This is a genomic window from Rhodopseudomonas pentothenatexigens (assembly GCF_900218015.1).
Lineage (GTDB): Bacteria > Pseudomonadota > Alphaproteobacteria > Rhizobiales > Xanthobacteraceae > Rhodopseudomonas > Rhodopseudomonas pentothenatexigens.
Window position 1 is genome coordinate 1 of the sequence record NZ_UFQQ01000003.1, and the last position, 56,714, is coordinate 56,714.

Annotated in this window: 54 protein-coding genes and 2 tRNA genes (1 of these 56 running past the window's edge); 33 read left to right on the forward strand and 23 right to left on the reverse strand. The window is 66.1% G+C overall.

Translation table 11 applies throughout. From position 1 onward, the window contains the following. Nucleotides 1-347 precede the first annotated feature (347 nt). Entirely contained in the window at nt 348-1,223 is an 876-nt protein-coding gene (gene mutM / locus DWA33_RS02935; protein ID WP_114356612.1) for a bifunctional DNA-formamidopyrimidine glycosylase/DNA-(apurinic or apyrimidinic site) lyase, read from the reverse strand. 266 nt (nt 1,224-1,489) lie between these two features. Between mutM and ubiE the strand changes: the two genes are divergently transcribed. The 12 genes from ubiE to DWA33_RS02995 all read left to right on the forward strand — a co-directional run bounded on the left by ubiE (nt 1,490) and on the right by DWA33_RS02995 (nt 19,563). After that, nucleotides 1,490-2,251: a bifunctional demethylmenaquinone methyltransferase/2-methoxy-6-polyprenyl-1,4-benzoquinol methylase UbiE gene (gene ubiE, locus DWA33_RS02940; RefSeq protein WP_114356613.1), complete on the forward strand. Its 762-nt coding sequence runs from the start codon at nt 1,490-1,492 to the stop codon at nt 2,249-2,251. Further along, nucleotides 2,248-3,825 carry a 2-polyprenylphenol 6-hydroxylase gene (ubiB, locus tag DWA33_RS02945; protein ID WP_047307650.1) on the forward strand — a complete coding sequence of 526 codons (1,578 nt, stop codon included), beginning with the start codon at nt 2,248-2,250 and terminating at the stop codon, nt 3,823-3,825. Before ubiE ends, ubiB begins: the two co-directional genes overlap by 4 nt. Before the next feature lie 53 nt (nt 3,826-3,878). After that, complete coding sequence (coaBC, locus tag DWA33_RS02950; protein WP_114356614.1) at nt 3,879-5,324, forward strand: bifunctional phosphopantothenoylcysteine decarboxylase/phosphopantothenate--cysteine ligase CoaBC; 1,446 nt, start codon at nt 3,879-3,881, stop codon at nt 5,322-5,324. Beyond that, entirely contained in the window at nt 5,321-5,779 is a 459-nt protein-coding gene (gene dut / locus DWA33_RS02955) for a dUTP diphosphatase (RefSeq protein WP_114356615.1), read from the forward strand. Before coaBC ends, dut begins: the two co-directional genes overlap by 4 nt. A gap of 218 nt (nt 5,780-5,997) precedes the next feature. Then, complete coding sequence (locus tag DWA33_RS02960; RefSeq protein ID WP_114356616.1) at nt 5,998-8,511, forward strand: sensor histidine kinase; 2,514 nt, start codon at nt 5,998-6,000, stop codon at nt 8,509-8,511. Next, nucleotides 8,508-10,028: a tRNA (adenosine(37)-N6)-threonylcarbamoyltransferase complex ATPase subunit type 1 TsaE gene (gene tsaE / locus DWA33_RS02965; protein WP_114356617.1), complete on the forward strand. Its 1,521-nt coding sequence runs from the start codon at nt 8,508-8,510 to the stop codon at nt 10,026-10,028. The genes DWA33_RS02960 and tsaE overlap by 4 nt, the downstream gene beginning before the upstream one ends. Nucleotides 10,029-10,131: 103 nt before the next feature. Next, nucleotides 10,132-10,443 carry a PilZ domain-containing protein gene (locus DWA33_RS02970; protein ID WP_114356821.1) on the forward strand — a complete coding sequence of 104 codons (312 nt, stop codon included), beginning with the start codon at nt 10,132-10,134 and terminating at the stop codon, nt 10,441-10,443. A 147-nt stretch (nt 10,444-10,590) separates the two neighbouring features. After that, on the forward strand, nt 10,591-11,313 hold the full coding sequence (locus DWA33_RS02975) for a nucleotidyltransferase family protein (RefSeq protein WP_114356822.1): 723 nt from the start codon (nt 10,591-10,593) through the stop codon (nt 11,311-11,313). Between the two features lie 68 nt (nt 11,314-11,381). After that, entirely contained in the window at nt 11,382-14,531 is a 3,150-nt protein-coding gene (gene addB / locus DWA33_RS02980; RefSeq protein WP_114356618.1) for a double-strand break repair protein AddB, read from the forward strand. Next, the gene (gene addA / locus DWA33_RS02985; protein ID WP_114356823.1) at nt 14,528-18,013 is read left to right on the forward strand and encodes a double-strand break repair helicase AddA; all 3,486 of its coding nucleotides are present in this window, start codon (nt 14,528-14,530) and stop codon (nt 18,011-18,013) included. The genes addB and addA overlap by 4 nt, the downstream gene beginning before the upstream one ends. Nucleotides 18,014-18,109: 96 nt before the next feature. Then, nucleotides 18,110-18,430 carry a thioredoxin gene (gene trxA, locus DWA33_RS02990; RefSeq protein ID WP_011155644.1) on the forward strand — a complete coding sequence of 107 codons (321 nt, stop codon included), beginning with the start codon at nt 18,110-18,112 and terminating at the stop codon, nt 18,428-18,430. A 71-nt stretch (nt 18,431-18,501) separates the two neighbouring features. After that, entirely contained in the window at nt 18,502-19,563 is a 1,062-nt protein-coding gene (locus DWA33_RS02995) for an ATP-dependent DNA ligase (protein ID WP_283808597.1), read from the forward strand. Between the two features lie 9 nt (nt 19,564-19,572). On the opposite strand, the gene DWA33_RS03000 is transcribed toward DWA33_RS02995, so the two are convergent. From DWA33_RS03000 to cmk, 10 genes are all read right to left on the reverse strand, one after another. Further along, nucleotides 19,573-20,901: a bifunctional folylpolyglutamate synthase/dihydrofolate synthase gene (locus DWA33_RS03000; RefSeq protein ID WP_114356619.1), complete on the reverse strand. Its 1,329-nt coding sequence runs from the start codon at nt 20,899-20,901 to the stop codon at nt 19,573-19,575. Continuing rightward, complete coding sequence (gene accD / locus DWA33_RS03005) at nt 20,898-21,884, reverse strand: acetyl-CoA carboxylase, carboxyltransferase subunit beta (protein ID WP_114356620.1); 987 nt, start codon at nt 21,882-21,884, stop codon at nt 20,898-20,900. The genes DWA33_RS03000 and accD overlap by 4 nt, the downstream gene beginning before the upstream one ends. 109 nt (nt 21,885-21,993) lie before the next feature. Next, the gene (gene trpA / locus DWA33_RS03010) at nt 21,994-22,830 is read right to left on the reverse strand and encodes a tryptophan synthase subunit alpha (RefSeq protein WP_114356621.1); all 837 of its coding nucleotides are present in this window, start codon (nt 22,828-22,830) and stop codon (nt 21,994-21,996) included. Then, entirely contained in the window at nt 22,830-24,044 is a 1,215-nt protein-coding gene (gene trpB / locus DWA33_RS03015) for a tryptophan synthase subunit beta (protein ID WP_114356622.1), read from the reverse strand. The genes trpA and trpB overlap by 1 nt, the downstream gene beginning before the upstream one ends. 13 nt (nt 24,045-24,057) lie before the next feature. Continuing rightward, complete coding sequence (locus DWA33_RS03020) at nt 24,058-24,699, reverse strand: phosphoribosylanthranilate isomerase (protein WP_114356623.1); 642 nt, start codon at nt 24,697-24,699, stop codon at nt 24,058-24,060. A gap of 58 nt (nt 24,700-24,757) precedes the next feature. Continuing rightward, nucleotides 24,758-25,144 carry a lipopolysaccharide assembly protein LapA domain-containing protein gene (locus tag DWA33_RS03025; protein WP_114356624.1) on the reverse strand — a complete coding sequence of 129 codons (387 nt, stop codon included), beginning with the start codon at nt 25,142-25,144 and terminating at the stop codon, nt 24,758-24,760. A gap of 36 nt (nt 25,145-25,180) precedes the next feature. Further along, nucleotides 25,181-25,495 (reverse strand): integration host factor subunit beta, encoded by a 315-nt coding sequence (locus tag DWA33_RS03030; RefSeq protein WP_114356625.1) that lies wholly within the window; start codon nt 25,493-25,495, stop codon nt 25,181-25,183. A gap of 165 nt (nt 25,496-25,660) precedes the next feature. Then, a complete protein-coding gene (gene sppA, locus DWA33_RS03035) occupies nt 25,661-26,641 on the reverse strand; it encodes a signal peptide peptidase SppA (protein ID WP_114356626.1) in 981 nt (326 codons plus the stop codon). A 230-nt stretch (nt 26,642-26,871) separates the two neighbouring features. Continuing rightward, nucleotides 26,872-28,569 carry a 30S ribosomal protein S1 gene (gene rpsA / locus DWA33_RS03040; RefSeq protein ID WP_114356627.1) on the reverse strand — a complete coding sequence of 566 codons (1,698 nt, stop codon included), beginning with the start codon at nt 28,567-28,569 and terminating at the stop codon, nt 26,872-26,874. Nucleotides 28,570-28,869: 300 nt separating this feature from the next. Then, nucleotides 28,870-29,508, reverse strand: a complete 639-nt coding sequence (gene cmk, locus DWA33_RS03045) for a (d)CMP kinase (protein ID WP_114356628.1) — start codon at nt 29,506-29,508, stop codon at nt 28,870-28,872. 165 nt (nt 29,509-29,673) lie between these two features. On the opposite strand from cmk, the gene DWA33_RS03050 reads away from it, so the two are divergent. Further along, a complete protein-coding gene (locus DWA33_RS03050; RefSeq protein WP_114356629.1) occupies nt 29,674-30,348 on the forward strand; it encodes a lysophospholipid acyltransferase family protein in 675 nt (224 codons plus the stop codon). Nucleotides 30,349-30,351: 3 nt separating this feature from the next. Here DWA33_RS03050 and aroA read toward each other — a convergent pair whose 3' ends face one another. Then, nucleotides 30,352-31,689 (reverse strand): 3-phosphoshikimate 1-carboxyvinyltransferase, encoded by a 1,338-nt coding sequence (gene aroA, locus DWA33_RS03055; RefSeq protein WP_114356825.1) that lies wholly within the window; start codon nt 31,687-31,689, stop codon nt 30,352-30,354. Between the two features lie 143 nt (nt 31,690-31,832). Here aroA and DWA33_RS03060 point away from each other — a divergent pair, with 143 nt between their 5' ends. The 11 genes from DWA33_RS03060 (at nt 31,833) to DWA33_RS03110 (ending at nt 39,894) form a co-directional block, all read left to right on the forward strand. Next, the gene (locus tag DWA33_RS03060) at nt 31,833-32,237 is read left to right on the forward strand and encodes a TIGR02300 family protein (RefSeq protein WP_114356630.1); all 405 of its coding nucleotides are present in this window, start codon (nt 31,833-31,835) and stop codon (nt 32,235-32,237) included. A 69-nt stretch (nt 32,238-32,306) separates the two neighbouring features. Next, nucleotides 32,307-32,382 (forward strand) — tRNA-Ala (locus DWA33_RS03065). Between the two features lie 253 nt (nt 32,383-32,635). Further along, nucleotides 32,636-32,872: a GIY-YIG nuclease family protein gene (locus DWA33_RS03070; protein ID WP_114356631.1), complete on the forward strand. Its 237-nt coding sequence runs from the start codon at nt 32,636-32,638 to the stop codon at nt 32,870-32,872. A 45-nt stretch (nt 32,873-32,917) separates the two neighbouring features. Further along, complete coding sequence (locus tag DWA33_RS03075) at nt 32,918-34,123, forward strand: CaiB/BaiF CoA transferase family protein (protein WP_114356632.1); 1,206 nt, start codon at nt 32,918-32,920, stop codon at nt 34,121-34,123. Nucleotides 34,124-34,359: 236 nt separating this feature from the next. Beyond that, nucleotides 34,360-35,688, forward strand: coding sequence for a sn-glycerol-3-phosphate ABC transporter substrate-binding protein UgpB (gene ugpB, locus DWA33_RS03080; RefSeq protein WP_114356633.1), 1,329 nt, complete (start codon nt 34,360-34,362; stop codon nt 35,686-35,688). Between the two features lie 90 nt (nt 35,689-35,778). After that, on the forward strand, nt 35,779-36,174 hold the full coding sequence (locus DWA33_RS03085) for an endonuclease domain-containing protein (protein ID WP_114356634.1): 396 nt from the start codon (nt 35,779-35,781) through the stop codon (nt 36,172-36,174). 3 nt (nt 36,175-36,177) lie between these two features. Continuing rightward, on the forward strand, nt 36,178-37,059 hold the full coding sequence (gene ugpA, locus DWA33_RS03090) for a sn-glycerol-3-phosphate ABC transporter permease UgpA (RefSeq protein WP_114356635.1): 882 nt from the start codon (nt 36,178-36,180) through the stop codon (nt 37,057-37,059). Continuing rightward, a complete protein-coding gene (gene ugpE, locus DWA33_RS03095; RefSeq protein ID WP_114356636.1) occupies nt 37,059-37,907 on the forward strand; it encodes a sn-glycerol-3-phosphate ABC transporter permease UgpE in 849 nt (282 codons plus the stop codon). The genes ugpA and ugpE overlap by 1 nt, the downstream gene beginning before the upstream one ends. Before the next feature lie 2 nt (nt 37,908-37,909). After that, the gene (locus DWA33_RS03100) at nt 37,910-39,010 is read left to right on the forward strand and encodes a sn-glycerol-3-phosphate import ATP-binding protein UgpC (RefSeq protein WP_114356637.1); all 1,101 of its coding nucleotides are present in this window, start codon (nt 37,910-37,912) and stop codon (nt 39,008-39,010) included. A gap of 142 nt (nt 39,011-39,152) precedes the next feature. Beyond that, a complete protein-coding gene (locus DWA33_RS03105) occupies nt 39,153-39,578 on the forward strand; it encodes an Hsp20 family protein (RefSeq protein ID WP_114356638.1) in 426 nt (141 codons plus the stop codon). A 49-nt stretch (nt 39,579-39,627) separates the two neighbouring features. Further along, complete coding sequence (locus tag DWA33_RS03110; protein WP_114356639.1) at nt 39,628-39,894, forward strand: BQ00720 family protein; 267 nt, start codon at nt 39,628-39,630, stop codon at nt 39,892-39,894. 245 nt (nt 39,895-40,139) lie between these two features. On the opposite strand, the gene ptsN is transcribed toward DWA33_RS03110, so the two are convergent. The 9 genes from ptsN to DWA33_RS03150 all read right to left on the reverse strand — a co-directional run bounded on the left by ptsN (nt 40,140) and on the right by DWA33_RS03150 (nt 47,030). After that, a complete protein-coding gene (gene ptsN / locus DWA33_RS03115) occupies nt 40,140-40,601 on the reverse strand; it encodes a PTS IIA-like nitrogen regulatory protein PtsN (protein ID WP_011155623.1) in 462 nt (153 codons plus the stop codon). 272 nt (nt 40,602-40,873) lie between these two features. Then, nucleotides 40,874-41,482, reverse strand: a complete 609-nt coding sequence (gene hpf, locus DWA33_RS03120) for a ribosome hibernation-promoting factor, HPF/YfiA family (protein ID WP_114356640.1) — start codon at nt 41,480-41,482, stop codon at nt 40,874-40,876. A gap of 57 nt (nt 41,483-41,539) precedes the next feature. Further along, the gene (gene rpoN / locus DWA33_RS03125) at nt 41,540-43,180 is read right to left on the reverse strand and encodes an RNA polymerase factor sigma-54 (RefSeq protein WP_114356641.1); all 1,641 of its coding nucleotides are present in this window, start codon (nt 43,178-43,180) and stop codon (nt 41,540-41,542) included. A 206-nt stretch (nt 43,181-43,386) separates the two neighbouring features. After that, complete coding sequence (gene lptB / locus DWA33_RS03130) at nt 43,387-44,349, reverse strand: LPS export ABC transporter ATP-binding protein (RefSeq protein WP_114356642.1); 963 nt, start codon at nt 44,347-44,349, stop codon at nt 43,387-43,389. Nucleotides 44,350-44,352: 3 nt separating this feature from the next. Next, nucleotides 44,353-44,493 carry a hypothetical protein gene (locus tag DWA33_RS25080; protein WP_167443112.1) on the reverse strand — a complete coding sequence of 47 codons (141 nt, stop codon included), beginning with the start codon at nt 44,491-44,493 and terminating at the stop codon, nt 44,353-44,355. Nucleotides 44,494-44,525: 32 nt separating this feature from the next. Next, nucleotides 44,526-45,188 carry an LptA/OstA family protein gene (locus DWA33_RS03135; protein ID WP_114356643.1) on the reverse strand — a complete coding sequence of 221 codons (663 nt, stop codon included), beginning with the start codon at nt 45,186-45,188 and terminating at the stop codon, nt 44,526-44,528. A gap of 8 nt (nt 45,189-45,196) precedes the next feature. Next, nucleotides 45,197-45,937, reverse strand: coding sequence for an LPS export ABC transporter periplasmic protein LptC (gene lptC / locus DWA33_RS03140; RefSeq protein WP_114356644.1), 741 nt, complete (start codon nt 45,935-45,937; stop codon nt 45,197-45,199). Between the two features lie 225 nt (nt 45,938-46,162). Next, nucleotides 46,163-46,777: a ribonuclease D gene (locus DWA33_RS03145; protein WP_114356645.1), complete on the reverse strand. Its 615-nt coding sequence runs from the start codon at nt 46,775-46,777 to the stop codon at nt 46,163-46,165. A gap of 168 nt (nt 46,778-46,945) precedes the next feature. Continuing rightward, a tRNA-Leu gene (locus DWA33_RS03150) sits at nt 46,946-47,030 on the reverse strand. A 159-nt stretch (nt 47,031-47,189) separates the two neighbouring features. Between DWA33_RS03150 and DWA33_RS03155 the strand changes: the two genes are divergently transcribed. Then, nucleotides 47,190-48,155 (forward strand): complex I NDUFA9 subunit family protein, encoded by a 966-nt coding sequence (locus DWA33_RS03155; protein ID WP_114356646.1) that lies wholly within the window; start codon nt 47,190-47,192, stop codon nt 48,153-48,155. Nucleotides 48,156-48,207: 52 nt separating this feature from the next. Here DWA33_RS03155 and DWA33_RS03160 read toward each other — a convergent pair whose 3' ends face one another. Beyond that, nucleotides 48,208-49,014: an undecaprenyl-diphosphate phosphatase gene (locus tag DWA33_RS03160; protein WP_114356647.1), complete on the reverse strand. Its 807-nt coding sequence runs from the start codon at nt 49,012-49,014 to the stop codon at nt 48,208-48,210. A gap of 199 nt (nt 49,015-49,213) precedes the next feature. Between DWA33_RS03160 and DWA33_RS03165 the strand changes: the two genes are divergently transcribed. Both DWA33_RS03165 and queG read left to right on the forward strand, forming a co-directional pair. Then, on the forward strand, nt 49,214-49,906 hold the full coding sequence (locus DWA33_RS03165; RefSeq protein WP_114356648.1) for a glutathione S-transferase family protein: 693 nt from the start codon (nt 49,214-49,216) through the stop codon (nt 49,904-49,906). Then, the gene (queG, locus tag DWA33_RS03170) at nt 49,855-51,063 is read left to right on the forward strand and encodes a tRNA epoxyqueuosine(34) reductase QueG (protein WP_114356649.1); all 1,209 of its coding nucleotides are present in this window, start codon (nt 49,855-49,857) and stop codon (nt 51,061-51,063) included. The genes DWA33_RS03165 and queG overlap by 52 nt, the downstream gene beginning before the upstream one ends. Before the next feature lie 160 nt (nt 51,064-51,223). Here queG and DWA33_RS03175 read toward each other — a convergent pair whose 3' ends face one another. After that, nucleotides 51,224-52,009 carry an alpha/beta hydrolase gene (locus tag DWA33_RS03175; protein ID WP_114356650.1) on the reverse strand — a complete coding sequence of 262 codons (786 nt, stop codon included), beginning with the start codon at nt 52,007-52,009 and terminating at the stop codon, nt 51,224-51,226. A 322-nt stretch (nt 52,010-52,331) separates the two neighbouring features. Between DWA33_RS03175 and infC the strand changes: the two genes are divergently transcribed. The 6 genes from infC to pheT form a co-directional block, all read left to right on the forward strand. Further along, nucleotides 52,332-52,871 carry a translation initiation factor IF-3 gene (infC, locus tag DWA33_RS03180; protein ID WP_114356826.1) on the forward strand — a complete coding sequence of 180 codons (540 nt, stop codon included), beginning with the start codon at nt 52,332-52,334 and terminating at the stop codon, nt 52,869-52,871. Between the two features lie 312 nt (nt 52,872-53,183). After that, nucleotides 53,184-53,384, forward strand: coding sequence for a 50S ribosomal protein L35 (gene rpmI, locus DWA33_RS03185; protein WP_013499886.1), 201 nt, complete (start codon nt 53,184-53,186; stop codon nt 53,382-53,384). 84 nt (nt 53,385-53,468) lie between these two features. Next, nucleotides 53,469-53,828, forward strand: a complete 360-nt coding sequence (gene rplT, locus DWA33_RS03190) for a 50S ribosomal protein L20 (RefSeq protein WP_114356651.1) — start codon at nt 53,469-53,471, stop codon at nt 53,826-53,828. 115 nt (nt 53,829-53,943) lie between these two features. Then, on the forward strand, nt 53,944-55,026 hold the full coding sequence (gene pheS, locus DWA33_RS03195) for a phenylalanine--tRNA ligase subunit alpha (RefSeq protein WP_114356652.1): 1,083 nt from the start codon (nt 53,944-53,946) through the stop codon (nt 55,024-55,026). Nucleotides 55,027-55,254: 228 nt separating this feature from the next. Next, nucleotides 55,255-55,758, forward strand: a complete 504-nt coding sequence (locus DWA33_RS03200; protein ID WP_114356827.1) for an endonuclease domain-containing protein — start codon at nt 55,255-55,257, stop codon at nt 55,756-55,758. A 145-nt stretch (nt 55,759-55,903) separates the two neighbouring features. After that, nucleotides 55,904-56,714, forward strand: partial view of a phenylalanine--tRNA ligase subunit beta gene (gene pheT, locus DWA33_RS03205; RefSeq protein WP_114356653.1) — the 5' portion only. 1,601 nt of this gene lie beyond the right edge of the window; the window shows 811 of its 2,412 coding nt (coding positions 1-811); the start codon lies at nt 55,904-55,906; its stop codon lies off the right edge, out of view.

The window sequence follows — 56,714 nt, forward strand, 5'->3', positions numbered from 1 at the left end:
AAGCCGATCCCAGCGCCAGCCTGAGACACCGGGCGCTGCGCCACTCGCCAAAAATAAAACCCCGCCGAAAATCGACGGGGTTTGTCAGCGGTCTGAGACCTCCCCGAAGGGAGGTCTCGTTTCGGTTTCCACTTCGGCCGTTTGGCCAATCTCGCTCACGCGTGGACCAAGATAACTTGGCGGGGAAGCGCTTTTTCAACCGATCTATCGCTTCGTGTAGATACAATACCGTACAAGATGCTTAGTTTCAATGACAACAGTTTCAAGTCTCGAATGGGCTCGATCCCTGCCAATACCTTGATCTGGCTAGATTATTCTCTGGTTGGAGCTTGTTCCGCAGATGCTGCCTACTTCTGACACTTCGGGCACCAGAACGTCGACCGGCCGTTCTGCACGAAGCGCTGCACCGTGCCGCCGCAGGTCGGGCACGGCTCGCCTTCGCGGTCGTAGACCTTGAACGAATGCTGGAAGTAACCGAGTTCGCCGCTGGTCTGGCGGTGGTCGCGCAGCGACGAGCCGCCGGCCTTGATCGCTTCGCCGAGCACCTCGCGGATCGCCTCCGTCAGCCGCACCGCGCGGTCGGTCGGCTCGCTTTTCCGATTGGCCAGAGCCGAGGCTTTGCGCTTCGGCGACAGGTGCGCGCGAAACAGCGCTTCGCAGACATAGATGTTGCCGAGGCCCGCGACCACGCGCTGGTCGAGCAGCGCCGCCTTGAGGCTGGTCTGCTTGCCGGCGCAGGACTTTGCCAGCAGGCTGGCGTCGAACGCGTTGCCGAGCGGCTCGGGGCCGAGGCCCTTCAGATGTGGCTCGATTTCGATCTCGCTGCGCGGAAACACCTTCATGAAGCCGAACCGGCGCGGATCGTTGAACACGATGCGGGCGCCGGACGCCATTTCGAATACGACGTGGTCGTGGGTGCGGTCCTCGCTGCGCGGATAGTGAAACTCGCCCGGCGTGGTCTCGCCGTCGGCCTCGACCACCCGGAACGAGCCGGACATCCCGAGATGCATCAGCAGCACGTCGCCGCTCGACAGATCCGCCAAGAGATATTTGGCGCGCCGGCCGAGGCCGGTCACGGTCTGACCGGTGAGGCGGGCGACGAAGTCCTTCTGCAGCGGAAACCGCAAGGTCTCCCGGTGTGCCACCGCGCGGTCGATCCGAAAGCCCTCCATCGCCGGCTGCAGCCCGCGGCGGACGGTCTCGACTTCGGGGAGTTCAGGCATGGAAAGCTCGTCGCTTGGCTCCCCCGTCACCCGAGAAGCGAAGCGACGACGCAAACCGAGGCCGCTCGGGCAGCCCGTGGATTGCTTCGCCGCGCGTGCAATGACGGGGAAGGCTTGATTCGTCGCGGAAATTCCCGCCCCTAAGCTAGGGCATTCAGGTGATAGCGCCTCCGGCCGTGGCGCGCTATATGGTCCGCCGCGGACCGCGTTTTCGTGTTTCGGGCGGTATTCGGCCCGAAAACCGTCCGCGCGCAGGAGTTGAAGGCATGACTGAGCCGGGCGAGACCACGCATTTCGGCTATCGCGACGTTCCGCTGGACGAGAAGCAGACGCTGGTCAACGACGTGTTTCACAGCGTCGCCGGCCGCTACGACCTGATGAACGATCTGATGTCGGGCGGCATGCACCGGTTGTGGAAGGACGTGATGATCACGACCCTCAACCCGCCGCGCGACGACACGCCGTTCCGGCTGCTCGACGTCGCCGGCGGCACCGGCGACATCTCGTTCCGCGCTGCCAAAGCGTCGGGCGCCGGCTTCCACGCCACCGTCTGCGACATCAACACCGATATGCTCGAAGTCGGCCGCCAGCGTGCGGCCGAGCGCCATCTCGACGACAAGGTCGATTTCGTCGAGGGCAATGCCGAGAGCCTGCAATTCGACGACCGCAGCTTCGATGCCTACACCATCGCTTTCGGAATCCGGAACGTGCCGCGGATCGATCTGGCGCTGAAGGAAGCCTATCGGGTGCTGAAGCCGGGCAGCCGCTTCCTGTGCCTGGAATTTTCGTCGGTCGACGTGCCGGGCCTGTCGAAGCTGTACGATTTGTTCTCGTTCAAGGTGATCCCGGAGATCGGCCGCGTCGTCACCGGCGATGCCGAGAGCTACCAGTATCTGGTCGAATCGATCCGCAAATTCCCCAAGCCGTATGATTTCGCCGAGATGATGCGTGACGCCGGCTTCGCGCGCGCCAACTGGCAGGTAATGAGCGGCGGCATCGTCGCGCTGCATTCGGGCTGGCGTTTGTGATCGCAGCACTCACTCATCTGGCGCGGCTCGGCCGCGCCGCCTTCGTGTTCGCGCGCGAGGGCGTGTTCGGCGTGGTCGATCCGGGTTTGATTCCGCCGGCCGGCCAGGTGCCGGTGCGGCTGGCGCGGCTGATCGAGCGAGGCGGCGCCAAGTCCGGGCCGCGGCTGTCGCGGGCGCTGACCCGCCTCGGCCCGGCCTATCTCAAGCTCGGACAATTCCTCGCCACCCGTCCCGACGTGGTCGGTGTGGCGATGGCGCGCGATCTGGAAAGCCTGCAGGACCGGCTGCCGCCGTTTTCGCAGGAGGAGGCCGAGCAGGCGATCGCCGCCTCGCTGGAACGCCCGGTTCGTGACGTGTTCGTCAGCCTCAGCGCGCCGGTCGCGGCCGCCTCGATCGCCCAGGTGCATCGCGGCGAGATCGAGGTCGACGGGGTGCGCAAGCAGGTCGCCGTCAAGGTGCTGAGGCCGAACGTGTCGGCGCGGTTCAGGCGCGATCTGTCCGACTTCTTCTATGTGGCCGAGAAGGCGGAAATCTATTCGGCCGAAGCGCGTCGGCTGCGGCTGGTCGAAGTCATCAACACCATGTCGCGCTCGGTCGCGATGGAGATGGACCTGCGGCTGGAGGCGGCCGCGGCGTCCGAGATGGCCGAGAACACCAAGGACGATCCGGACTTCCGCGTCCCCACCGTCGACTGGAATCGCACCACCCACAACGTGCTGACGATGGAGTGGATCGACGGCATCCCGCTCAACGATCACGCCCGCCTCCAGGCCGCAAATGTCGACACCGTCGAGCTCGGCCGCAAGGTGATCCAGAGCTTCCTGCGCCACGCGCTGCGCGACGGCTTCTTCCATGCCGACATGCATCCCGGCAATCTGTTCCTGGGCAGCGACGGGCGCCTGGTCGCGGTCGATTTCGGCATCATGGGGCGGTTGTTGCCGAACGAGCGGCGATTCCTCGCCGAAATCCTGCTCGGCTTCATCACCCGTAATTATCGCCGCGTCGCCGAGGTGCATTTCGAAGCCGGCTACGTGCCGCCGCATCACTCGGTGGAGAATTTCGCGCAAGCGATCCGTGCGATCGGCGAGCCGATCCACAATCGCACGGCCGAAGAAATCTCGATGGCCAAGCTGCTGACGCTGCTGCTCGAGGTCACCGGCCTGTTCGACATGCGGACCCGGCCGGAGCTGATTCTGCTGCAGAAGACCATGGTGGTGGTCGAAGGCGTGGCGCGGAGCTTCGATCCCAAGCTCGACATCTGGAAGGTCGCCGATCCGGTTGTGCGCGAGTGGATTCAGCGCAACCTCGGCCCGATCGGCAAGGTCGAAGGCGCGCTGGCCGGCGCCGGCGAACTCGGCCATACGCTGAGCGGCTTGCCGACCATCGTGTCGCGCGCCGTCACCGTGCTGAACCAGCTCGAGGTCATGACCAAGGACGGGCTGGTGCTGGCGCCGGAGACCATCGCCGCGATCGGCCGCACCGAGCGCGGCCGCACCCGGGGCCGGACGGTGGCGCTGTGGGTCATCGCCGCCACCTTCATCGGGGTGCTGATCGCGCTGTCGCGGATGATTTGACCGCATTGCATTCATCTCTTGATTGCAGTGCACGCGTCGAATAGCCTTCCCGCATGGCCAATCTGACGATCCGCAAGCTCGACGACGTGCTCAAGGCCGAACTCCGCCAGCGCGCGGCCGCCAATGGCCGCTCGATGGAGGACGAGGTTCGGGTGATCCTGCGCGACGCCTGCCACAAGCGGCTCGGCTTCGCGGAGTCTTCCTCAGCCGGCCCTGCTCTTCCGTCAGCCCCTGCGCCCGACGATCCGCCGGACGGCGCGCGTCCCCAGCCGCAGCCGGGTGGCGTGCGGGTGACGCTGATCGTCGGCGGTGGCATCGCGGCCTACAAGGCAATGGACCTGATCCGTCGGCTGAAGGAGCGCGGCGCCGACGTCCGCGTGGTGCTGACCAAGGCGGCCCAGCAGTTCGTCACCCCGCTGACCGCCAGCGCGCTGTCGCATCAGCGCTGCTACACCGATCTGTTCGATCCTGCGAGCGAGTTCGATGCCGGACACATCCGTCTGGCGCGCGACTGCGACCTGATCGTCGTCGCGCCGGCGACCGCCGACCTGATGGCCAAGATCGCCGGCGGTCATGCCGATGACCTTGCCACCGCGATCCTGCTCGCTACCAATCGCCAGATCCTGCTGGCCCCAGCAATGAATCCGCTGATGTGGAACAACGCCGCGACCCGGCGCAACGTCGCTCAGCTCAAGCAGGACGGCGTCGCGATGGTCGGCCCCAATGCCGGCGAGATGGCCGAACGCGGCGAGGCGGGCGTCGGACGGATGGCGGAGCCGATCGAGATCGCGGCTGCGGCCGAAGCGCTGTGGCGGCCGCAGCCGCCGAAGCCGCTGCTCGGCAAGCGGGTGCTGATCACCGCGGGCCCGACCCACGAGCCGATCGATCCGGTGCGCTACATCGCCAATCGTTCGTCCGGTAAACAGGGCTACGCGATAGCGGCCGCGGCCGCCGCCGCCGGCGCCGAGGTGGTGCTGATTTCCGGTCCGGTCGAACTGCGGGCGCCGGCGGGCGTCGATCTCACCCGCGTGGAGTCGGCGCGCGAGATGCTTGCTGCGGTGCAATCCGCATTGCCGGCGGATGTGGCGATTTTCGCTGCCGCGGTGGCGGACTGGCGGGTTGCTGCCGAAGGCGAGCAGAAGCTGAAGAAGGGTGCCGGCGGGCCGCCGCCGCTGCAGCTCACCGAGAATCCCGACATTCTGGCGACGATCTCGAAGCTGACCGAAGGCCGGCCGCCGCTGGTGGTCGGGTTTGCGGCCGAGACTGAAAACCTGATCGACAACGCCAACGCCAAGCTCGCGCGCAAGGGTTGCGACTGGATCGTCGCCAACGACGTGTCTCCGGCCACCGGCGTGATGGGCGGCGACCGCAACACCGTGCATCTGTTGATGCGCCACGGCGAGGCCACCGACCTCGAATCGTGGCCGCTGATGACCAAGGACGAAGTCGCGACCGCGCTCGTGGCGCGGATCGCCCAAGCAATGGCAGTTCCCGCATGACCCAAGTGATCACCGTCTTGATTCGCCACCTGCCGCACGGCGAAGGCTTGCCGCTGCCGGACTATCAGACCGCGCATGCCGCCGGGCTCGACCTGGTCGCGGCGGTCCCGCAGGACGCGCCGCTGACGCTTCAGCCCGGCCGCTACGTGCTGGTGCCGACCGGGCTCACCATCGCGCTTCCGGAAAACTACGAGGCCCAGGTGCGTCCGCGTTCGGGGCTCGCCGCCAAGCACGGCGTCACCATATTGAACGCACCCGGCACGATCGACGCCGATTATCGCGGCGAGATCGGAGTGCTGCTGATCAACCACGGCACCGAGCCGTTCAGCATCCGTCGCGGTGAACGCATCGCCCAAATGGTGATCGCGCCGGTCAGCCGCGCGCGGTTCGTGGCGGTCGATGCGCTGCCGGAAAGCGGCCGAGGCGCCGGCGGTTTCGGCTCGACAGGCCGCTGAGTAGCGACCCGCATTGAGGTGATACTTCCGCGACTCCACTAGATTTAGTGTCAAGCACGGTCGGAATCCGCGGCGGAAAATATAAACCGTCCGTTTACGAACGGTCGGGCCTCCGTTCACGGTCTGGACTCTTACCCCCCGAGTCGCGATGGCGATAATGTCCCGTGATTCGGCTATGGCGCGGCTTGTGAGTTGCGCCGTGCGGTTTGGGGCAATCGATGTCAGGCGTATTAGGGTCCATACGTCGGACCAGTCTGTCGTGCACCTGCCTGGTGCACGGTCTGGCTGGGACGGCCGTGATGGTCGCGTCGTCGCCGGCGCGAGCCGCCGACGATCAGCTGGCCGCCATCACCTCATCGCTGCTGCTCGATCTCAACCGCCACGAGATGATGACGCTGATCATCGCGCTCGCGGCGCTGGGCTTCTCGGTGATGTCGGCGATCGTTCTGGTGCGGACGCGGCAGCGCGCCAGCGCCCGCGAAGCCGGGCTGCGCGCCGATCTGCAGGGGCTGCAGGCGGAATCCGACCGCTTCCAGGCGCTGCTGTTCGCCGAGCCCCAGGTGCTGATCTCCTGGGCCGCCGGCGACAGCCGGCCGCAGATCAGCGGCGACACCGCGCTGTTCCTGTCTTCGGAGGCTCAGAACCGTCAGCCGCAGCGCATTCTCGCGTTCGGCACTTGGCTGCCGCCCGAGCCGGCGCTGCAGATGGATCATGCGGTCGATGCCCTGCTCGACAAGGGCGAGGGCTTTCTGCTGCAGCTCGTCACGTCGAGCGGGCGGTCGATCGAGGCGATGGGACGCGCCGTCGGCGGCCAGGCCGTCGTGCGCATCCGCGAACTGAGCGGCGTCCGGCGCGAACTCGCCGACATGACCCGGCGCTTCAAGGCGCTGCAGGACGAAACCGAGATGCTGCGCGGCTTCGCCACCGCCGCGCCGTGGCCGATCTGGACCCGGCGCACGGACGGAACGCTCAGCTTCGCCAACGCCGCCTATGCGCGCGCGACCGATGCCAGCGACGCGGCGGACGCGATCGGCCGCAATCTCGAATTGCTCGACAGTAGCGACCGCGCCGCTCTGGCCCGCTCGCTCGGCGACAGCGCCGAATTCACCGGTCGGTTGCCGATCGTGGTCGGTGGCGAGCGCCGCTATTTCGACGTGCGGGCGCTCAAGGTGCCCGGCGGCAGCGCCGGTATCGCGGTCGATGCCACCGAAACCGCCGCGCTCGGCGCCGCGCTCGAGCGAATGGCGGATGCGCATCGGCGCACCCTCGATCAGCTTTCGTCCGGTGTGGCTGTGTTCGATGCCCAGCGCCGGCTGAAGTTCTACAACGATTCCTATCGCAAGCTGTGGGACCTCGACCGGATTTTCCTCGATAGCCATCCCGACGACTCCACTGTGCTCGACCGTCTGCGCGCCGAACGCAAGCTGCCGGAGGAGCGAGACTTCAAGGCGTGGAAGAACAAGCTGCACGAAGCCTATCGGGCGGTCGAGGCCGACAAGGACGTCTGGTACCTGCCGGACGGCCGCGCCGTCAGCATCGTCACCACGCCGAACCCGGAAGGCGGCGTCACCTATCTGTTCGATGACGTCACCGAAAGTCTCGACCTGAAGCGCCGGTACGGCGGCCTGATCGACGTCCAGCGCGAGACGCTCGACAACCTGTCGGAAGCGGTCGCGGTGTTCGGCTCCAACGGCTGCGCGCAGTTGTTCAACCCGCCGTTCGCGCGGATGTGGAACCTGTCGGCCGAGGCGATGCAGAGCCAGCCGCACATCGAGACGATCGAAGCGTGGTGCCGGCCGCTGTTCGACGAGGACGTGTTCTGGCAGGCGCTGCGCGGCGCCATCACCGGCATCGACGATCGGCGCCATGTCCTGCTCAAGCTGGAGCGCAAGGACGGCAGCGTGCTGGCCTGCAAGACCATGCCGCTGCCCGACGGCGCCACCATGCTGACGTTCCAGGACATCACCGACACCGAGAATGTCGAGCGCGCGCTGCGCGAGCGCAACGAGGCGCTGGAGACGGCCGATCGTATCAAGATCGATTTCGTCCACCACGTCTCCTACGAGTTGCGCTCGCCGCTGACCACGATCATCGGCTTCGCGCACTTCCTCAGCGATTCGTCGACCGGGCCGCTCACCGACAAGCAGGCCGAGTACGTGAACTACATCACGACCTCGACCAACGCGCTGATGGCGATCATCAACAACATCCTGGATCTCGCCAGCATCGACGCTGGCGCGATGACCCTGAATCTTGGGCCGATCGACATCCGCAAGGCGATCGACGCGGCCGCCGAGGGAATCCAGGACCGGCTCGCACGGGACCAGATCGCGCTGCAGATCGACGTTGATCCGGGTATCGAGAGCTTCGTCGGTGACGAGCGGCGGGTGGTGCAGGTGCTCTACAATCTGCTCGCCAATGCGGTCGATTTCTCGCCGCAGCAGGGCACGGTGCGGCTCACGGTGCGCAGGGGCGAGAGCCGCGTGGCGTTCACCGTGACCGATGCCGGGCCCGGCATCGCTCCGGCCTTCAAGGAAAAGATGTTCGACCTGTTCGAGAGCGATCCGCAGGGTTCGCGCCATCGCGGCGCCGGGCTCGGCCTGTCGCTGGTCCGTTCGTTCGTCGAACTGCACGGCGGCAAGGTCCAGGTCGAATCGACGGTCGGCCGCGGCACCTCGGTGACCTGCGAGTTTCCGATCGAGCCGGCCGTCCAACGCCACGCCGCCGAATGAGCGCGGCGGCGACATTCTCCGTCGCGCTTGCCAACGAAGCCGCGACCACGCGGCTGATGGCCGAGGTTGCGCTGCTGATCGCCCCCGGCGACGTGGTCACGCTGTCGGGCGATCTCGGTGCCGGCAAGACCGCCGCTGCGCGGGCGATGATCCGCTATCTCGCGGCCGACGACATGCTGGAGGTACCGAGCCCGACCTTCACATTGGTGCAGACCTACGACTTGCCGCCCTATCCGTTACTACATGCGGATCTGTACCGCGTCGAAGATCCGTCCGAACTCGAAGAGATCGGATTGTCGCCGCTGCCGGACGGCACCGTCGCGCTGATCGAATGGCCGGAGCGCGCCGCCACGGCGTTGCCGGAAGACCGCATCGACATCGCGCTCAGCCATCGTCCCGCGCTCGGCCCGTCGGCGCGCGCGGCGGAAATCACCGGCCACGGCAAGGCCGTCAAGCAGGTCGAGCGGCTCGCCGCGCTGCGCAGCTTCATCGAGACCGCCGGCTACGCCGATGCCGAGCGTCGGCACATGCCGGGTGATGCGTCGACGCGCTCCTACGCGCGGCTGCAGCGCGGCTCCGAGAGCGTGATCCTGATGAACGCGCCGCGCCGTCCCGACGGTCCGGCGCTGTATGCCGGCAAGAGCTACAGCGCCGCGGTGCATCTGGCCGAGGACGTCCGCCCGTTCGTCGCCATCGGGCAGGGCCTGCGCGAGCGCGGCTTCTCGGCTCCGGCGATCCATCATGCCGATCTCGACGCCGGATTCCTGATCACCGAGGATCTCGGCAGCGTCGGCTTCGTCGAGGGCGATCCGCCGGCGCCGGTGGTCGCGCGCTATCAGGCCGCAACCGACATGCTGGCCGCGCTGCACGCCAAGCCGCTGCCGGATCATCTGCCGCTGTCGCCGCGCGAGAGCTATGCGGTGCCGACCTTCGACGAAGACGCGATGATGATCGAGGTCGGCCTGATGCTGGAATGGTACCTTCCGGATCGCGGCGCACCGCCGTCGGAAGTGACGCGCGCCGAGTTCGTCGCGCTGTGGCGCAAGCTGCTCGCCGGCATCGCGGCCGCGCCGCGCACCTGGGTGCTGCGCGACTATCACTCGCCGAATTTGATCTGGCTGGAGGATCGTCCCGGCATCGAGCGCGTCGGGATCATCGATTTTCAGGACACCGTGCTGGGCCCGGTCGCCTACGACGTCGTGTCGCTGCTGCAGGATGCCCGCATCGACGTGCCGGAAGCAGTCGAGCTGTCGCTGCTCGGTCGCTACGTCAAGACCCGGCTCGCCGCCGATCCCGAGTTCGACGCCGCCGGTTTCGCACGGCTCTATGCCGTGATGTCGGCGCAGCGGAACACGCGGCTGCTCGGAACTTTTGCCCGGCTCAACCGGCGAGACGGCAAGCCGCACTACTTGAAGAATCAGCCGCGGGTGTGGGCGTATCTGGCCCGCTCGCTGGCACATCCGGCGCTCGCCGAGGTCCGGGCCTGGTACCGGGACCATGTGCCGCCACCGCTCTGATTCGGCGGATTTCCTTTACCCATCTTTAGAGGCGGCCACGTAGTGTTGCGTGGTCGCTGAGGCATGGCCCGGCGGCGTCAAGACCGAACTGCAGGACTTCGAGATGGTTGCCGAACGCAATAAGGACGGCCGCGTGGTGTTCGACCGCGGCTTGCGCGCTCAGATGATGGCGATCGACGGAACCTGGCGTCGTCCCTGTCTGATCGAGGACGTCTCCGAGTTCGGCGCCAAGCTGACGATCGAGGGCTCGGTCGAAGGACTCAATTTGAAGGAATTCTTCCTGCTGCTGTCGTCGACGGGGCTGGCCTATCGGCGCTGCGAACTGAGCTGGATCAACGGGGACCAGATCGGCGTCACCTTCCTGCGCCTCGACAAGAAAAAGAAGCGCCAGGCCGCACAGGTCGAGGACGCCTGAGCCGCTCCGCTCATGCAGCCGGAGCGAAGCGCGCGCGTCGTATCGTCGTCATGATCGCCGACTACCCAGTGACCGCCTCCGATAGACCGATCGGAGTCGCGTGATACAATCGATTCGCGCCGCCTGGTGCGTTCCGAGTCGGAGACCATGACCGTTCGTCCCCACAAAGCCATGGTGCTGGCCGCCGGCCTCGGCCTGCGGATGCGCCCGCTGACCGAGCACATGCCGAAGCCGCTGGTGCGCGTCGCCGGCCGTCCGCTGCTCGACCACGTGCTCGACCGGCTGGCCGAGGTCGGCGTCACCGAAGCGGTCGTCAACGTCCACTATCTGCCGGATCAGATCATCGATCACGTGGCCGGGCGAACCAGCCCGCGGGTGATCATTTCGGACGAGCGCGATCAGGTGCTCGGCACCGGCGGCGCGGTGGTCAAAGCGCTACCGTTGCTCGGCGATGCGCCGTTCTATCACCTCAACGCCGACACGATGTGGATCGACGGCGTGCGGCCGAATCTGGCGCGGCTCGCCGAAGCGTTCGATCCGGCGCGGATGGACATCCTGCTGCTGATGGCGCCGACCGCGGGCAGCATCGGCTATGCGGGCAAGGGCGACTTCGCGATGAGCACCGACGGCAGCCTGCACAGGCGCAAGGAAACCGAGGTGGTGCCGTTCGTCTATGCGGGTGCCGCGATCATGTCGCCGGCGATCTTCAAGGACGCGCCGCAGGGCGAATTTTCGCTGACCAAAATGTTCGACAGCGCCGGCCAGCGACACCGGCTGCACGGGTTGCGGCTCGACGGCGTCTGGATGCATGTCGGCACGCCCGACGCGGTGGCTGCGGCCGAACGGGCGTATCTCGCCAGCGTCGCCTGAGGGGGCGCCGGCCACCTCCTTTCGCCGGATTTGCCGTGCCATGATGGCGAAGGCGAATCAGGACATCGATGCACCTTTTCAGCGTTCCATCTTCGGCGCCATTTCTGCGCACGACCATCGCGGCGCTGGTCGACGGCCGGCTGGTCGACGGCTTCGAGGCGCGTAGCGCGCCGGAGCGGCTCGCCGACGCCACGCTGTATCTGCCGACCCGGCGCGCCGGCCGCATGGCGCGCGAGATCTTCCTCGACGTGCTCGGCGCCGACGCCGTGCTGCTGCCGCGGATCGTCGCGCTCGGCGATATCGACGAAGATGAGCTGGCGTTCGCGCAGGCCGCATCGGGGCTCGCCGATCTGGAAATTCCCCCCGCGCTCGACGGGCTGCCGCGCCGCTTGCTGCTGGCGCAGCTGATCGCGGGCTGGGCCGCCCGGCTGAAGCCGGACGATCCGGCGCAAGCGCCGCTGGTGGTCGGGGGGCCGGCCTCGGCGCTGGCGCTCGCCGATGATCTGGCGCGGCTGATCGACGATATGTCGACCCGCGGCGTCGACTGGTCGGCGCTCGGGAAGCTGGTGCCCGACGCATTCGATCGCTACTGGAGCCTCACGCTCGAATTTCTCGAGATCGCCGGCCACGCCTGGCCGCAACATCTGAAAGAGACCGACCGGATCGAACCGGCGGCGCGGCGTGATCGGCTGATCGATGCGGAGGCGCAGCGGTTGGCAACCCAGCGCACCGGTCCGGTGATCGCCGCCGGTTCGACCGGCTCGATGCCGGCGACCGCGAAGCTGCTCACCGCGATCGCAGGGCTGCCCCACGGCGCAGTGGTGCTGCCCGGCCTCGACATCGATCTGGACGACGCGGCATGGGATCTGATCGGCGGCAGCCGCGACCGGCAGGGCAAGCCGGTGGCGCCGCCGTCGCCGAATCATCCGCAATACGCCATGCACGGCCTGCTCGAACGGATGGGTGTGACGCGCCGCGAGGTGCAGCAGCTCGGCACGCCGGCCCGCCACGGCCGCGAACTGCTGGCCTCCGAGGCGCTGCGGCCGTCGTCGGCGACGGCGGTGTGGCACGACCGGCTGAAGGAGGCCGAGGTCGATCGCCTGATCGGCGAAGGCGCAGATGGACTGACGCTGATCGAAGCGCCGAATTCGGAAGCCGAGGCTTTGGCGGTTGCGGTGGTGCTGCGCGAGGCGCGTGAGCAGTGCAAGACCGCAGCGCTGGTGACGCCGGATCGCGCGCTGGCGCGCCGCGTCGTCGCCGCGCTCGGCCGCTGGCATCTGCCGGTGGACGATTCCGGCGGCGACTCGCTGATGGAGACGCAGCCAGGCATCTTCGCGCGGCTCGCGGCCGAGACCGCGCTCGAAGGCTGCGAACCGGCGACGCTGCTGGCGCTGCTCAAGCATCCGCTGCTGCGGCTCGGCCGCGCCGATCATGGCTGGCGTAGCGCGATCGAAACCCTGGAACTCGCGCTGCTGCGCGGCCCACGGCCGCCCCCCGGCTGCGACGGGCTGGCCAAGGAATTCGCGATCTTCCGGGAAGAGCTTGCCAAGCTGAAGCGCGGCGAAGCCAGCGCGCTGCATCCGTCCGAGCCGCGCACGCGATTGTCCGAACCGAGCCTCGATGAAGCGCAGCAACTCATCGCACAGCTCAAAGCCGCGCTCGCACCGCTGGAGGCGTTCGGACCGAGCCCGCTAGATCTGTCCGAGATCGGCGCGCGGCATCGCGACGTCTTGAAGGCGTTGACGGCCGATCACGACGGCATCGTCGAAGCGTTCGAAGGCCCGCAAGGTTCGGCATTGCTCCGCGCGTTCGACGATCTCGCCGCAGTCGGTCCGGCGAGCGGCGTACTGGTCGCGGCGCGCGACTATGGCGAAGTGTTCGAGACCGCGTTCGGCGATCGCGTGGTTCGCCGTCCCGAACGCGCCGAGGCGCCGATCCGCATCTACGGCCCGCTCGAAGCGCGGCTGACGCAGCAGGACCGGGTCGTGCTCGGCGGACTGGTCGAGGGCGTGTGGCCGCCGGCGCCGCGGATCGACCCGTGGCTGAGCCGGCCGATGCGGCACGAACTCGGGCTCGATCTGCCGGAGCGCCGCATCGGCCTGTCGGCGCACGACTTCGCGCAGGCGCTCGGCGCCGACGAGGTGTTCATCAGCCACGCGGCCAAAGTCGGCGGTGCGCCGGCGGTGGCGTCGCGCTTCCTGCACCGGCTCGAAGCGGTCGCCGGCGCGGATCGCTGGAAGGCGATGAAGGCGCGCGGGCAGAAATATCTCGACTACGCGCACGAACTGGATCGCCCCGAAACCGTGACGCCGATCGCGCAGCCCGCGCCGAAGCCGCCGCGGATCGCGCGGCCGCTGAAGCTGCCGGTCACCGCGATCGAGGACTGGCTGCGCGATCCTTATACGATCTATGCCAAGTACATCCTGCGGCTGTCGCCGCTCGATCCGGCCGACATGCCGCTGTCGGGCGCCGATCGCGGCTCGGCGATCCACGCGGCGCTCGGCGAATTCACCGAGCGCTACCAGGACGCACTGCCGGACGATCCGGTGACGGCGCTGCGCCAAATCGGCCAGAAACATTTTGAGCCGCTGATGGACCATGCCGAAGCCCGTGCGCTGTGGTGGCCGCGCTTCCTGCGAATCGCGACCTGGTTCGGCGCGTGGGAGCAGCGGCGCCGTGCTGGCGTCGTGCAGGTGCAGGCGGAGCGCCGCGGCACGCTGACGATCCCGCTTGGTGGGGAACGCAATTTCGAATTGTCGGCGCGCGCCGACCGCATCGAACGTCGCGACGACGGCAGCTACGCGATCCTCGACTACAAGACCGGACATCCGCCGACCGGCAAACAAGTGCGGATGGGGCTGTCGCCGCAGCTCACGCTGGAAGCGGCGATCCTGCGCGACGGTGGCTTCGAGGATATTCCGGCTGCCGCCTCGGTGAGCGAGCTCACTTACGTCAAGCTGAGCGGCAATACGCCGCCGGGCGATGAGCGCGTGCTTGAACTGAAGATCGAACGCAAGGACGAGCCGCAGCTCCCCGACGATGCCGCCGATGAAGCGCGCGCTAAGCTGGAAGGTTTGGTCCGCCGCTTCGAGGACGAGAAGCAGCCCTATCGTTCGCTGGTGCTGTCGATGTGGTCGCAGCGCTACGGCACCTACGACGATCTGGCGCGGATCAAGGAATGGTCGGCGGCCGGCGGTCGCGGAGACGCGTCGTCATGAGCCGCGTCATTCCCAACGAAGCACGTGCCCGGCAGGAGATCGCGTCCGATCCGTCGGCATCGGTGTTCGTCTCCGCCAATGCCGGCTCGGGCAAGACCCATGTGCTGGTTCAGCGAGTCATTCGCCTGCTGCTCGACGGCGTCTCGCCGGAGCGCATCCTGTGTATCACCTTCACCAAGGCAGCGGCCGCCAACATGGCCGAGCGGGTGTTCACCACGCTCGGCCATTGGGTGAAGCTCGACGACGAGGAATTGTCAGCGGCGATTCGCGCCACCGGCGTCAAGACGGTCGGCCCCTCACTGCTGGCGCAGGCGCGAAAATTGTTCGCCTGCGCGCTGGAGACGCCGGGCGGGCTGAAGGTGCAGACCATCCACGCGCTGTGCACGCGGCTGCTGCAGCAGTTTCCGTTCGAGGCCAACGTGCCGGCGCGGTTTTCCGTGCTCGACGACCGCGACCAGGCCGAGCTGATGCAGCGCGCCAGCCTCGACGTGCTGCTGCGCGCCGCCGCGGCGCCGGACAGCGACGCCGGGCGCGCGCTGGCGTTCGCCATGACGAGTGCCGCTGACGTCACCTTCCGCGATGTGGTGCAGGAAGCCTGCATGAGCCGCGATCGCTTCATGGCGTGGGTGGCGCAGGCCGGTAGCGTCGAGCGTGCGATGGCGCAATTGTCCGCCACGCTTGGCGTTGTGCCGGACGATAGCTGCGCGGCGGCCGATCGCGACATCGTCGACGGGCCGAACCTGCCGCGCTCGGAATGGGCTGCCGTCGCCGCGACATTCGAAGACGGCAGCGCCAACGATCAGGCGCAGGGCAGGCGGTTGCGTGCCGCGCTGGCGCTGGCGGATGCGGCGCAAATCGAAGCCTATCTCCAGGTGTTCTTCACCAAGGATAGCGGCCTGCGCAAAAGCCTGATCACCAAGAAGCTCGGCGACGGCGCGCCCGGCCTCGCCGAGAGGCTGCAGCGCGAAGGCGCGCGGCTTGGTGCTCTGCTCGAACGGCGCCGCGCATTGGCGTTGCGGGAACGCACGCGGGCGCTGCTGGTGATCGCCGCCCAGGTTGCCGGCAACATCGCGCGCGAGAAGCGCGAGCGTGGGCTGCTCGATTACGACGACCTGATCGACAAGACGCTGGCGATGCTCGACAGCGGCGCGGCCGGGTGGGTGCATTTCAAGCTCGACCGCGGCGTCGATCATGTGCTGATCGACGAGGCGCAGGATACGTCGCCGAAGCAGTGGAAGATCGTGGCCCGGCTGATCGACGAGTTCACGTCGGGCGAGGGCGCGCGCGATGGCATCAAACGCACCATCTTCGCGGTCGGCGACGAGAAGCAGTCGATCTTCTCGTTCCAGGGCGCGGTGCCGAAGGAGTTCGCCGAGTGGCGTGACCTGTTGCAGCGGCGGTTCAGTGGTGCCGGGCTGACCTTCGAGAAGGTGGCGTTCAACTACTCGTTCCGCTCCGGCGCCGCGATCCTGCAATCGGTCGATCAGGTGTTCCGCGATCCGGCGATCTACCGCAGCATCCACGCCGACTCGACCTACCCGCTGCATCAGTCGCTCGCCGATGCAGGGCCGAGCCTGATCGATCTGTGGCCGCTGGAAGTCCCGGACGATCGCCAACAGATCGAAGGCTGGCAGGCGCCGTTCGATGCGGTGTCCGAGACCAGTCCCGAGGTCCGGCTCGCCGACAAGGTGCGGGCAGAGATTGGCGCACTGATCACGCGCGGCACCCAGACCGGTCCGATGGGCCGCCGCCGGCCGCTGAGCTATGGCGACGTGCTGATCCTGGTGCGGCGGCGTGGCTCGGCGTTCGACGCGGTGATCCAGGCGCTGAAACGCGGCGGCATCCCGGTCGCCGGCGCCGACCGGCTGAAGCTGACCGAGCACATCGCGATCATCGACCTGATGAATCTCGCCGACGCACTGCTGCTGCCGCAGGACGATCTGGCGCTCGCAGTGGCGCTGAAGAGTCCACTGTTCGGGCTCGATGACGACGACCTGTTCAAACTGGCCTGGCAGCGCAAGGGTTCACTACGCGCTGCGCTGGCCGATCATGCTGCGTCTGATCCGAAGTTAGCGGCCGTGCAGCGCCGGCTGGAGAGCTACGCGGCGCGGGCACAGGCCGAAACGCCGTTCGGGTTCTTTGCCTGGCTGCTCGGCGGCGACGGCAGCGACAGCGGCCGCGCCCGCATCCTACGCCGGCTCGGGCCGGAGGCTAACGATGCGCTCGACGAGTTTCTCGAGCTGGCGCTGAGCTTCGAGCAGAAGCGGGCGCCGTCGCTGCAAGGCTTCATGGCGTGGCTGCGCGAAGCCGACACCGAGATCAAACGCGACATGGAAATCTCCCGCGACGAAGTCCGGGTGATGACTGTGCACGGCGCCAAGGGTCTGGAAGCGCCGGTGGTGTTCCTGATCGACACCACCTCGTCGCCGGCCGACACCCAGCGGCTCAACCTGATCCGGCTGCCGGGCGGCAACGCCGCGCCGGGCTCGGTCGCCGCGATGGTGTGGGCGGGACGCAAGGCCGACGATCCGAGCGTCGTCGAGCAGGCGCGCAGCGCGATGATCGAGGAGACCGAGGACGAATATCGCCGGCTGCTGTACGTGGCGATGACCCGCGCGGCCGACCGGCTGATCGTCGGTGGCTGCATGCCGGGCAACCGCAACGAGGTGCGGCCGCACTCCTGGTATGATCTGATCAGCAAGGGGCTGGAGTCGTCCGGACTGATGATGCAGCCGGTCCCGCCCGAGGGTGTGATCAAGCGCTACTGCCGCCCGGAGGACGTGATCGAGGAAACTGGCGCGGCGACGCCGCGCCACGAGGCGACGGTCACGTTGCTGCCGGACTGGCTGCGCCGGCCGGCGCCCGGCTTACCGTCTGCCGAACAGGTGCTGCGGCCCTCGGATGCCGACGACGATGATCGGCGCCGGCTGCGGCCGGGAGAGTCCGACGCTAGCCGTAGCCGCGCGCTGCAGCGCGGCACGCTGGTGCACCGGCTGCTGCAATCGCTGCCGGAGATCGCGGTTGTCGATCGCTCGGTGGCGGCAGACCGGTTCCTCGCCCGCAATGCGCCGGATTGGAGCGAGGAGGATCGGGATGCGCTCGTCGCCCAGGTGCTCGGGCTGATTGCCGATGCGAGGTTTGCGGCGGTGTTCGGCCCCGGCAGCCGCGCCGAGGTGCCGATCGTCGGCCGGCTGCAGCGCCGCGGTGGGCCGGTGCTGGTGTCCGGCCAGATCGACCGCCTGGTCGTGACCGAGACCGAGGTCCTGATCGTCGATTACAAGACCAACCACGCCCCGCCGCGGGTCGAGGCGGAGGCGCCGCGCCCTTACGTCCGCCAGCTCGCCCGCTACCGCGCGTTGCTCGGCGCGATCTATCCACAGCGCACCGTCCGGGCCGCCCTGCTCTGGACCGAAGCGGCTGAAATCATGGAGATTTCGGCCTCTGCGCTGGACGCGGAGCAGGCCGATCTGACGGTGCCGTGAGCCGTGCTTGACCGCACCGCGGCGCGTTCATACGTTCACCCGTCATCACGGCGCGATTCCCGCCGCCGCTCTTCATCCGGTTTCACGAGGTATCCCATGGCCGTTGGTAAGGTGTCAGACGCCGATTTCGAAAACGAGGTTCTCAACGCCCAGGGGCCTGTGGTGGTGGACTTCTGGGCCGAGTGGTGCGGCCCCTGCCGCATGATCGCGCCGGCGCTCGACGAAATCGCCGGGGCGATGGGCGACAAGGTCAAGATCGTGAAGCTCAACGTCGACGAGAGCCCGGTCACCGCCTCGAAGTATGGCGTGATGTCGATCCCGACCCTGATGATCTTCAAGGGCGGCGAAATGGCCTCGCGCCAGGTCGGCGCCGCGCCGAAGGCCAAGCTGCAGCAGTGGATCTCGGCCGCGGTCTGAACTCCGACGCTCCATGAACGTTCTGAGACGGCCGGCAATCCGCCGGCCGTTTTGCGTTTAGGGTGTCCTGCGTGGCGGCAAGAGCCAAGTCGTCGAAGACCAAATCCGCCGCGCCGATCGAGCCGATGGAGGCGCGGTCGGTCGATGCGATCCCGACCGGATCGGAGTGGCAGTACGAGCCGAAATGGGACGGCTTCCGTTGTCTGCTGGTGCGGAACGGCGATGATGTCGCGCTGTGGTCGAAGTCGGGTGAAGACCTCACCCGCTACTTCCCCGAACTTGTTGCAGCGGCGCTGAAGCTGAAGGCCGAGCGCTTCGTACTCGACGGTGAGATCGTCGTGCCGCAGGAGCGGACATTCTCGTTCGACGACCTGTTGCAGCGGATTCACCCTGCGGCCAGCCGCGTGAAGAAGCTGGCCACCGAAACGCCGGCGATGCTGATCGTGTTCGATCTGCTCGCCGGCCCGCGCGACGACCGGCTCGCGGCTGCGCCGCTGGGGGAGCGGCGCGAGGCGCTCGAAGCTTTCGCCGAGGCGCAGTTCAAGGGCCATCCGACGTTCCGGCTGTCGCCGGTCACCACCAGCGACAAGCAGGCCGCGAACTGGCTGGCGCAGGCCGGTGGCGGCTCCGACGGCGTGATCGCCAAGCGCCGCGATCTCGCTTACCAGTCCGGCAATCGCGACGGCATGCAGAAGATCAAGAAATTCCGCAGCGCCGATTGCGTGGTCGGCGGCTTCCGCTACGGCAGCGCGCCGCTCGGCGGCCGTAAGGTGGTCGGCTCACTGCTGCTCGGGCTCTACGATAAAGCCGGCCTGCTGCATCACGTCGGCTTCACCTCGGCGCTGAAACGTGCCGAGAAACCGGCGCTGACCGACAAGCTCGAAGAGTTGCCCGGTGAAGGCTTCACCGGCAATGCGCCGGGCGGTCCGAGCCGGTGGTCGACGGCGCGATCGGCGGAGTGGCAGCCGCTTGCCCCGAAGCTGGTGGTCGAAATCTGCTACGATCATTTCAGCGGCGAACGGTTTCGCCACGGCACCAGCCTGCTGCGCTGGCGCCCCGACAAGGCGCCGCGGCAATGCACGATGGATCAGCTCGAGCAGAAGCAGGTCGATCCGATCAAGCTGCTGGCGTGAGCCGAACGATCAGTTCGGCGGTGTGCCGTTGAGGCCCAGCACGTGGCCGGCGAGATACAAGGACCCGGTGATCAGGATACGCGGCGGCAGTTCGTAGGCCAGCGATGCGATCCGTCGCAGCGCCGCCGGGACGTCGTCGACAAGCTCGACGCGCAGGCCGAGCGCGCGGCCGGCGTCGGCGAGGCGCTCCGGCGGCATCGCGCCATCGCGGTTCGGGATCGGCACCACGATCAGGTGACGCGTCAGCCCGGTGAAGTTGGCGAGGAACGCGGCGGCGTCCTTGTTGGCCATCATCCCGGCGATCAGCACCAGCGGCCGCGACACGCGCTCTTCGAGGTCGCCGAGCGCGGCGGCGGCGACGCGTCCGCCGTCGGCATTGTGACCGCCGTCGAGCCACAGCTCGCAGCCGGCCGGTGCATCGTCGAGCAGCCTGCCCGAAGTGATCCGCTGCATCCGTGCCGGCCACTCTGCCGCCTGTAGTCCGGCCTGATAGGCGTTCTGCGGAATCGTGAAGTGCGATTGTGCGCGCAGCGTCGCGATCGCGAGGCCCGCATTGTCGATCTGATGCCGGCCGAACAATTTCGGCGCGTCGAGGTCGAGCAGGCCGCGTTCGTCCTGATAGGCCAGCCGGCCATGTTCGAGCTGGACGTGCCATTGCTGGCCGCAGGCGAACAGCGGCGCACGCAGCCGCTTGGCTTCGCGCTCGATCACCTCCATCGCCTCGTCGCGCTGCTCGGCGACGATCACCGGCGCCCCGCGGCGCAGGATGCCTGCCTTTTCGGCCGCGATGTCGGCGATGGTCGGGCCCAGGAACTCGGTGTGGTCGATGCCGATCGGCGTCAGCACGCAAGCGAGCGGTTGCTCGATCACGTTGGTGGCGTCGAGCCGGCCGCCGAGGCCGACTTCGAGCAGCGTGACGTCGGCGGGATGCTGCGCGAACAGCCACAGCGCGGCGGCGGTCTCGATTTCGAACAGCGTGATCGGCACGCCGGCGTTGACGCGTTCGCAATGCGCCAGCGCCGCCAGCAATTCGTCGTCACCGACCAGCCGGCCGGCGATCCGGATGGTCTCGTTGACACGGACCAGATGCGGCGAGGTGTAGGCGTGGACCTTCAGTCCTGCGGCTTCCAGAATCGCGCGCAGGAACGCGACGGTCGAGCCCTTGCCGTTGGTGCCGGCGACATGGATCACCGGCGGGAGCTTGCGCTCAGGATGGCCGAGGGCGGCGAGTAGCCGCTCGATCCGCCCGAGCGTGAGGTCGATCGCGATCGGATGCAGCCGCGCCAGGCGCGCGCGTAGTTCGCCGAGCGAGGCCGGCGGCGCGGTGCCTTCGCTCACGCCTGCGGCGGGGCCGGCTGGGCCGGCGGCTCGGTCGGCGCCGGAGCCGCGGTCTTCTGTTCGGGGGCTTCGGCCTCCGGCTCGGCCTGGGCGACGGCTTCGGCCGGTGTCTCGACCGCGGTGGTGACGGTCAGCGCCGGCGACTTGGTCAGCAGCCGGCACAGCCGCGCCAGCGTCGGGCGCAGGTCGTGGCGATGCACCACCATGTCGACCATGCCGTGGTCCTTGAGATACTCGGCGCGCTGGAAGCCGTCGGGCAGCTTCTCGCGGATGGTCTGTTCGATCACACGGGCGCCGGCGAAGCCGATCAGCGCGCCCGGTTCGGCGATGTGGATGTCGCCAAGCATCGCGTAGGACGCGGTGACGCCACCGGTGGTCGGATTGGTCAAGACCACGATGTAGGGCAGCTTGGCTTCGCGCAGCATCTGCACCGCGACCGTGGTGCGGGGCATCTGCATCAGCGACAGGATGCCTTCCTGCATCCGGGCGCCGCCGGAGGCCGCGAACATGATGAAGGGCGCGTGCTTTTCGACCGCGAGCTCCATGCCGCGGATGATCGCTTCGCCGGCCGCCATGCCGAGCGAGCCGCCCATGAAGTCGAAGTCCTGCACCGCGACCACGACCGGCGACGTTTCGAGCTTGCCGAAGCCGACGCGGACCGCGTCATGGGCGCCGGTCTTGGTGCGGGCGTCCTTGATGCGGTCGGCGTATTTACGTTCGTCGCGGAATTTCAGCGGGTCGGCCACCACTTCGGGCAGCGCGACGTCGTACCAGGTCTCGTTGTCGAAGATCGACTTCAGGCGTGCCAGCGCGCCCATCCGCATGTGATAGTTGGAGCCGGGGATGACGAACTGGTTCTGCTCGACGTCCTTGTAGAACACGAGCTGCCCGGTATCCGGACATTTGATCCAGAGGTTCTCCGGAGTCTCGCGCCGCAGCATGTTGCGGATCTTCGGACGGACGACGTTGGTCAACCAGTTCATGACGTGCTCCGCGCGTCGCCCGACGAGGCGCCGCCTGGGTTCATGGCATTGTCAGGATATGGCGGCGGGGCACGGCCCCGTCCAGACCATCGTCCTGGTTCGATTGCTGCTATTCCGCAGCCTGTTTCGCACCGCGAACGCCGGCCGCCAGCGAGGCGACCAGATCCGCCACCGCGCCGACCGTGGCCCTGGTGGCGCGGCCCTCGGAGTCGAGGCTGGCCTTGAGCGCATCGATCAGAGCCGAGCCCACCACCGCGCCGTTCGCCTGCGCGGCGATCGCCTGCGCCGCATCCGGCGTGCGGATGCCGAAGCCGACGCAGACCGGCAGGTTGGTGTGACGTTTGATCCGCTGCACCGCGGCACCAACCGCCGAGGCGTCCGCCGCGGCCGATCCGGTGATGCCGGTGATCGAGACGTAATAGACGAAGCCCGAAGTATTGGCGAGCACCGCCGGCAACCGCTTTTCGTCGGTGGTCGGGGTGGCGAGGCGGATGAAATTGAGCCCGGCCTTCATCGCCGGCAGGCACAGCTCTTCGTCCTCTTCGGGCGGCAGATCGACGATGATCAGGCCGTCGACACCGGCCTGCTTGGCGTCGGCCAGGAAGGCATCGACGCCGTAGATGTAGATCGGGTTGTAGTACCCCATCAGTACGATCGGCGTGGCGTTGTCGGTGGCGCGGAAGTCGCGGACCAACCCCAACGTCTTCTTCAGCGTGGTGCCGGCCTTCAGGGCGCGCAGGCCGGCGGCCTGGATCGCCGGACCGTCCGCCATCGGATCGGTGAACGGCATGCCGACTTCGATCACGTCGGCGCCTGCGGCCGGCAGCGCTTTGAGGATCTGCAGCGAGGTGTCGAGATCGGGATCGCCCGCCATCACGAAGGTAACGAGCGCGGGACGGCCCTGCTGCTTCAGCTCGGTGAAGCGTGTGTCGATGCGGGTGGTCATCAGAACTTGCCCCCGAGATGTTCGGCGACCGAGGCGAGATCCTTGTCGCCGCGGCCGGACATGTTGACGACCATCAGGTGATCCTTCGGCAGCTTCGGCGCGAGGTCGGCGACCTTGGCGAGCGCGTGGCTCGGCTCCAGCGCCGGGATGATGCCTTCGAGCCGGCAGCACAGCTTGAACGCGTCGAGCGCTTCGGTGTCGGTGGCGGACAGGAAATTGACGCGTCCGACGTCATGCAACCAGGAGTGCTCCGGCCCGACGCCCGGATAGTCGAGGCCGGCGGAGATCGAATGCGCTTCCTCGATCTGGCCGTCCGCATCCATCAGCAGATAGGTGCGATTGCCGTGCAGCACGCCGGGCTTGCCGCCGGCAATCGAGGCCGCGTGCAGCTTGTCGAGCCCGTGGCCGGCGGCTTCGACGCCGTAGATCGCCACGCCCGGATCGTCGAGGAACGGATGGAACAGGCCCATCGCGTTGGAGCCGCCGCCGATGCAGGCGACCAGGGAGTCGGGCAGGCGCCCTTCGGCCTGCATGATCTGCTCGCGAACTTCCTGACCGATCACCGCCTGAAAGTCGCGCACCATCATCGGATAGGGGTGCGGGCCCGCCACGGTGCCGATGCAGTAGAAGGTGTCGTGGACGTTGGTGACCCAGTCACGCAGCGCCTCGTTCATCGCGTCCTTCAGCGTGTTGGCGCCGGAGGTGACCGGGCGGACTTCGGCGCCGAGCGCCTTCATCCGCAGCACGTTGGGCTGCTGGCGTTCGACGTCGACCGCGCCCATGAACACCACGCATTGGAGACCGAACTTGGCGCACATCGTCGCGGTGGCGACGCCGTGCATGCCGGCGCCGGTCTCGGCGATCACCCGCGGCTTGCCCATCCGCTTGGCCAGCATGATCTGGCCGAGCACGTTGTTCACCTTGTGGGCGCCGGTGTGGTTGAGGTCTTCCCGCTTGAAGTAGATCTTGGCGCCGCCGAAATGCTCGGTCAGCCGCTCGGCGAAATACAGCGCCGAGGGACGTCCGACATAGTGCTTGAGATGGCCGTCCATCTCGGCGCGGAACGCCGGGTCGACCTTGGCTTCCGCATAGGCCTTTTCCAGGTCGAGGATCAGCGGCATCAGCGTCTCGGCGACGAAGCGGCCGCCATAGATGCCGAAGTGCCCGCGCTCGTCGGGGCCGGACCGGAAGGAATTCGGCAAAGCTTGGTTCATGTGAGCTCTTCGGTTAGGCCGCGCGGGCGGCGCGGATGAAGTCGCGGATCAGGTCCGGGTCCTTCTCACCGGGTGAGGTTTCAACCCCCGACGAGACGTCGACGCCCTGCGCCCGCGTCACCCGCAGCGCTTCGGCGACATTGTCGGCGTTGATCCCACCGGAGACCAGGAAGGGAAGTTTGAGATCGACGCCATCGAGCAGCTTCCAGTCGAACGCGGTGCCGAGCCCGCCGGGGCGGGTGGCGTCCTTCGGCGGCCGCGCGTCGAACAGGATGCGGTCCGCTACCCCCGCGTAGTCCGGCAGCACCGAAAGATCTTCGGGGCTCGCCACCGCAATCGCCTTCATCACCGGCAGGCCATAGATCCGCTTGATCGAACGCACCCGCTCCGGGCTCTCGCTGCCGTGGAATTGCAGCCAGTTCGGCCGAAGCTGCTCGACGATGGCGTCGAGCAGGTCGTCGTCGGCATCGACGGCGAGCGCGACCTTGGCGGCGCGGCTGCGGACTTGACGGCCGAGCGCATCGGCGAAGTCGATGTCGAGATGGCGAGGGGAAGCAGGAAAGAACACGAAGCCGACCATGTCGGCGCCGGCTTCGACCGCTGCTTCCAGCGTGTCGGCGGTCGTCAGACCGCAGATTTTGACAATTGTGGACATGGCTTTGCGCTGAGTCTGGGTTGCCGGCGCGCCACCGCGCCGCAGAGAATGCGCAGTCTTACAACGCGGCGCGGGACTTGTCGCGCCCGGCGCTGGTGGAACCGCTCTCGAGCAGCAGCCGGCGGGGCTCGCTCTGCGCCGGCGTCGCGATGCTGGCGCGCAGGCTGGCGAGCTGCGCCTGGGCCTCGATCGCTTCGGCCTGGTGCCGGCGGGCGGCGCGACGCCAGCGCCGCTGCCCAAACCAGGTCGCGATACCGCCGACGATCACGCCGATGATCGCGACGGCGATGATCACCACGAACAGCGGCAGCCGGATATGGCCGAGCGGGCTGGTGGGATCGAGCGGGTCGAACGAGACGTCGACCAGATGGCGGTTGGCGACCGCGAATACCACGAGGATCAGACCGAGCGGGATCAGCACCAGGGCCGTCAGGAATTTCTGCATGTCATTCGCTCGCCTTGCCCGGCAATGGGCGTCGCGCTACGCGGTGTCGGTGGTCGGGGCTGCGTCGCCGCTGTCGCGGTTCAGCCGCTCACGCATTTCCTTGCCGGTCTTGAAAAATGGCACGGTCTTCTGCTCGACCGGCACATGGGCCCCGGTGCGCGGATTGCGCCCGGCTCGCGCCGGCCGATGCTTCACCGAGAAGGCGCCAAAGCCGCGAAGCTCGACCCGGTCCCCGCGCGCCAATGCTTCGACGATCTCGTCGAGGATCGCGTTGACGATATTCTCGACGTCCCGCTGATACAGGTGCGGGTTGTGCTCGGCGATACGCTGAACGAGTTCGGATTTGATCATCGAGGATGTGGTCCGTGCGTGCGGACCGCCATTTCCGTGAAAATGCTGTGAACTGTCAAGACGCTAAATCGATCAGCCGCTCCCGGGACAGGCGCCAAATCGACATCATCGAGCCCGCTTTCAGGGCTCCGATACCGTACGCGACTGCACGCCCGGCGGGCACAATCACTGACCGGCGGAGGGCGCCCACAACGCCAGCATGCCGTCGAGGCCGAGCCGCTCGACCGATTGCATCGCGCCGCTCTGTTCGAGGCGACGCGCGATCGCGCCAAGGCCCGCAGCGTCGAAAGCGACTGACGCCGCGGCGCGCAGGAAGGTGAGGTCGCCGAACTGCGGTGCCAGCTTGTAGTCGCGCACCGGCAGACCGGATTTGACGTTCTTCGCCTTCTCCAGCCAGGCGATTGCGGTCTTCTCGTCGCCGAGCTGGTCGATCAGTTTCAGCCCGACGGCCTGGCGGCCGGTGAACACCCGGCCGTCGGCCACGACGTTGAGCTGATCATCGGTCATCTTGCGGCTCTGCTGCACCACGCCGCGGAACCAGGCGTAAGAATCCTTCACCAATGCCTCGATAGCGGCGCGCGCCTCCGGGCTGGTCGGCTCGAAGCCGTTCGGGGCGGCCTTCAGCGGTGACGATTTCACTTCCTCGACCTTGACGCCGACGGTCTTCAGCAGTTCCGAGACGTTGGGATACTGGAACAGCACGCCGATCGAACCGACCAGCGAGGTCTGCTGCGCGACGATGTGCTCCGAGGCGAGGGCGGCGATGTAGCCGCCGGAAGCCGCGAGCCCTTCGACCACCACCACCATCGGCTTCTTTGCCTTCAGCCGGACCAGCGCGTCGTGCAATTCTTCGGAGCCCGCGGTGGTGCCGCCGGGCGAATTGATGTGCACGATCACGGCCGCATAGGAAGACTTGCCGAGCCGGTCGAGCGCTTGGACACGCTCGTCATTGCTGCGGATCAGGCCCTCGATCTTGATGCGCGCGATCGAGCCGGTCGTCGTGAGCGCGGTGCGGCCGGCTGGAGATACCATCGCGCCGACCGCCAGCACGGCGACGATCGCGACCAGGACGGCCGCCACGCGCCAGAACGTCAGCTTCCTGCGCATCCGGCGGCGATCGACGATCACATCGGCATCCAGCGACATCAGCGGTTCTCCGGTCGGCGGCTATCGTTTCGGTTGTCAGACGAGATCGTTGACGTCCCGTGAGCGAAATACATCAATTGCAATCCAATATGAAGAAAACATGGTTCGTTTCGCGCCCCGTGCGCGGGGCCGCGACCGCATGGCGTTGTCGCCGCGCGTCAGATGTCACGCCACTAAAAAGGGCCCCGGCAATGCCGGAGCCCTTGATGTCGTGAAGCTAAGCTCGAGGCTTACTTGTCGCGCTGCTTGAGCGCGGTACCGAGAATGTCGCCCAGCGTCGCGCCCGAATCGGACGAGCCGTACTGCGCGATAGCTTCCTTCTCCTCGGCCACTTCCAGCGCCTTGATCGACACCTGGACCTTGCGGGCCTTCTTGTCGAACTGGATGACGCGGGCGTCGACCTTTTCACCGACCGCGAAGCGATCGCTGCGCTGGTCGTTGCGGTCGCGCGCCAGCTCCGAGCGCTTGATGAAGGTGGTGAAGTCGGTGCCGGAGATCTGCACGTCGATGCCCGATTCCTTCACGTCGAGCACTTCGCAGGTCACGACCGCACCCTTCTTGACGTCGCCCGGCTCGGCGAAGGGGTCGCCTTCGAGCTGCTTGACGCCGAGCGAGATGCGCTCCTTTTCGACGTCCACGTCGAGCACCACGGCCTTGACCATGTCGCCCTTCTTGAAGTTGTCGATCACCTGCTCGCCCGGCAGCTTCCAGTCGAGATCCGACAGGTGGACCATGCCGTCGACGTCGCCGTCGAGACCCAGGAACAGACCGAACTCGGTCTTGTTCTTGACCTCGCCCTCGACGGTCGAACCGACCGGATGCTTCTCGACGAACACTTCCCACGGATTGCGCATGGTCTGCTTGAGACCGAGCGAGATGCGGCGCTTGACCGAATCGACTTCGAGCACCTGCACTTCGACTTCCTGAGAGGTCGAAACGATCTTGCCGGGGTGCATGTTCTTCTTGGTCCACGACATCTCGGAGACGTGGATCAGGCCTTCGATGCCCGGCTCGAGCTCGACGAACGCACCGTAGTCGGTGATGTTGGTGACGCGGCCGGTGAAGCGCGCGTTCAGCGGATACTTGGCCTCGATGCCCTGCCACGGATCGTCCAGCAGCTGCTTCATGCCGAGCGAGATGCGGTGGGTCTCGTGGTTGATCTTGATGATCTTGACCTTGACGGTCTGGCCGATGGTCAGCACCTCGGTCGGGTGATTGACCCGGCGCCAGGCGATATCGGTGACGTGCAGCAGGCCGTCGATGCCGCCGAGGTCGACGAACGCACCGTAATCGGTGATGTTCTTGACCACGCCGTCGATCACCTGACCCTCTTCGAGGTTCTGCACCAGCTCCTGGCGCTGCTCGGCGCGGGTCTCTTCGAGAACCGTGCGGCGCGACACCACGATGTTGCCGCGGCGACGATCCATCTTGAGGATCTGGAACGGCTGCGAGTTGTTCATCAGCGGCGCCACGTCGCGGATCGGACGGATGTCGACTTGGCTGCGCGGCAGGAACGCCACGGCGCCGTCGAGGTCGACCGTGAAGCCACCCTTGACCTGGTTGAAGATGACGCCGAACACCTTTTCGTTGGCGTTGAACGCCTTCTCGAGCTTGCCCCAGCTCTCTTCGCGGCGCGCCTTGTCGCGCGACAGCACGGCTTCGCCGAGGGCATTCTCGATCCGGTCGAGGAACACCTCGACGGTATCGCCGACCTTGATCTCGTTGTCGCGGCCGGGACCGGCGAATTCGCGCAGCGGCACGCGGCCTTCGGTCTTCAGGCCGACGTCGATGACGGCCATGTCCTTCTCGATCGCGACCACCTTGCCCTTGATAACCGAGCTTTCCTGCAGGTTACCGCCGGCGAAGGATTCGTCGAGCATCGCGGCAAAATCGTCGCGGGTCGGGTTGTAAGTGTCAGTCGAAGCCATTTGTTCTCCAGATGCGGATGTCGCCGGCAGTTCGGTTGAGGGCCGTCTCGCGCGCACAGTGTCAGGGGTCCGCGAACTTGACGACCGCCCTGCACATCGGTGCGGAGCGGGCCGGCAGCATGCCTGCACGGTCGAGACGTTGATCCGCGGTGAGGCGGATCGCAGATTGGGGCATTCCAGCAGAACGTCCGGCGGCGAAAGGCGCGACGAATCCGATACGGATCTCGCGGTCTTCATCCGGCCATCGCGGCGGTGGCGGCGGAGCGGGCGAACCTCCAATGACGGCGTCGGTTTGGTCGATTAGACCCGACGCCGGCCCGCTCGAACGGCCTCGACAATATCGATGGCGGCCCGGACGCCGCCTTCTATATCCAAATAGGAATTATCGAGCAAGACTGCATCCGGTGCTTGCTTGAGCGGCGCCGCCGAGCGGTTCCTGTCGCGCTCGTCGCGCTTGATGATGTCGGCCAGGATTGCAGCCTCGTCCGCCGGTTCGCCGCGGGACTGCGCCTCCAGGAAGCGACGGTGCGCGCGGATCTCGGGGGCGGCGACCACGAAGATCTTCACCTCGGCATCCGGACAGATCACCGTGCCGATGTCGCGACCATCCAGTACGGCGCCCGGCAGGGTGGCGGCGAAAATCTGCTGGAACTCGACCAGGGCGGCGCGGACCTGCGGATGCGCCGACACCACCGACGCAGCCTCACCCACGGTGTGGCTCTTGAGCGCCGGATCGTCGAATCCCGTCGGGTCGAGCGTGCGCGCGACCTCGGCGGCGCGGACCTCGTCGGTGAGGTCGGCGCCTGCGTCCAGCATGGCCTTGGCGACCGCGCGGTAGATCAAACCGGTATCGAGGTGACGAAAGCCGTAATGCGCGGCAAGCCGCTTGGCGAGTGTGCCCTTTCCGGACGCAGCCGGTCCGTCGATCGCAATAATCATTCTCTGTCGCATTCCAGGTGCTTGCTACGCCGGCGACGGCAACCGGTCGTCGCGGCGGGGTCAGGGGGCGGTTTGCAGCCGCCAACGACTGGGTATAAACCCGCGATCCGCCAAAGCCAGCCTTCTTGGCGATTCAGCATCAATCTCTGCCCGGACCCTTCCTGGATGGCCACGCCCGCTTTCGTCAAACGCATTACGCGATCTGATGCGGTCCTGTCGCTCGGCGTCAATTTTTCCAAGATCTATTTCAAGTTCGTGATGTGGACCGGCCGATACGACCGGCAAGCCGCTCCGATCCCCGAGCCTTACATCCTGGCGATGTGGCACGGGCGGCTGATCATGGCGCCGATGCTGCAGACCAAGAGCAAGCCGCTGGTCGCGCTGATCAGCGGGCATCGCGACGGCAAGATCATCTCCAGGGTCGGGGCCGCGTTCGGGATTCAGACCGCGGTCGGCTCGTCCTCGCGCGGCGGCATGCGGGCGGCGCGCGAAATGATGCGGCTTGGAAAGTCCGGCCACAGCCTGTTCGTCACGCCCGATGGCCCGCGCGGCCCCCGCATGCGTATCAACAGTGAGGGCGTTCTCGATATGGCGCGGCTGACCGGTCTGCCGATCCTGCCGGTGTCGGTCAGCCTGTCGCGCCACAAGCTGTTACGGAGCTGGGACCGGCTGATGCTGCCGGGACTTTTTGCGAAGGTCGCGATCCGGTTCGGCGAGCCGATCACCGTCGAGACCGGCTCGCAAACCGCAGAGATCGCGGAGCGGCTGCAGGCGGCGCTGACCGCCGCACAGCAGGAAGCCGACCGGCTGGTCGGCATTCCTCCGGTCGAAGCCGCCTGAGGTTCAGCCGAACTCTGCGCCCAGCCGCCGCATCATCGGGACGAAGTCCGGGAAGCTGGTGGCGATGAATCCGGTGTCGTCGACCGCCACCGGCCGGTCGGCCGCCAGTCCCATCACCAAGGCCGACATCGCGATGCGATGATCCATGTGGGTAGCGACCACGCCGCCGCCGGGCACCTGGCCCTTGCCCTCGACGATCAGATCGTCACCGTCGATCTCGACCACGACGCCGTTGACCCGCAGCATCGCCGCAGTCGCTTCCAGCCGGTCACTTTCCTTGACCCGCAATTCGTGCAGGCCGCGCATCACCGTGGTGCCTTCGGCGAACGCCGCGGCCACTGCCAGCACCAGATACTCGTCGATCATCGACGGCGCCCGTTCCGGCGGCACCTCGACGCCCTTCAGCTTCGATCCGCGCACCCGGAAGCTGGCCATCGGCTCGCCGGCATCGCCTCTGACGTCGCTTTCTTCGATCGAGGCGCCCATTTCGCGCAGCGTCGCGATCAGTCCGGTCCGGAGCGGGTTGGTCATCACGTCGGTCAGCTCGATATCGGAGCCCGGCACCACCAGCGCCGCCACCATCGGGAAGGCCGCCGACGACGGATCTGCCGGCACCACCACCGGGGCGCCGCGCAATTCCGGCTGGCCGGTTAACGAAATCTTACGGCCGTGGGCGCCTTCCGGTTCGGTGACGACCGTGGCGCCGAAATGCTGCAGCATCAGCTCGGTGTGGTCGCGGCTGGCCTCGGCCTCGATTACCGTGGTGATGCCGGGTGCCGACAGGCCGGCGAGCAGCACGGCGGATTTGATCTGCGCCGATGGCACCGGGGTACGGTAGAGGATCGGCAGTGGATCGCGGGCGCCCTGCAGGGTCAGCGGCAGCCGGCCGCCTTCGCTGCTCGACACCACTTTGGCGCCCATCAGCTCCAAGGGATCGACGATCCGCCGCATCGGCCGGCTGCGCAGCGACGCATCGCCATCGAAAGTCGCCACGATCGGCGATCCCGCCACCGCGCCCATCGCCAGCCGGCAGCCGGTGCCGGAATTGCCGAAATCGAGCGGGATTTCCGGAGCCGCGAAACCGGCCACGCCGACGCCGTGAACGCGCCATTCGCAGTCGCCGGTCCGCTCCACCTTGGCGCCGAGTGCGCGCATCGCCTTGGCGGTGTTGAGAACGTCTTCGCCCTCGAGCAAGCCGGAGATTCGGGTCTCGCCGATCGCCAGCGCTCCGAGAATCAGCGCCCGGTGCGAGATCGACTTGTCGCCCGGGACGCGTGCGGTGCCGCGCAGGGCGCCGCTCTTGCGCGCCTGCAGCGGCGTCGGCTGGTTCGAATCGGTCAAGATTGTGGTCCCCTCGCGGCTGCGGGTGATTCGGCTCGGCGCCGCGGCCCGCTTCGCGGCCTTCGGCATAAACCGCTATTGACAGCGGCGTGCCAACTAGCCAAGTGAAGCACCGTTTTTCAAGAAATCCCAAGGTTGCACAAGTGGCGAAATCCGATCTCGGAACCAAACGTATTTGCCCGACGACGGGCAAAAAGTTCTACGATCTGAACAAGAACCCCGTGATCTCGCCCTACACCGGCGAGGTGGTGCCGATCGCACCGGTCGCGGCGCCGCGCACTCGTGCCGACCAGCGCCCCACCGCCAGCGCGGACACCGAGGCGCCCGAGGCGATGGAGGCCGAAGAGCTGGTGTCGCTGGAAGAGGCCGATGCCGAGGAGAATACCGGCAAGGTCAAGGCGGTGGTTCCGGAATCCGAGGACGACATCGAGATCGACGAAACGATCGACGACGATGACGACGATTCGACCTTCATCGCCGATGAGGAAGAAGAGGACGAAGACGTCACCGACATCATTGGTGACGTTTCTGGCGATGAGGAGACTTGAGATCGTCGCCGATATGTGATCAACGATTGCCGCGCGGCGAATTTGATTTGCGCCGCGCACCCAGGGTCAGGGGCCATAGCTCAGCTGGGAGAGCGCTTGCATGGCATGCAAGAGGTCGGCGGTTCGATCCCGCCTGGCTCCACCAGCCTTCGCTTGCTTCGCAAGCTTCGGCTCGGCAAGCCCGGAAACCTATCGTGGCGAAGCAAGCGAAGGCTGCCGCGGCGTAGCCCGAAGGGCGAAGCCGGGCCACGAGCACGCAAGCTTCGGCTCGGCAAGCCCGGAAACCTATCGTGGCGAAGCAAGCGAAGGCTGCCGCGGCGTAGCCCGAAGGGCGAAGCCGGGCTAAATTCGCTTCATTGTCTCGAATCGATTTCGAGCGCCTTAGCGCGGGGTGCTCAATGAAATACGTTTACATTCTTCAAAGCGAAGTTTCTGAGCGCTTCTACGTCGGCATCACTGACGATTTGCCTGCGCGAATTCGCAAGCATAACGCCGGTGAGGTGCCGCATACGTCGAAATTCCGTCCGTGGAGGCTGAAGACGTACATTGCCTTTAGTGACCCCCGCCAGGCTTTCGCTTTTGAAAAGTATCTGAAGTCCGCGTCCGGGCGGGCGTTTGCAAAAAAGCGTCTTTGAGAGGTAAGTTCTCCGCTCCTGCAAAGCTTCGGTAAGAAAGCCCGTATGACCCCTGCATTGAATTCCGGCGCGATTGCCGGTCTGCGCGTGATCGATCTGTCGCGCGTGCTCGGCGGCCCGTACTGCACCCAGATCCTCGCCGACCACGGCGCCGACGTCATCAAGGTCGAACCGCCGGCTGGCGACGAGACCCGCGACTGGGGCCCGCCGTTCCACGACGACGACGCGGCGTATTTCATCGGCACCAACCGCAACAAGCGTTCGATCGGCCTCGACCTCGCCTCCGAGGGCGGCCGCACCGTGCTGATGAAGATGCTCGAAGACGCCGACGTGATGATCGAGAACTTCAAGCCGGGCACGCTCGACAAATGGGGCATCGGCAACGACGTGCTGCGGGCGAAATTTCCGCAGCTGGTGCATTGCCGGATTTCGGGCTTCGGCGGCGACGGCCCGCACGGCGGCCATCCCGGCTACGACGCCATCATCCAGTCGATGGTCGGCCTGATGGAATCGACCGGCACGCCGGATTCTGGCCCTACCCGCATCGGCGTCGCGCTGGTCGACATGTCGACCGGACTCTACGCCTGCGTCGGCATCCTGATGGCGCTGTTGGAGCGGCAGAAGTCGGGGCTCGGCCAGTTCGTCGAGGCGACGCTGTTCGAGACCGGCCTCGCCATCATGCATCCGCACACGGCGAACTTCTTCATGCACGGCAAGCCGCCGGCGCGTACCGGCAACGAGCATCCGAATCTGTATCCGTATTCGGTGTTCGCGGCGCGCGACGGCAACATCTTCATGGGCGTCGGCAACGACGGCACCTTCCGCAAGCTGTGCCGCGAACTCGGCAAGCCGGAGCTCGGCACCGATCCGCGCTTCGCTCGCAACCGCGACCGCGTCGTCAACCGCGCGGAGCTGCGCGCCGAGCTGGAGGCGATCCTCGCCAATCACGACGCCGAGCCGCTGTGCCGCAAGCTGCTCGCCGCCGGTCTGCCGGCCGGGCCGGTGCAGGCGATCGACAAGGCGCTCGCCAGCGAGCACGTCAAGTACCGCGGCGATATCATCGAGAAGGACTGGTACAGGGGCGTCGCTTCGCCGATCCGGTTCGACCGCACCAAGGCGTCGTTGCGCGGCGTGCCGCCGAAGTTCAGCGAGCACGCGGGAGAGGTGCTTGGGGAGTTCGGCTATTCGGCTGACGACATCTCCAAACTGGTCGCCGACGGCATCGTCAGCGGCCCGGAGCGCAAGCGCTGATCACCGTCGCTCCGGCAGCGATGGCGACCGCCGTCTGCGTCGGCGACCGCCGTCTCTCCCGCAACCAATACCGTGGTGCAATGCGTCTCGCACTGCACCACGAGGTTTTTGCCGCGGCCACGATGCGGTCACTTCCCCAACCGCCCGGCCCTCCCTTATACGGTCATGTGTCTGTCATTCAGCACTGCTACCCGCGCCACAACCACCACAGTGACGTGCCCAACCGGGAGGTTTTCATGGCATTTCGATCCTTTGGCCTGACCGCGGCCGCCGCGACGGCGATCGCCGCGACGCTGACGCTGGCTGCGCCGGCGCATGCGGTCACCGAGATACAGTGGTGGCACGCGATGACCGGCGGCAACAACGACGTCATCGTCAAGCTGGCCAACGACTTCAATGCCGCCCAGAGCGACTACAAGGTGGTGCCGACCTACAAGGGCGGCTACGCCGACACCATGAACGCCGGCATCGCCGCGTTCCGTGCCGGCAACGCGCCGCACATCCTTCAGGTGTTCGAAGTCGGCACCGCCACCATGATGGCCGCCACCGGCGCGGTGAAGCCCGTTTACAAGCTGATGCAGGAGACCGGCGAACCGTTCGATCCCAAGGCGTATCTGCCGGCGATCACCGGCTACTACTCGACCTCCAAGGGTGAGATGCTGTCGTTCCCGTTCAACTCCTCGTCGATGGTGATGTGGGTCAATCTCGACGCGTTGAAGAAAGCGAACATCGCCGAGATTCCGAAGACCTGGCCCGAGGTGTTCGACGACGCCAAGAAACTGAAAGCGGCCGGCTACGCCACCTGCGGCTTCTCCACCGCGTGGGTCACCTGGGCCAATCTCGAGCAGCTCTCCGCTTGGCACAACGTGCCGCTGGCCACCAAGGCCAACGGTCTCGACAGCTTCGACACCAAGCTCGAATTCAACGGCCCGGTGCAGGTCAACCATCTGCAGAAGCTGATCGAATTGCAGAAGGACAAGACCTACGACTATTCCGGCCGCACCAATACCGGCGAAGGGCGCTTCACCTCGGGCGAATGCCCGCTGTTCCTGACCTCGTCGGGCTTCTTCGGCAACGTCAAGTCGCAGGCCAAGTTCAACTGGACCAACGCGCCGATGCCGTATTATCCGGACGTCAAGGGCGCGCCGCAGAATTCGATCATCGGCGGCGCCTCGCTGTGGGTGATGGGCGGCAAGAAAGCCGACGAGTACAAGGGCGTCGCCAAGTTCCTGGCGTTCCTGTCGGACACTGACCGCCAGGTCGCGATCCACAAGGCTTCCGGCTACCTGCCGATCACCAAGGCGGCCTATGAGAAAGCCAAGGCCGAGGGCTTCTACAAGGAGCAGCCGTTCCTCGAAACTCCGATCAAGGAGCTGACCAACAAGCCGCCGACCGAGAATTCGCGCGGCCTGCGTCTCGGCAACATGGTGCAGCTCCGCGAAGTCTGGGCCGAGGAGATCGAGCAGGCACTGGCCGGCAAGAAGACCGCCAAGGAAGCGCTCGACGCCGCGGTCGAACGCGGCAACGCGATGCTGCGGCAGTTCGAGAAGACGGCGGTGAGATAGTTATTTCGCAGCACGCTCTCTATCCCCCCTGCCCCCCGCTCTTGCGGCGGGGAGGGGTCGGGGGTGGGGGTGCCCCAGGCACGAACGCTGATGGCACGCACGGTTGACCAGCGGATCGAACGAGCTAGGAGCCTTCGTCAAAATCCGACGGACGCCGAGCGGAAGCTGTGGCAGCGACTGCGTCGATCCGCCTTCAGCGAGGTTCATTTCCGCCGCCAGGCGACGATCGGGCCTTACTACGCAGACTTCGCCTGCCATGCCCTCCGCCTCGTCATCGAACTCGATGGAGGCCAGCACGCAGAATCAGCCGCCGATGTAGTCCGAACCAGCTATCTCCATGCGGCGGGCTATCGCGTTTTGCGTTTCTGGAATAACGATGTCCTGAACAACATCGACGGTGTGATGCAGACGATCGTAGACGCCGTCCGCGCGGCTCCCCCCACCCCCGACCCCTCACCGCCGCAAGAGCGGGGGGAGGGGAGTTAACGCATGCTCAAGCACGCCGTCTTTCAATCCAAGTTCCTGCCCTACCTGCTGGTGCTGCCGCAGGTCGCGGTGGTGCTGGTGTTCTTCTATTGGCCCGCCGTTCAGGCGGTGATCCAGTCGTTTCTGCTGCAGGACGCATTCGGGTTGTCGACCGTGTTCGTGTGGTTCGACAATTATCGCGAGCTGCTGGAGCAACCCGATTATTATGCCGCGATCGTCCGCACCTTCGCCTTCTCCTTTGCGATCGCCCTGTCGTCGCTGTCTTTGGCGCTGCTGCTTGCGGTGATGGCGGACCGGCCGCTGCGCGGATCGACCTTCTATCGCACCATGCTGATCTGGCCCTACGCGGTGGCGCCGCCGGTGGTCGGCGTGCTGTGGGTGTTCATGCTCAATCCCTCGCTCGGCGTGATCGCCCACGGGCTGCGCGCGCTCGGCGTCGACTGGAATCCGCTGCTCGACGGCGATCAGGCGGCGCTGCTGATCGTGCTCGCCGCGGCGTGGAAGCAGATCTCCTACAATTTCCTGTTCTTCCTCGCGGGGCTGCAGGCGATCCCGTCGAGCGTCATCGAGGCGGCGGCGATCGACGGCGCCCGGCCGATGCGCCGGTTCTGGACCATCATTTTTCCGCTGCTGTCGCCGACGATCTTCTTTCTGGTGATCGTCAACGTGGTGTATGCGTTCTTCGATACGTTCGGCATCATCGACACCATGACCCGCGGCGGCCCGGCGAAAGCCACCGAGACGTTGGTCTACAAGGTGTACCAGGACGGTCTGCTCGGATCGAACCTCGGCAGCTCGGCGGCCCAATCGGTAATCCTGATGGCGATCGTGATCGCACTGACGGCGATCCAGTTCCGTTTCGTCGAGCGCAGGGTGAACTATTGATGGTCGAGCACCGGAAGTTCGGAAATCTGGTGCCGCATCTGATCCTGTGGATCGGCGTCGCGGTCGTGGCGTTTCCGGTCTATCTAGCCTTCGTCGCCTCGACTCAGGACAACGCCACCATCGCCAACGGCCAGATGTCGCTGCTGCCGGGCGACCATTTTCTCGAGACCTACTATAAGACGATCTTCGTCGGCTCGTCGGGCACCACCCGCGAGCCGGTCGCCAGCATGCTGTTCAACTCCTTCGTGATGGCGATGTCGATCGCGCTCGGCAAGATCGCGATATCGATCATCTCGGCGTTCGCGATCGTGTATTTCCGCTTCCCGTTCCGGATGTCGATTTTCTGGCTGATCTTCATCACTCTGATGCTGCCGGTCGAGGTCAGGATCTATCCGACCTACAAGATCGCCGCCGATCTCAATCTGCTCGACAGCTATGCGGGGCTGGCGCTGCCGCTGATCGCGTCGGCGACGGCGACCCTGCTGTTCCGGCAGTTCTTCATGACGGTGCCGGACGAGCTGCTGGAGGCCTCCCGGATCGACGGCGCCGGGCCGCTGCGGTTTTTCTGGGATACGCTGCTGCCGCTGTCGCGCACCAACATGGCGGCGCTGTTCGTGATCTTGTTCATCCTCGGCTGGAATCAATATCTGTGGCCGCTGCTGATCACCACGCGTGACGACATGCAGACCATCCAGATCGGTATCCGCAAGATGATCGTCACCTCCGACGCGCTCACCGAATGGCCGGTGGTGATGGCGACGGCCGTGCTGGCGATGCTGCCGCCGGTCGCGGTGGTGGTGCTGATGCAGAAGCTGTTCGTGCGCGGTCTGGTCGAGACGGAGAAGTAATCGTGGCCGATGTCGTTCTCCGTCAGGTCCGCAAGACCTATCCAGGTGGATTTGAGGCGATCAAGGGCGTCGACTTCGCGGTCGGCGACGGCCAGTTCTGCGTGCTGGTCGGCCCCTCCGGCTGCGGCAAGTCCACGCTGCTGCGGATGGTCGCGGGGCTGGAAACGATCACCGCCGGCGAGATCGAGATCGGCGGGCGCGTCGTCAATGCGGTCGAGCCGGCCGACCGCGACATCGCGATGGTGTTCCAGAACTACGCGCTGTATCCGCACATGACCGTCTACAACAACATGGCGTACGGTCTGCGAAACCGCGGCATGGCCAAGCCGGAGATCGACGCCCGGGTGCAGGAGGCTGCGCGCATCCTCGAACTCGGTTCGATGCTGGCCCGCAAGCCGCGGCAGCTCTCCGGCGGTCAGCGCCAGCGCGTGGCGATGGGCCGCGCCATCGTGCGCCAGCCCAAGGTGTTCCTGTTCGACGAGCCGCTGTCCAATCTCGACGCCAAGCTGCGCGTCGCGATGCGAGTCGAGATCCGCAAGCTGCAGCGTCGGCTCGCCACCACGGCGGTGTACGTCACCCACGACCAGCTCGAAGCGATGACGCTGGCCGATGTCCTGGTGGTGATGAATGCGGGGGAGGTCGAACAGATCGGTGCGCCGCTCGACGTCTATGCCAGGCCGGCAACCACCTTTGTGGCGTCCTTCATCGGCGCGCCGCCGATGAATCTGTTGCCGCTCGCGGATGATCTGCGGACGCAGCTCGGCGGTGCACCGGCCGAGGCGGGTATCCTCGGAGTCCGGCCCGAGGACCTGGTGGTCGCCCGAGGGACGGCGCGTAGCGACGGGCTGGCGCTCGACATCGTTGTCGAGGCGATCGAGCGGGTTGGGCCAGAAACGTTCGTCTATGGCGTCCGCGCCGGCCGCGAGCCGCGGCCGGTGGTCGCGGGCAAGCCCGGCGAGTCCTCAGGTGGAGAGATCATCATTCGGATTCCCGGCCAGACCGCGCCGGCGCTCGGAGAGCGTCTGGCAGTGGAAGCGGCGCCGTACAGCCTGCATCTGTTTTCTGCCGACGGGCGTCGGCGAATCGCCGGCTGGGGAGCCTAAGCTCCTGGTGGAATTCACCGTTCCGGCTTCTTGAACAGTTCTTTTGCACTGCCCATATTGGTCTGGACCGGCCGGCGAGGTGCCGGACGGTCGACGGGGTGCCGCAAGGACCCCCTCAAAGTCGCTTCGAGAGGACTTTGTGATGTCTCGTGTTCCTTCGTTATCAAGTCCCTTCCTGCTGGGATTCGACGAGATCGAGCGTGCGCTCGACCGCGTCGTCAAAGGCGCCGACGGGTATCCCCCGTACAACATCGAGCGGTGCGAACGCAGCAACGGCGATCCCGAAAAGCTGCGGATCACATTGGCGGTGGCTGGATTCACCCGCGATCAACTCGACGTCACGGTTGAGGAGAATCAACTGGTGATCCGGGGCCGGCAGCAGGATGACAAAGCTCGGCAATACATCCACCGCGGCATTGCCGCACGTCACTTCCAGCGGACCTTCGTGCTGGCCGACGGGATGCAGGTGCTGGGTGCGGACCTGAAGAACGGGTTGTTGTCCGTCGACCTCGTCCGGCCGGAGCCGGAAAGGGTCATTAAGACAATCGCCATCACCGAACACGAATAATGGAACGAGTAGCGGACTCGACCGCTTGTCTCCTAGAGGAGTCGAGACCATGACTGAATCTGGTACTACGCTTGAAAATGTGGGTGTCACGCCGGAAGCGCTGGCGCATCTGGGCGAAGGCCACATCGCCTATGTGAAGCAGATCCGCTCCGAGGACGTCCCGGGATTGTTCCCGCAGGCGCCGCAGATCGCGCCCGGTCTCAAGCTGTTCGCGCTGCATTCGGCCGACGGCACGCCGATCATGCTGACCGACAGCCGGGAAGCGGCGATCGCCAATGCCTGGAGCCAGGAACTGCAGGCCGTCAGCGTCCACTAAGCGCTGACTCGAAAACAAAACGGTTACGCGACGCGGGGAATCCGGTGACGGCCCCCGCGTTTGTCGTGTCTCAACAGCGGCACCGAGGCCCCGGGCCGGCGTCGTCGGTTCGCCGCGGATCGCGCCGCGTTACTTGCTTGCCCCCGGTTAAACAGGGCTCGCAGCCTCGCCTGCTCGCAACCGGCACAACCTGGTAGGAGGCGAAGGCTCCTCGGAGCTGATCGCCCAGCTAATCAGCCGCGGTGTTAAGCCGCGGTCGCGGGAGGCAGCGCCAGCACCGAGTAGATCGCGTGGGCATCGCGCGAAGCGCGCAGCTTTTTGGCGACGTCCTGGTCGCGCAGCAGGCGGGCGATCCGCGCCAGCGCCTTGAGATGGTCGGCGCCGGCACCTTCCGGCGCCAGCAGCAGGAAGATCAGATCGACCGGCTGGCCATCCATCGCTTCGAAGTCGATCGGCCGCTCCAATCGCGCGAACAGCCCGAACAACTTCTCCAGCTTGGGCAGCTTGCCGTGCGGAATCGCCACCCCATAGCCGACCGCCGTGGTGCCGAGCTTCTCGCGCTGCAACAATACCTCGAAGATCGTGCGCTCGTTTTGGCCGGTCAGTTCAGCGGCGCGCGCCGCCAGCTCCTGCAGCGCCTGCTTCTTGCTGATCACCTTCAGCGCCGGGATGACGGCCTCGGGCGCGACAAGATCCGTTATCGTCATCAAGGCGTTCCGGGGAGGTTGCTGCGGTCCGGTGTGAAATAGGACGGCGGTGGGTTGCGTCAAGCGTTCGATCTGAGAAGCTTCGCCCGATCGTCCGACCAGGGCGAATACGCTTCTGAAATCATCATCCTAACCAAAGTCTAGCATTCCAGACGGCGACCGTAAAACGACGTCGGCGGCCCGCCGAGGAGCGGCGGACCATAGGCAGAGCGCCCAACGGGCGTCAATGCCCTGAGGAGACCGCTGCGCAGTGGTTCCCCAGGGCGTCGGCATCAGCTTGCGGCGCCGTTCAGGACCGGCGGATCGATCCAGCCGATATTGCCGTCGGCCCGACGATAAATGATGTTCACCCGACCCGAGCTGCCGTGCAGGAACACCAGCACCGGAGCTCCGGTAAGATCGAGTTCGACCACCGCTTCGCTCACCGACAGCCGCTTCATCGCGGTGGTCGCCTCGGCGATGATCACCGGATTGTAGGCGTCCTCGTGGTGTTCTTCGTCTCCCGGCGCTTCGATCACATAGCTGGCCGCGTCGACCGGCGCGCTGAGCTCGGCGAGCGCGTTGGCCTCGGCGTGCGCCTTGCGGGCGGAGCGATCCTTCAGCCGGCTCTTATAGCGGCGGAGCCTCTTTTCGATCTGCACCAGAGCCTGATCCGCGCTGACATAGGCGTCGGCAGCGTTGGACTCGGCCTCCAGGGTGATGCCGGAATCGAGATGCAGCGCACAATCGGTCCGGAAGCCGAAGCCGTCTTTGCTGAGCGTGAAGTGCCCCGAATAATTCCCATCGAAATACTTGCGCAGCACCTCCTCGGTGCGCTCGCTCACGCGGCTGCGCAGCGCTTCGCCGATGCTGATGCTTTTGCCGGATATCCGGATCGTCATGGGAGTGCCTCGATTCACGTTTGGGGAACTGACTCTAGTCAGAGCAGGGCGACGCAATCAAGCTGGGGCGGTGTCGCGGGAGCGGCTCGCCACAGCGGACGCACCCAGCATGTTCTGCTTGTCGCGACGGCGCTGCACCGAAGAGGGAATGCGCATCGCTTCGCGATATTTCGCGACGGTGCGGCGCGCGATGTCGATGCCGGCTTCGCGCAGTCGTTCGACGATCGTATCATCCGACAGGATCGCCGACGGATCTTCATCGTCGATCAGCTGGCGGATCTGGTGGCGCACCGCTTCGGCCGAATGCGCTTCGCCGCCGTCGGCGGACGCGATCGATGCGGTGAAGAAATACTTGAGTTCGAAGGTGCCGCGGTTGGTCGCCATGTATTTGTTGGCGGTGACGCGCGACACGGTCGATTCGTGCATCTGAATCGCGTCGGCCACGGCTTTCAGATTCAGCGGACGCAGATGCTTGACGCCGTGGGTGAAGAAGCCGTCCTGCTGGCGCACGATCTCGGTCGCGACCTTGAGGATGGTGCGGGCGCGCTGATCGAGCGCGCGCACCAGCCAGGTGGCGTTCTGCAGACAGTCGGAGAAGTACGACTTGTCGCCGTCCTTGCGGATCGTCTTGGACAGCTCGGAATAATACGACTGGTTGACCAGCACCTTCGGCAGCGTGTCGCTGTTGAGCTCGACCAGCCAGCCGCCGTCGGGGCCGGGACGGACGAACACGTCCGGCACGATGGTCTGCACCCGCGACGAGCCGAATTTCAGGCCGGGCTTCGGATCGAGATGGCGGATTTCGCCGATCATGTCGACAAGGTCTTCGTCGTCGACGCCGCAGATCTTCCGCAAATTCGCGACATCGCGCTTGGCGAGCAGATCCAGGTGCTCGACCAGGGCCTGCATGGCCGGATCGTAGCGGTCGCGCTCGCGGAGCTGGATCGCGAGGCATTCGCTCAAATTGCGCGCGCAGATTCCGGGTGGGTCGAAGCTCTGCAGCACCTGCACCACCGCTTCGACCTCGGCCGGGCTGGCGCCGAGCCGTTCGGCGGCATCGCCGAGATCGGCCGGCAGGTAGCCGGCATCATCGACCAGGTCGATCAGGTACTGCCCGATCAGGCGCTGCGACGGCGTCGTCACCGCGACGGCGAGCTGCTCGGCAAGATGATCGGCCAGCGACAATTCGGCGGCCACGAAAGCTTCGAGATTGTAGCCCTCGTCCGACGAAGCGCCGCCGCCCCATTCGGTATAGGAGGCCGGCGCGCTGTCCTGCGCGGCGCGCGCCGCGGCTTCGGCGGGCTCTTCGGGGAACACGTTCTCCATGCCGGTATCGAGCGTCTGCTCGATGTCGCTGCGGCTGCCGAGATCGCGGTGCATCCACTCTTCAGTGCCGGGCTCGAACGCGCCGGCGCCGGTGGTGTCGGCGAAATCGGACGAGCCGTCGCCGCCGAGATCTTCGCCGCCGTTTGCGTTGAAGTCAGCGCCGCCTTCGGCGCCTTCCGCCGCTTCTCCGGCCACCGGCGGTTCCGCATTGTCGCCGGCGCGATCCAGCAACGGGTTCTTCTCGATTTCGTCTTCGACGAATGCCGCGAGGTCGAGATTCGACAGCTGAAGCAGCTTGATCGCCTGCATCAGTTGCGGGGTCATCACCAGAGACTGGGTCTGGCGGAATTCGAGACGTTGCGACAGCGCCATGGTGGCCAGGAAACGGTAGTTGGTCCGTTTCTTGCTTACGCCTTTCCGGAGCGGTTGTACACGCCTTGACGGATGGGAAATTTGGAGTAGAGGCGCCGGCCCTTCGGGCGGGATGTCTTTCCGGTATCTAAGTAGTTCCGATCGCGCCTCACGATCAGGCCGGTAATGGTAATCATGGACCCGCCGGCCCTAAACCGCAACCAGCTTCACAGCCGGAATTCTTCACCAAGGTAAAGCCGGCGCACGTCCGGATCGTTGACGATGTCTTCAGGCGTGCCTTCGGTCAGGATCTCGCCCGCATAGACGATGTAGGCACGGTCGGTGAGGCCGAGGGTTTCGCGGACGTTGTGGTCGGTGATCAGCACGCCGATGCCGCGATTGGTCAGATGCCGCACCAGGTCCTGAATGTCGCCGACCGCGATCGGGTCGATGCCGGCGAACGGCTCGTCGAGCAGCATGTAGTTCGGTCGGCTGGCCAGCGCGCGGGCGATCTCGACGCGGCGGCGTTCACCACCGGACAATGCGATCGAGGGCGATTTGCGCAGGCGCTCGATGTTGAATTCCTGCAGCAAATTATCGAGCTGGGCTTCACGCTTGCGCCTGTCGGGTTCGACCGCTTCCAGCACCGCGCGGATGTTCTGTTCGACGGTGAGGCCGCGGAAGATCGAGGCTTCCTGCGGCAGGTAGCCGATGCCCAGCCGGGCGCGCTGATACATCGGCAGCTTGGTGACGTTGTGGCCGTCGAGCTCGATCGCGCCGCGGTCGGCCTTGATCAGGCCGGTGATCATATAGAACACCGTGGTCTTGCCGGCGCCGTTCGGGCCGAGCAGACCGACCGCTTCGCCGCGGCGGACGTAGATGCTGACACCGCGCACGATCTTGCGGGTGCCGAAGCTCTTCTCGACGCTGTGGACCGCCAGATAATTGGGCGAGGGCGCCTGCTGGTGCGTGGCCGCTTGCCGGGGGGCGGCAGCCGGGCGCCGCGCCGCCGCCGGCTGCCGCTGCTGTGTGGCGTAAGCATCGCTCCGCGTGATCGGGGGGGCATCGCGCACCGGCACGGTCAGCAGATCGCCGACATCGTCGCCGTATCCGGTGATGTCGCTCCCCACGTGTGACGAGCCGGAAGCCTTTGGGCCGCGCCGACGGAACATGCCGCGAAGATCCACCATGCGCTACAGTACCTGCTTCGCGATCCACCCTGCCACCATCGCGTCGGCGGCGCCGCTGCCGGGATCGGGCGCGGACAGCGGACGGCGCACCGAACGGGGCGAGGCTTTGCGGTCGCTGTTACAGCTGTGCAGCATCAGGTTCAACCTGGGCGGTGCTCGATGTCGGCGGGGCGTGATCACTTCGGCTTGCCGGAGCTGGTCGGCGGACCGAGCGGCAGCGGGCCGCCGCCGTTTGCGCCGGACGACTGGAACAGACCCTGGACCCGGCCGGTGTCGGATTCCACCCGCGACACGCCGGTGGTCATATCGACCAGCAGCCGGTCGCCCCGCACCACGTTACGTGCCTGGGTCAGCACCACATTGCCGGTCATCGTCACCAGATTGGTCTTGGTCTCAAACACCGCCCTGTCGCCGGTGACGACCTGATCCTTCTGGGTGACCACGACGTGGCCCTTGGCTTCGAGCCGCCGGATCGACGAGGCGCCGTCCGGGCCGGGGGCCGCTGCTGCCATCGGCTTGCCTTTGGCACCTTTCGCCGGCGCCTGATCCTGATCGTAGAACACCACCAGGCTCTGCGAGGTCATCGTGGTGTCGCCCTGCACCACTTTGACGTTGCCGGTGAAGGTCGCTTCCTTCTTCTTGTCGCGCACTTCCAGAGTGTCGGATTCGATCTGGATCGGCTTGTCGCGGTTCTGCGAGAAGCCCTGCATCGCATTCGGTACGCCCTGCATGGCGCTTTGGGCGACCGCCGGCACGGGGCCGAGCGCCGCCACGGCCAGCGCGGCGCAGGCTGCTGCGAGGCGGCCGCGGCGCGGATGGAAAAAAGCGGCAACGTTCATGGTCGGGCTCACTTCGCGAGGGCGCGCTGGCCGGAGGCGGGAGCCGGCCGCTTGGCCGGGGCGGGGGCTGCAGGCCGAGCGGGCGAGCCTGCGTCCGGATCGACCGGCGAGGCGTTGTCGAGGTTCATCACCACGCCGCCCTCGAACCGGATCAGGTCGCCCTTTTCGGTGATCCGCATCCGCTGGCCGCGCAGCGTGCCGCCCTCCCATTTGACATCGACCGGGGCGTCGGACGTGACCGTGCCCTGGCCCATGTCGACATCGGCCTGAGTCATCCACGCTTCGGTGCCGGTGGAATTGTGCAGATAGACGTCCTTGTTGAGCTTCAGAAGCTGGGCCTTGGTCTGGAACTGCCCCTCCCGCGCCTCGATCACCACGGTGGACTGGTCTTCCGACAGCACCTTGGCGCGCAGCGTATGCAGGTCGACATGGTCCTGGCTGGTCAGATCCTGGGTGGCCGAGCGGGCCCACATTTCATAGGGCCGGCCGTCATCGGTGAAGCCGGCGAGATGCGGCGCTTCCATCGTGATCTTGGTACCGGACACCACCAGGTCGCCGATGTCGAGCGGCAGTTTGGACAGATAACGGAACGGGTTGAAGATCGAGATCGCGACGATCACCGCCATCGACAGCACCACGACCAGCGGGACGGCGACGCGCAGCGTGCGCACCAAGCGGCTGTGACGCGCCGCTGCCGCGAAGCGCGCCTCCATACCGGCCTGATAAGACGACATCTGAATCGCCGTCACCGCTGCTCCCGAGCTGATCTCGTGGTTGTTACGGAGCCGTACGCCCCATCCTCCGGAGCGCCGCTGCCGAGGGCGACCTCCAGTCTGCAGTACATCCTTAATCTTATCTTAATCGCCCCGTCAGGGGAGGGCCACGCCCGGCCCATCAGGCCGAGGAGTATGACCGAAACGCGGCGCGCCGCCCCGGGTGCGGCGTCACGGCCGGCGTCGGCGCGGCTAAACCGTTCACGAATGAGCGAAAATGTCCTCTTCGCTCCAGCCGTCGAGATCCAGCCGGGCGCGCACCGGCAGGAAACCGAAGCAGGCGGTTGCCAGTTCCGTCCGGTTCTCCCGCGCCAGCATCGCGTCGAGCCGGTCGCGCAGCGCATGCAGATGCAGCACGTCAGAGGCGGCGTAAGCGAGCTGGGCGTCGCTCAAGCTGTCGGCGCCCCAATCGCTGGATTGCTGCTGCTTCGACAGATCGATGCCGAGCAGTTCGCGCACCAGATCCTTCAGGCCGTGGCGGTCGGTGTAGGTGCGGGTCAGGCGCGAGGCGATCTTGGTGCAGTACACTGGCTGCGGCATCACGCCGAACGCCTTGTACAGCGCCGCCAGATCGAATCGGGCGAAGTGGAAGATCTTCACCACGGCCGGATCGCCGAGCAGCTTCTTGAGGTTCGGCGCGTCGGTCGCGCCCTGCGGGATCTGCACCACGTCGGCGCTGCCGTCGCCGTTCGACAGTTGCACTACGCACAGCCGGTCGCGATGCGGATGCAGCCCCATCGTCTCGGTGTCGATCGCCACCGAATGCGGATAGCGCGAAAGATCCGGCAGGTCGCCGCGATGCAGGCGGATCGTCATGGTGTCGCAAACCTCGGGCAATGGATCAGGAGGCCTGAGCGCCTCCGAATCGCCACTCAACCTACCGCCCCGATTCGCAGGAGGCGAGGGGCGCCGGCCACCGAGATGGTGGGAGCCGAAAGCGATGGCCTCGAAGCGAGGTCGATGTGAGGAGAAGGGCGTGGGCAATGGTGCCCAGGAGAGGACTCGAACCTCCACGGTGTTACCCACTGGTACCTGAAACCAGCGCGTCTACCAATTCCGCCACCTGGGCCCGGGGCGCTTGATAGGGAGGCGTTACGGAAAAGTCAAATGGCTTCCGCCGGCCAAATCCGCTGTACAGCGGAAGGTTGATGGCGTAACGCGAAAACGCCAAAATGTCCGCGAATTCCCGGACGTCGAAAGACGCTCCCTGCCAGCAGGATCAGCCCGCATGACTTCGAACATCGACACGCTCGTCACGGTTTTCGGTGGCTCCGGCTTCCTCGGCCGGCATGTCGTCAGCGCATTGGCGCGGCGCGACTATCGGATTCGGGTGGCGGTGCGTCGGCCGGAGCTTGCCGGACATCTGCAGCCGCTCGGCCGGGTCGGCCAGATCCACGCCGTGCAGGCGAATCTGCGCTATCCCGAATCGGTCGCGGCGGCGATGCGCGGCGCGCATGTGGCGATCAATCTGGTCGGCATCCTGGCCGAGGGCGGCGCGCAGAAATTCGATTCGGTGCAGGGCAGCGGCGCCGGAGCGGTGGCGCAGGCCGCCGCCGCGGTGGGTGCGCGGATGGTGCATGTCTCGGCGATCGGCGCCGATCCGGATTCGCCGGCCCGCTACGCCCGCAGCAAGGCCGCCGGCGAGCGCGCGGTGCATGAGGCGGTCCCGCAGGCCACGATCTTCCGGCCCTCGGTGGTGTTCGGTCCGGAAGACCAGTTCACCAATCGGTTCGCGTCGCTGGCGCGGATGTCGCCGGTGCTGCCGCTGGTGGGGGCCGACACCAGGTTGCAGCCGGTCTATGTCGGCGACGTCGCGGCCGCGATTGCGGAAGCGGTCGACGGCCAGGCGCAGCCGGGCGTGACCTACGAACTCGGCGGCCCGGAACTGCTGACGATGCGCGAGATCCTCCAGATCATCCTGCAGATCACCGATCGTAAGCGCCTGCTGCTGCCGCTGCCGTTCGGCCTCGCCGGCCTGCAGGCGATGCTGCTGCAATTCGCCCCGGGCGCGTTCAAGCTGACGCCCGATCAGGTCCGGATGCTGCAGGTCGACAATGTGGTGTCGGAGGCCGCCAAATCGGCCGGGCTGACGCTGCAGGGGCTCGGCATCCAGCCGGATTCGTTGCAGGCGATCGCGCCGTCCTATCTGTGGCGATTCCGCAAGACCGGGCAGTTCGCGCGCAAGACCGCTTAGCTACGTCACGTCGATCAAAGTCGGGTCGATCGAATACGGCGGCTGCCGCGATTCACATTCCGAGAGCCAGCGCGATCAGGCCGAGCGTGCCGACGATCACGCGCCACCATGCGAACAGTTCGAAGCCGTGGCGGGTGACGTAGGTGAGGAAGGTCTTCACCACGATGATCGCGGTGATGAACGATACCACGAAACCGATCGCCACGATGGTGAGATTGTCGGCGGTCATGTCGGCGCGGTTCTTGTACAGATCGTACACGAACGCGCCCAGCATCGTCGGAATCGCCAGGAAGAACGAGAATTCGGCCGCCGACCGCTTGTCGGTGCCGAGCAGCATGGCGGCCACGATGCTGGCGCCGGAGCGCGACACGCCGGGGATCATCGCGGTGCACTGCGCGCAGCCGATGTAGAAGTAGGTCAGGAGCGGAAACGCGGTGGCGTCGTGGTAGCGCGGCGTCAGGTCGAGCTGATCGACCCACAGCAGGATCGCGCCGCCGACGATCAGCGAAAAACACACCACCCACGGATTGAACAGGTAGTGCTTGATATAGCCGCCGAACGCCGCGCCGATCAGCGCCGCCGGCAGGAACGCCAGCAGCACGCCGATGACGAAGCGGCGCGCGGCGGGATCGGAGAACATTCCGAGCGCAATCCGCCACAATTTGACGAAATACAGCGCCAGGATCGCCAGGATGGCGCCGAGCTGGATCAGCACCGCGAAGCTCTTCCAGAAATTGCCCTCGCCGAGATTGAAGAACCGCTCCGCCAGCAACAGATGGCCGGTTGAAGACACCGGCAGAAATTCGGTCACACCCTCGACGATGCCGAGAATGACGGCCCTGATGATATCGGTGAGCATGGAATCGTCCGCTGAAAGGGATCGGTCGTCCGCGAGGCGGGACCTTGTCGCCTATTCCCCACGGGGCCGCAACGGCAAAAATCCGTCTTTCGATGCCTTGCCTCGGAGCCTCAGGAGACTAGTTTGGCGGCCTCCCGAAGAGCGTGTTCGACGCGATCCGCCACGGTTTGTTAAGCTCTTCGAAACTATCTAGGACATCATGTACACCCTGTTCCACCACCCGTTCTGTCCGCAGTCGCGGTTCGTTCGCCTTGCGCTCGGAGAACACGGCCTCGATCTGCGGTTGGTGGAGGAGCGGTCCTGGGAGCGGCGAACCGCGTTCCTGGCGCTGAACCCCGCCGGAACCACGCCGGTGCTGGTCGCCGAGGGGCGCCCGGCGATTCCGGGCGTGGGGGTGATCGCCGAATTCCTGGATGAAGTGCACGGTGCCGAACTCGGCGACCGCCGGCTGTTGCCGCAATCCACCGCCGAGCGGATCGAGGTGCGGCGGCTGCTGTCGTGGTTCAACGACAAATTCTTCGAAGAAGCTTCCGGCCCGCTGATGACCGAGCGCATCTACAAGCGCTTCATGAGCGAGGAGGACGGTGGCGGCCCGCCTGCGATGGACGTGATCCGCGCCGCCAACGCCAATGTACGCTATCATCTCGCCTACATCGGCTGGCTGGCGCGAACCCGGAACTTTCTCGCCGGCGATCGCATGACCTATGCGGATCTCGCCGCCGCGGCGCATCTGTCGGCGATCGATTATCTGGGCGACGTGCCATGGATCGAGGACGAGGCGGCAAAAGCCTGGTACGCGCGAATCAAGTCGCGGCCGTCGTTCCGGCCGCTGCTGAGCGAATGGCTGGCTGGCGTGCCGGCGTCCCGCACCTACGTGGATCTGGATTTCTGAGCGCCGCCGCGGGGCAGCCCGCACCGCGGGGCGATGGCGAGGCCTTGAAGGCGCAGTTGGCCGACCAGGCACGCGCGCTCGGGTTCGATGCGTTCGGGATCTGCGCCCCCGATTCCATCCCGGAAGCGCCGGCCCGGCTGCGCGCCTTTCTCGACGCCGGCTACCACGGCGACATGGCCTGGCTCGCCGATCGTCCCGAGCGTCGCTCCGATCCGCGGGTGATGTGGAGTGAGGTTCGAAGCGTCATCCTGCTCGGCTTCAATTACGGCCCGGACGTCGATCCCCGCACCGTTCTGGCGCGAAAGGATCGTGGTGCAATCTCGGTGTATGCGCAGGGCGACGACTATCACGACGTCATCAAGGCCAGGCTGAAGCTGTTCGGCCGCTGGCTGGTCGCCACGGCCGGCGGCGACGTGAAGGTGTTCATCGACACCGCGGCGGTGATGGAGAAGCCGCTGGCACAGGCTGCTGGGCTCGGCTGGCAGGGCCGGCACACCAATCTGGTGTCGACCAGCCGCGGCTCCTGGATGTTTCTGGGCGCGGTGTTCACCACGCTCGATCTGCCGCGCGACGCGTCCGAGCGCGATCACTGCGGCTCGTGCCGCGCCTGCCTCGACGCCTGCCCGACAGCCGCGTTTCCGGCGCCGTACCAGCTCGATGCCCGGCGCTGCATTTCGTATCTGACGATCGAGCATAAGGGCGCGATTCCGCATGAGTTCCGGCCGCGTCTCGGCAACCGGATCTATGGCTGCGACGATTGCCTCGCCGCCTGTCCATGGAACAAGTTCGCCCAGGCGGGGCGCGAGGCAAAGCTCGCCGCCCGGCAGGGGCTGCGGGCGCCGGAACTCGGCGAACTGGTCCGGCTCGACGATCCGTCGTTCCGTGCGCTGTTCACCAAGTCGCCGGTGAAGCGCGTCGGCCGTGATCGCTTCATCCGCAACGTGCTGATCGCGATCGGTAATTCGGGTGACGTCGAACTGGCCGTGGAGGCCGAGCGGCTGCTCGCCGATCCAAGTGCCACGATCCGCGGCGCTGCGGCCTGGGCGCTGGCACAGCTGCTGCCGCCGGAACGCTTCGCGGCCCTGAAGGCGTCGCATCTTGCCGGCGAGCCACATCAGGGCGTGCGGGCGGAGTGGGGCGGCGTGGCTGCTGAGTAGGGCGCTACCCCCAATCAATCGTCATCCCTCGCGAAGGCGAGGGATCCAGTGTCCAGGGTGTTAACGTCCCTGAATCGCACTGGAATACCGTCATCGCCCGCATTTGCGGGCGATGACGGTAAGAAGAATTGGTGGACGGACTTCAAACGCATCGCCCTCGTCAGCCCAACTCCTCGACCGCCGCCAGCATCCGGGCGATGTCCTGCGGGCGGCTGAGGCGGTGGTCGCCGTCCTGGATCATGGTCAGGACCACGTCCTCGGTCGGCAACCGCTCGGCCAACGCGAAGGCGTGACGCCATGGCACGTCTTCATCCTGTCTGCCCTGCAGGATGCGCACCGGGCAGCCGACCTCGGTCATGCCGCCGAGCACCAGGTGATTGCGGCCGTCGTCGATCAGCGCCTTGGTGATCGGGTATGGCTCGCCGTACTCCGACGGGCGGTACCAGACGCCCTTGGTCTCGATCTCGGCGCGGATCTCCGGTGAAAATCCCTTCCACATCAGCGCTTCGGTAAAATCCGGCGCAGGCGCGATCAGCACCAGGCCGGCCAGGCTGGCGGCCGACTCGCCGCCGCGGCGGCGCAGCGCGCGCGCCAGCAGCAGCGCCATCCAGCCGCCCATCGACGACCCGACCACGATCTGCGGACCGCGGCAGAGCGCGTCGAACACCGCCAGGCTCTCTTCCAGCCAGCGGCCGATCGTGCCCTCGGCGAAGCTGCCGGAGGATTCGCCATGGCCGGAATAATCGAACCGGACGCAGGCTCGCCCGCGGGCCTCGGCCCATTGGTCGAGCGCGGTCGCCTTGGTGCCGGTCATGTCCGAATTGAAGCCGCCGAGCCAGAACAGGCCGGGGGAGGCGCCCGGCCGTGGCCGGACCGCGATCCGCCGCGCCGTGGGGCCCTCGCCGACGGTGATGAAGTCGGGCGCTGTGTCGGATGAATTTGTCATGGATCAACAACCTCGCTGCCGGGTTGGTTTGCAGTACGCGTCGAGGTGCCGTCAATGCCGGGCGCCTCTCGTAACGTAGCGTGGTAAGAAGGGGCGCGCGGCGAAGTGTCCGATTTCGGTTATGCCGAAGTCGGCTTGCCGGCCGGCGGTTCTTCCGCCACACTGCGTGCGGATCAGAGGGGCATTGGCCCGGTGTCGACGCGCAGGATGGTTTTGCGTCCGGTCGCGCTTCGACCTATATGAAGCATGAGATCCGACCAGCAGCCGTTCTGCCTCGATCCCATTGTTCGCCGTCAACGTTCACAAGTGTGGAGAAGCACCCATTCGCCGTCCCAACAGAGCGCCGCCCCCCGTAGCCAAGGACGGGCCGCGCACCAACGATGAAATCCGCAATTTCGAGATCCAACTGATTGACCAGACCGGTGTGAACCAGGGCAAGGTCGAGACCATCGTCGCGATCAAAATGGCGATGGATGCAGGCATGGACCTCGTCGAGATTTCGCCGACCTCGTCGCCGCCGGTCTGTAAGATCATGGACTACGGCAAGTACAAGTATTCGGCGCAGAAGAAGGCCGCCGAGGCGCGCAAAAAGCAGAAGATCGTCGAGATCAAGGAGATCAAGCTCCGCCCGATGATCGACGACCACGATTACAACGTAAAGATGAAGGCGATGCAGCGCTTCTTCGAAGAAGGCGACAAGGTCAAGATTACCTTGCGCTATCGGGGACGCGAAATGGCTCACCAGGAGATCGGCACAAAGCTGCTCGAAAAGGTGAAGAACGACGTCGCCGAAATCGCCAAGGTCGAGCAGGACGCCCGCTTCGAAGGCCGGCAGGTCGTGATGGTGCTGGCACCGCGCTGACGCGGGTCGAGTTTCGATTTCAGAACGAACAAGGCCCGCCAGCCGATCTGACGGGCCTTTTTCTTTGACCGGCTTCTTTGGCCGGCGCGTGGCGTCACCGGACAGCGCTGCGCCTTACACATTGCCAACCGGCCTCCGCTCTGCCATAAGCGCAGCCTTCATCGCCCGGCTGATCAAGGGCTGCCGTGGCGATGGCCCTGCCGACTTGCCTCGATTTTGAGAATGGTCGTGCAATTTCAACGCTCTAACGAGCATGTCCGCCGCCGCAGAGCGCCCCCGGGGCGCTTTTCGCGCGTGGCAAAGGAGAGCCAAATGCCCAAGTTGAAGACCAAATCGGGCGCCAAAAAGCGCTTCAAAGTCACCGCCACCGGCAAGGTGGTGTCCGCCCAGCGCGGCAAGCGCCACGGCATGATCAAGCGCACCAAGAAGCAGATCCGTCAGCTTCGCGGCACCCGCGTGATCTTCAAGACCGATGGCGACAACATCAAGAAGTACTTCTTGCCGAACGCCTGACCGTTCACGCTGCGCATTTGCGCGGCAGCCTCATCGGGCCGCATCGCGGCCGTCCAAACCAAATTCAGATGAAGGAGATCAGTCATGGCTCGCGTCAAACGCGGTGTGACGGCTCACGCCAAGCATAAGAAGGTCTACAAGCTCGCCAAGGGCTATCGCGGTCGTCGCAAGAATACGATCCGCACCGCCAAGGCTGCGGTCGACAAGGCCGGCCAGTACGCGTTCCGGGATCGCAAGCGCAAGAAGCGGACGTTCCGCGCGCTGTGGATCCAGCGCCTCAATGCCGCGGTGCGCCCGCTCGGCATGACCTACAGCGTGTTCATCAACGGCCTCGCCAAGTCCGGCATCGTCGTCGACCGCAAGGTGCTGTCCGACCTCGCGATCAACGAACCGGCGGCGTTTCAGGCGATCGCCGAGAAGGCCAAGGCTGCGCTCGCAGCCTAAAGGCCCGCCACCGGGTTGATCGTCATCGCCGGACTTGATCCGGCGATCCATCTTTCAAGCGCGATGGATGCCCGGGTCACGCCCGGGCATGACTACATTGGGGAGTGGCTTCGCCATGTCGAACCTTCAAGACCTCCAATCCCAGATCCTCGCCGACATCGCCGCGGCGGTTGATGAAGCCGCGCTGGAAGCGGTCCGTGTCGGGGCGCTCGGCAAGAAGGGCTCGATCTCGGCACTGCTCGCCACCCTCGGCAAGATGGACCCGGAGCGGCGCAAGACCGAAGGCGCCGCGATCAATCGCGCCAAAGAGGCGGTGACCGAGGCACTGGCCGCCCGCCGCGACGTGCTGAAGGCGGCGGCGCTCGACGCCAAGCTGGCCGCCGAAACCATCGACGTCACCTTGCCGATGCGCGAGCCGCTCGCCGAGCAGGGCCGGCTGCATCCGCTCAGCCAGGTGTGGGACGAGCTTACCGCGATCTTCGCCGACATGGGCTTCTCGATCGCCGAAGGTCCGGACATCGAGACCGACGACTACAACTTCACTAAACTGAACTTCCCCGAAGGCCACCCGGCCCGGGAGATGCACGACACCTTCTATTTCAACCCGAAGGAAGACGGCTCGCGCCTTCTGCTCCGCACTCACACCTCGCCGGTGCAGGTGCGGACGATGCTCAGTAAGCGGCCGCCGATCCGGGTGATCTGTCCGGGGCGCACCTATCGCAGCGACTCGGACCAGACCCACACGCCGATGTTTCATCAGGTCGAAGGGCTGGTGATCGACAAGGGCAGCCATCTCGGCCACCTGAAGTGGATCCTGCACGAGTTCTGCAAGGCGTTCTTCGAGGTCGACAACGTCAACATGCGGTTCCGTCCGTCGTTCTTCCCGTTCACCGAGCCGTCACTGGAAGTCGATATCCAGTGCCGCCGCGGCAAGGACGAGATCCGGTTCGGCGAAGGCGAGGACTGGCTGGAGATTCTCGGCTGCGGCATGGTGCACCCCAACGTGCTCACCGCCTGCGGTCTCGATCCCAACGAGTATCAGGGCTTCGCCTGGGGCATGGGCATCGACCGCATCGCGATGCTGAAATACGGCATGAGCGATCTGCGGCAGTTGTTCGAAGCCGACGTGCGCTGGCTCAATCACTACGGCTTCAAGCCGCTCGACATCCCGACGCTGGCGGGCGGATTGAGCTCGTGAATGTTGCGCGCCGTGCTTTGAGCAAGTGCCCTCACCCCAGCCCTCTCCCGCAAGCGGGAGAGGGGGCAGGCTGCGGCTTACGGAAGCTCATTGCCTGAACGCGGGCGTCAGTAATTGAGATGATAAGTTTTTGAGATGATTGACGACCTCGCAACGCCGCACGGCGAACTCCCTCTCCCGCTTGCGGGAGAGGGTTGGGGTGAGGGCGACACGGGCACGGAGCTTGCGATGGACGATCCGAAGCAGCCGACTCCGAAACCGAGCTGGAACGCCTCCCCGAGCCAGCACCGCCATGCGCGCGAGCTGCGAAAGAAGTCGACCGACGTCGAACGACTGATGTGGGCGGCGCTGCGCGACAAGCAGCTCAATGGCTTCTCGTTCAAGCGGCAGGTGCCGATCGGGCCGTATATCGCGGACTTCGCCTGCCACTCGGTGAAGCTCGTCGTCGAGCTCGATGGTGGTCAGCATTTTTCGGATGACGGTGAACGCGCCGATGCGGCCCGCACGGCGGCGATCGAGGCCCGCGGGTTTCGGGTGATCCGCTTCAACAATGCCGAGGTGATGAGCAATCGGGCCGGGGTGCTGCAGAGCATTGCAGATGTGCTTGCGGCAAGGGCCCCCACCCCAACCCTCTCCCGCAAGCGGGAGAGGGGGCTCGCCGATCGCGGGGATAAGCAGCGGCCTGCACCGAACGATACAACGCAGCGCTCGGCAACGGACGATGCGGACTAACGACATGGCCCGCAGCCCCTCCACCCAGCGCAGCGCGCTCCCTCTCCCGCTTGCGGGAGAGGGCTGGGGTGAGGGCGCCGCGGGCACCGTTTCGACTATTCAGCACGGCGCATCTTTCCGCGCTGCAAGACGGAAGTAACAACCGATGAAGCTCACCCTCTCCTGGCTGAAGGATCATCTCGACACCGACGAGCCGCTCGATGTGCTCGCCGACAAGCTCACCATGATCGGGCTCGAGGTCGAGGGCATCGAGGACAAGGCCAAGGCTCTGGCGCCGTTCACCATCGCCAAGGTGCTGACTGCGGAGAAGCATCCCAACGCCGACAAGCTGCAGGTCTGCACCGTCGACACCGGTGACGGCGGCGCGCCGGTGCAGGTGGTGTGCGGTGCGCCGAACGCGCGCGCCGGTCTCGTCACCGTGTTCGCGGCGCCGGGCACCTACATCCCGGCGAAGGATTTCACGCTCGGTATCGGCACTATTCGCGGCGTCGAGAGCCGCGGCATGTTGTGCTCGGCCGCCGAATTGCAGATCTCCGACGACCACGACGGCATCATCGAGTTGCCGGCCGATGCGCCGGTCGGCGCCGCCTATGCGGCCTGGGCCGGGCTCGGCGATCCGGTGCTGGACATCAACCTGACGCCGAACCGGCAGGACTGCGCCGGCGTGCACGGCATCGCGCGCGATCTCGCCGCCGCCGACATGGGCAAGTTCAAGGATCCCGCCATCAAGCCGGTCAAGGGCGAATTCCCGTGCCCGGTCAGCGTCACCGTCGAAGACAGCAAGCTGTGCCCCGGCTTCGCGCTGCGGCTGGTGAAGGGCGTCAAGAACGGCCCGTCGCCGGAATGGCTGCAGAAGCGTCTGACCGCGATCGGCCTGCGCCCGATCAACGCGCTGGTCGACATCACCAACTACCTGACGTTCGATCGTTCGCGACCGCTCCATGTGTTCGACGCCG

Coding starts and splice junctions, on each gene's coding strand:
- addA (WP_114356823.1), top strand. CDS start 14,528: ATGAGCCGCGTCATTCCCAACGAAGCACGTGCCCGGCAGGAGATCGCG.
- accD (WP_114356620.1), bottom strand. CDS start 21,884: ATGAACTGGTTGACCAACGTCGTCCGTCCGAAGATCCGCAACATGCTG.
- DWA33_RS02975 (WP_114356822.1), top strand. CDS start 10,591: ATGACCGTTCGTCCCCACAAAGCCATGGTGCTGGCCGCCGGCCTCGGC.
- ptsN (WP_011155623.1), bottom strand. CDS start 40,601: ATGACGATAACGGATCTTGTCGCGCCCGAGGCCGTCATCCCGGCGCTG.
- DWA33_RS03025 (WP_114356624.1), bottom strand. CDS start 25,144: ATGCAGAAATTCCTGACGGCCCTGGTGCTGATCCCGCTCGGTCTGATC.
- coaBC (WP_114356614.1), top strand. CDS start 3,879: ATGGCCAATCTGACGATCCGCAAGCTCGACGACGTGCTCAAGGCCGAA.
- DWA33_RS03165 (WP_114356648.1), top strand. CDS start 49,214: ATGTACACCCTGTTCCACCACCCGTTCTGTCCGCAGTCGCGGTTCGTT.
- rplT (WP_114356651.1), top strand. CDS start 53,469: ATGGCTCGCGTCAAACGCGGTGTGACGGCTCACGCCAAGCATAAGAAG.
- ubiE (WP_114356613.1), top strand. CDS start 1,490: ATGACTGAGCCGGGCGAGACCACGCATTTCGGCTATCGCGACGTTCCG.
- lptB (WP_114356642.1), bottom strand. CDS start 44,349: ATGGTGGATCTTCGCGGCATGTTCCGTCGGCGCGGCCCAAAGGCTTCC.
- pheS (WP_114356652.1), top strand. CDS start 53,944: ATGTCGAACCTTCAAGACCTCCAATCCCAGATCCTCGCCGACATCGCC.
- DWA33_RS03145 (WP_114356645.1), bottom strand. CDS start 46,777: ATGACGATCCGCCTGCATCGCGGCGACCTGCCGGATCTTTCGCGCTAT.
- tsaE (WP_114356617.1), top strand. CDS start 8,508: ATGAGCGCGGCGGCGACATTCTCCGTCGCGCTTGCCAACGAAGCCGCG.
- trxA (WP_011155644.1), top strand. CDS start 18,110: ATGGCCGTTGGTAAGGTGTCAGACGCCGATTTCGAAAACGAGGTTCTC.
- DWA33_RS02960 (WP_114356616.1), top strand. CDS start 5,998: ATGTCAGGCGTATTAGGGTCCATACGTCGGACCAGTCTGTCGTGCACC.
- DWA33_RS03135 (WP_114356643.1), bottom strand. CDS start 45,188: ATGAACGTTGCCGCTTTTTTCCATCCGCGCCGCGGCCGCCTCGCAGCA.
- sppA (WP_114356626.1), bottom strand. CDS start 26,641: ATGTCGCTGGATGCCGATGTGATCGTCGATCGCCGCCGGATGCGCAGG.
- DWA33_RS03030 (WP_114356625.1), bottom strand. CDS start 25,495: ATGATCAAATCCGAACTCGTTCAGCGTATCGCCGAGCACAACCCGCAC.
- DWA33_RS03105 (WP_114356638.1), top strand. CDS start 39,153: ATGTCTCGTGTTCCTTCGTTATCAAGTCCCTTCCTGCTGGGATTCGAC.
- addB (WP_114356618.1), top strand. CDS start 11,382: ATGCACCTTTTCAGCGTTCCATCTTCGGCGCCATTTCTGCGCACGACC.
- DWA33_RS03085 (WP_114356634.1), top strand. CDS start 35,779: ATGGCACGCACGGTTGACCAGCGGATCGAACGAGCTAGGAGCCTTCGT.
- DWA33_RS03070 (WP_114356631.1), top strand. CDS start 32,636: ATGAAATACGTTTACATTCTTCAAAGCGAAGTTTCTGAGCGCTTCTAC.
- DWA33_RS03175 (WP_114356650.1), bottom strand. CDS start 52,009: ATGACAAATTCATCCGACACAGCGCCCGACTTCATCACCGTCGGCGAG.
- DWA33_RS03050 (WP_114356629.1), top strand. CDS start 29,674: ATGGCCACGCCCGCTTTCGTCAAACGCATTACGCGATCTGATGCGGTC.
- DWA33_RS03020 (WP_114356623.1), bottom strand. CDS start 24,699: ATGTCCACAATTGTCAAAATCTGCGGTCTGACGACCGCCGACACGCTG.
- DWA33_RS03200 (WP_114356827.1), top strand. CDS start 55,255: ATGGACGATCCGAAGCAGCCGACTCCGAAACCGAGCTGGAACGCCTCC.
- ugpE (WP_114356636.1), top strand. CDS start 37,059: ATGGTCGAGCACCGGAAGTTCGGAAATCTGGTGCCGCATCTGATCCTG.
- DWA33_RS02970 (WP_114356821.1), top strand. CDS start 10,132: ATGGTTGCCGAACGCAATAAGGACGGCCGCGTGGTGTTCGACCGCGGC.
- ugpA (WP_114356635.1), top strand. CDS start 36,178: ATGCTCAAGCACGCCGTCTTTCAATCCAAGTTCCTGCCCTACCTGCTG.
- queG (WP_114356649.1), top strand. CDS start 49,855: ATGGCTGGCTGGCGTGCCGGCGTCCCGCACCTACGTGGATCTGGATTT.
- ugpB (WP_114356633.1), top strand. CDS start 34,360: ATGGCATTTCGATCCTTTGGCCTGACCGCGGCCGCCGCGACGGCGATC.
- trpB (WP_114356622.1), bottom strand. CDS start 24,044: ATGAACCAAGCTTTGCCGAATTCCTTCCGGTCCGGCCCCGACGAGCGC.
- rpoN (WP_114356641.1), bottom strand. CDS start 43,180: ATGGCGCTGTCGCAACGTCTCGAATTCCGCCAGACCCAGTCTCTGGTG.
- DWA33_RS03075 (WP_114356632.1), top strand. CDS start 32,918: ATGACCCCTGCATTGAATTCCGGCGCGATTGCCGGTCTGCGCGTGATC.
- hpf (WP_114356640.1), bottom strand. CDS start 41,482: ATGACGATCCGGATATCCGGCAAAAGCATCAGCATCGGCGAAGCGCTG.
- rpmI (WP_013499886.1), top strand. CDS start 53,184: ATGCCCAAGTTGAAGACCAAATCGGGCGCCAAAAAGCGCTTCAAAGTC.
- trpA (WP_114356621.1), bottom strand. CDS start 22,830: ATGACCACCCGCATCGACACACGCTTCACCGAGCTGAAGCAGCAGGGC.
- dut (WP_114356615.1), top strand. CDS start 5,321: ATGACCCAAGTGATCACCGTCTTGATTCGCCACCTGCCGCACGGCGAA.
- DWA33_RS03155 (WP_114356646.1), top strand. CDS start 47,190: ATGACTTCGAACATCGACACGCTCGTCACGGTTTTCGGTGGCTCCGGC.
- DWA33_RS03110 (WP_114356639.1), top strand. CDS start 39,628: ATGACTGAATCTGGTACTACGCTTGAAAATGTGGGTGTCACGCCGGAA.
- DWA33_RS03160 (WP_114356647.1), bottom strand. CDS start 49,014: ATGCTCACCGATATCATCAGGGCCGTCATTCTCGGCATCGTCGAGGGT.
- mutM (WP_114356612.1), bottom strand. CDS start 1,223: ATGCCTGAACTCCCCGAAGTCGAGACCGTCCGCCGCGGGCTGCAGCCG.
- rpsA (WP_114356627.1), bottom strand. CDS start 28,569: ATGGCTTCGACTGACACTTACAACCCGACCCGCGACGATTTTGCCGCG.
- cmk (WP_114356628.1), bottom strand. CDS start 29,508: ATGATTATTGCGATCGACGGACCGGCTGCGTCCGGAAAGGGCACACTC.